The sequence below is a fragment of the Neptuniibacter sp. QD37_11 genome (genome assembly GCF_047778105.1).
Classification (GTDB): domain Bacteria; phylum Pseudomonadota; class Gammaproteobacteria; order Pseudomonadales; family Balneatricaceae; genus Neptuniibacter.
Window position 1 is genome coordinate 922,202 of record NZ_CP180552.1, and the last position, 57,132, is coordinate 979,333.

General features: G+C 44.9%; 56 protein-coding genes (2 of these 56 only partly in view). 21 read left to right on the forward strand and 35 right to left on the reverse strand.

Annotation, left to right across the window (positions count from 1 at the left end; translation table 11 throughout):
• The 3 genes in view from folX to ACMXYT_RS04085 are tightly spaced (at most 33 nt apart) and all read right to left on the reverse strand, a layout consistent with a single transcriptional unit that may run on beyond the window.
• Positions 1-342 carry the 5' portion of a dihydroneopterin triphosphate 2'-epimerase gene (gene folX / locus ACMXYT_RS04075; protein WP_415890536.1) on the reverse strand. Its footprint begins 24 nt before the window's first position, so the window shows 342 of its 366 coding nt (coding positions 1-342); the start codon lies at positions 340-342; its stop codon lies off the left edge, out of view.
• 33 nt (positions 343-375) lie between these two features.
• Positions 376-1,314 carry a sensor histidine kinase gene (locus ACMXYT_RS04080; RefSeq protein WP_415905321.1) on the reverse strand — a complete coding sequence of 313 codons (939 nt, stop codon included), beginning with the start codon at positions 1,312-1,314 and terminating at the stop codon, positions 376-378.
• Positions 1,311-1,850 (reverse strand): heme NO-binding domain-containing protein, encoded by a 540-nt coding sequence (locus tag ACMXYT_RS04085; RefSeq protein WP_415911879.1) that lies wholly within the window; start codon positions 1,848-1,850, stop codon positions 1,311-1,313. The genes ACMXYT_RS04080 and ACMXYT_RS04085 overlap by 4 nt, the downstream gene beginning before the upstream one ends.
• Positions 1,851-2,051: 201 nt before the next feature.
• On the opposite strand from ACMXYT_RS04085, the gene ACMXYT_RS04090 reads away from it, so the two are divergent.
• The 6 genes from ACMXYT_RS04090 to ACMXYT_RS04115 are packed head-to-tail and all read left to right on the forward strand — an operon-like array spanning position 2,052 to position 10,212.
• Complete coding sequence (locus tag ACMXYT_RS04090; RefSeq protein ID WP_415900348.1) at positions 2,052-2,648, forward strand: response regulator; 597 nt, start codon at positions 2,052-2,054, stop codon at positions 2,646-2,648.
• A 2-nt stretch (positions 2,649-2,650) separates the two neighbouring features.
• Complete coding sequence (locus ACMXYT_RS04095; RefSeq protein WP_415911880.1) at positions 2,651-3,697, forward strand: HDOD domain-containing protein; 1,047 nt, start codon at positions 2,651-2,653, stop codon at positions 3,695-3,697.
• A complete protein-coding gene (locus tag ACMXYT_RS04100) occupies positions 3,697-4,518 on the forward strand; it encodes a phosphate/phosphite/phosphonate ABC transporter substrate-binding protein (RefSeq protein WP_415911881.1) in 822 nt (273 codons plus the stop codon). The genes ACMXYT_RS04095 and ACMXYT_RS04100 overlap by 1 nt, the downstream gene beginning before the upstream one ends.
• 15 nt (positions 4,519-4,533) lie before the next feature.
• Positions 4,534-6,198 (forward strand): sensor histidine kinase, encoded by a 1,665-nt coding sequence (locus ACMXYT_RS04105; RefSeq protein ID WP_415911882.1) that lies wholly within the window; start codon positions 4,534-4,536, stop codon positions 6,196-6,198.
• A 9-nt stretch (positions 6,199-6,207) separates the two neighbouring features.
• Positions 6,208-7,488 carry an HD domain-containing phosphohydrolase gene (locus tag ACMXYT_RS04110; RefSeq protein WP_415911883.1) on the forward strand — a complete coding sequence of 427 codons (1,281 nt, stop codon included), beginning with the start codon at positions 6,208-6,210 and terminating at the stop codon, positions 7,486-7,488.
• A 21-nt stretch (positions 7,489-7,509) separates the two neighbouring features.
• Positions 7,510-10,212 (forward strand): response regulator, encoded by a 2,703-nt coding sequence (locus tag ACMXYT_RS04115; protein WP_415911884.1) that lies wholly within the window; start codon positions 7,510-7,512, stop codon positions 10,210-10,212.
• Here the strand turns inward: ACMXYT_RS04115 and ACMXYT_RS04120 are convergent.
• The gene (locus tag ACMXYT_RS04120; protein ID WP_415900354.1) at positions 10,209-11,663 is read right to left on the reverse strand and encodes a sigma-54-dependent transcriptional regulator; all 1,455 of its coding nucleotides are present in this window, start codon (positions 11,661-11,663) and stop codon (positions 10,209-10,211) included. The two genes, ACMXYT_RS04115 and ACMXYT_RS04120, sit on opposite strands and share 4 nt — an antisense overlap.
• Before the next feature lie 106 nt (positions 11,664-11,769).
• Between ACMXYT_RS04120 and ACMXYT_RS04125 the strand changes: the two genes are divergently transcribed.
• Positions 11,770-13,284 (forward strand): SpoIIE family protein phosphatase, encoded by a 1,515-nt coding sequence (locus ACMXYT_RS04125; protein WP_415911885.1) that lies wholly within the window; start codon positions 11,770-11,772, stop codon positions 13,282-13,284.
• Here the strand turns inward: ACMXYT_RS04125 and ACMXYT_RS04130 are convergent.
• The 10 genes from ACMXYT_RS04130 to ACMXYT_RS04175 form a co-directional block, all read right to left on the reverse strand.
• A complete protein-coding gene (locus ACMXYT_RS04130; RefSeq protein ID WP_415911886.1) occupies positions 13,272-13,994 on the reverse strand; it encodes a hypothetical protein in 723 nt (240 codons plus the stop codon). The genes ACMXYT_RS04125 and ACMXYT_RS04130 overlap by 13 nt on opposite strands.
• Before the next feature lie 12 nt (positions 13,995-14,006).
• On the reverse strand, positions 14,007-16,100 hold the full coding sequence (locus tag ACMXYT_RS04135; RefSeq protein ID WP_415911887.1) for an SLBB domain-containing protein: 2,094 nt from the start codon (positions 16,098-16,100) through the stop codon (positions 14,007-14,009).
• Positions 16,097-16,486 (reverse strand): hypothetical protein, encoded by a 390-nt coding sequence (locus ACMXYT_RS04140; RefSeq protein WP_415911888.1) that lies wholly within the window; start codon positions 16,484-16,486, stop codon positions 16,097-16,099. The genes ACMXYT_RS04135 and ACMXYT_RS04140 overlap by 4 nt, the downstream gene beginning before the upstream one ends.
• Positions 16,487-16,496: 10 nt before the next feature.
• Positions 16,497-16,796, reverse strand: a complete 300-nt coding sequence (locus ACMXYT_RS04145) for an STAS domain-containing protein (RefSeq protein ID WP_415890550.1) — start codon at positions 16,794-16,796, stop codon at positions 16,497-16,499.
• Positions 16,797-17,033: 237 nt separating this feature from the next.
• Positions 17,034-17,669: a sugar transferase gene (locus ACMXYT_RS04150; protein ID WP_415911889.1), complete on the reverse strand. Its 636-nt coding sequence runs from the start codon at positions 17,667-17,669 to the stop codon at positions 17,034-17,036.
• A 22-nt stretch (positions 17,670-17,691) separates the two neighbouring features.
• Positions 17,692-18,870, reverse strand: coding sequence for a glycosyltransferase family 2 protein (locus ACMXYT_RS04155; protein WP_415911890.1), 1,179 nt, complete (start codon positions 18,868-18,870; stop codon positions 17,692-17,694).
• A gap of 1 nt (position 18,871) precedes the next feature.
• Positions 18,872-19,963: a glycosyltransferase gene (locus ACMXYT_RS04160; RefSeq protein WP_415911891.1), complete on the reverse strand. Its 1,092-nt coding sequence runs from the start codon at positions 19,961-19,963 to the stop codon at positions 18,872-18,874.
• Positions 19,960-21,459 (reverse strand): GumC family protein, encoded by a 1,500-nt coding sequence (locus ACMXYT_RS04165; protein WP_415911892.1) that lies wholly within the window; start codon positions 21,457-21,459, stop codon positions 19,960-19,962. Before ACMXYT_RS04165 ends, ACMXYT_RS04160 begins: the two co-directional genes overlap by 4 nt.
• Positions 21,449-21,943: a hypothetical protein gene (locus tag ACMXYT_RS04170; RefSeq protein ID WP_415911893.1), complete on the reverse strand. Its 495-nt coding sequence runs from the start codon at positions 21,941-21,943 to the stop codon at positions 21,449-21,451. Before ACMXYT_RS04170 ends, ACMXYT_RS04165 begins: the two co-directional genes overlap by 11 nt.
• A 222-nt stretch (positions 21,944-22,165) precedes the next feature.
• On the reverse strand, positions 22,166-23,299 hold the full coding sequence (locus ACMXYT_RS04175; RefSeq protein ID WP_415905338.1) for a beta-ketoacyl-ACP synthase III: 1,134 nt from the start codon (positions 23,297-23,299) through the stop codon (positions 22,166-22,168).
• Positions 23,300-23,641: 342 nt separating this feature from the next.
• Between ACMXYT_RS04175 and ACMXYT_RS04180 the strand changes: the two genes are divergently transcribed.
• Entirely contained in the window at positions 23,642-23,953 is a 312-nt protein-coding gene (locus ACMXYT_RS04180) for a hypothetical protein (RefSeq protein WP_415893695.1), read from the forward strand.
• A gap of 66 nt (positions 23,954-24,019) precedes the next feature.
• Here ACMXYT_RS04180 and ACMXYT_RS04185 read toward each other — a convergent pair whose 3' ends face one another.
• From ACMXYT_RS04185 to ACMXYT_RS04225, 9 genes are all read right to left on the reverse strand, one after another.
• Positions 24,020-25,141, reverse strand: coding sequence for a glycosyltransferase (locus tag ACMXYT_RS04185; RefSeq protein WP_415911894.1), 1,122 nt, complete (start codon positions 25,139-25,141; stop codon positions 24,020-24,022).
• Between the two features lie 12 nt (positions 25,142-25,153).
• Positions 25,154-25,885: an acyltransferase gene (locus ACMXYT_RS04190; protein WP_415911895.1), complete on the reverse strand. Its 732-nt coding sequence runs from the start codon at positions 25,883-25,885 to the stop codon at positions 25,154-25,156.
• Positions 25,882-27,687, reverse strand: coding sequence for a glutamine--fructose-6-phosphate transaminase (isomerizing) (gene glmS, locus ACMXYT_RS04195; RefSeq protein ID WP_415911896.1), 1,806 nt, complete (start codon positions 27,685-27,687; stop codon positions 25,882-25,884). Before glmS ends, ACMXYT_RS04190 begins: the two co-directional genes overlap by 4 nt.
• A 132-nt stretch (positions 27,688-27,819) precedes the next feature.
• Entirely contained in the window at positions 27,820-29,184 is a 1,365-nt protein-coding gene (locus ACMXYT_RS04200; RefSeq protein WP_415911897.1) for an O-antigen ligase family protein, read from the reverse strand.
• A 2-nt stretch (positions 29,185-29,186) separates the two neighbouring features.
• A complete protein-coding gene (locus tag ACMXYT_RS04205) occupies positions 29,187-30,635 on the reverse strand; it encodes a lipopolysaccharide biosynthesis protein (protein WP_415911898.1) in 1,449 nt (482 codons plus the stop codon).
• Positions 30,636-30,839: 204 nt separating this feature from the next.
• Positions 30,840-31,808, reverse strand: a complete 969-nt coding sequence (locus tag ACMXYT_RS04210) for a DUF4114 domain-containing protein (protein ID WP_415911899.1) — start codon at positions 31,806-31,808, stop codon at positions 30,840-30,842.
• A gap of 191 nt (positions 31,809-31,999) precedes the next feature.
• A complete protein-coding gene (locus tag ACMXYT_RS04215; RefSeq protein WP_415911900.1) occupies positions 32,000-32,491 on the reverse strand; it encodes a hypothetical protein in 492 nt (163 codons plus the stop codon).
• Positions 32,409-33,308: a hypothetical protein gene (locus tag ACMXYT_RS04220; protein ID WP_415911901.1), complete on the reverse strand. Its 900-nt coding sequence runs from the start codon at positions 33,306-33,308 to the stop codon at positions 32,409-32,411. Before ACMXYT_RS04220 ends, ACMXYT_RS04215 begins: the two co-directional genes overlap by 83 nt.
• Positions 33,305-34,354 carry a glycosyltransferase family 4 protein gene (locus tag ACMXYT_RS04225; protein ID WP_415911902.1) on the reverse strand — a complete coding sequence of 350 codons (1,050 nt, stop codon included), beginning with the start codon at positions 34,352-34,354 and terminating at the stop codon, positions 33,305-33,307. Before ACMXYT_RS04225 ends, ACMXYT_RS04220 begins: the two co-directional genes overlap by 4 nt.
• Positions 34,355-34,659: 305 nt before the next feature.
• Here ACMXYT_RS04225 and ACMXYT_RS04230 point away from each other — a divergent pair, with 305 nt between their 5' ends.
• Positions 34,660-35,607, forward strand: coding sequence for an NAD-dependent epimerase/dehydratase family protein (locus ACMXYT_RS04230; RefSeq protein WP_415911903.1), 948 nt, complete (start codon positions 34,660-34,662; stop codon positions 35,605-35,607).
• A 185-nt stretch (positions 35,608-35,792) separates the two neighbouring features.
• On the opposite strand, the gene ACMXYT_RS04235 is transcribed toward ACMXYT_RS04230, so the two are convergent.
• Complete coding sequence (locus ACMXYT_RS04235; protein ID WP_415883793.1) at positions 35,793-35,993, reverse strand: tautomerase family protein; 201 nt, start codon at positions 35,991-35,993, stop codon at positions 35,793-35,795.
• Positions 35,994-36,322: 329 nt separating this feature from the next.
• On the opposite strand from ACMXYT_RS04235, the gene ACMXYT_RS04240 reads away from it, so the two are divergent.
• From ACMXYT_RS04240 to ACMXYT_RS04255, 4 genes are all read left to right on the forward strand, one after another.
• Positions 36,323-36,736: a group II truncated hemoglobin gene (locus ACMXYT_RS04240; RefSeq protein WP_415911904.1), complete on the forward strand. Its 414-nt coding sequence runs from the start codon at positions 36,323-36,325 to the stop codon at positions 36,734-36,736.
• Positions 36,737-36,794: 58 nt separating this feature from the next.
• On the forward strand, positions 36,795-37,097 hold the full coding sequence (locus ACMXYT_RS04245; protein WP_415911905.1) for a DUF3817 domain-containing protein: 303 nt from the start codon (positions 36,795-36,797) through the stop codon (positions 37,095-37,097).
• A 110-nt stretch (positions 37,098-37,207) separates the two neighbouring features.
• Positions 37,208-37,504 carry a type II toxin-antitoxin system HigB family toxin gene (locus ACMXYT_RS04250; RefSeq protein WP_415912194.1) on the forward strand — a complete coding sequence of 99 codons (297 nt, stop codon included), beginning with the start codon at positions 37,208-37,210 and terminating at the stop codon, positions 37,502-37,504.
• Complete coding sequence (locus ACMXYT_RS04255) at positions 37,504-37,875, forward strand: helix-turn-helix domain-containing protein (protein ID WP_415911906.1); 372 nt, start codon at positions 37,504-37,506, stop codon at positions 37,873-37,875. The genes ACMXYT_RS04250 and ACMXYT_RS04255 overlap by 1 nt, the downstream gene beginning before the upstream one ends.
• A 105-nt stretch (positions 37,876-37,980) precedes the next feature.
• Here ACMXYT_RS04255 and ACMXYT_RS04260 read toward each other — a convergent pair whose 3' ends face one another.
• Together ACMXYT_RS04260 and ACMXYT_RS04265 are read right to left on the reverse strand one after the other, a co-directional pair.
• The gene (locus ACMXYT_RS04260) at positions 37,981-39,294 is read right to left on the reverse strand and encodes a reverse transcriptase domain-containing protein (RefSeq protein ID WP_415911907.1); all 1,314 of its coding nucleotides are present in this window, start codon (positions 39,292-39,294) and stop codon (positions 37,981-37,983) included.
• 675 nt (positions 39,295-39,969) lie between these two features.
• On the reverse strand, positions 39,970-40,458 hold the full coding sequence (locus tag ACMXYT_RS04265) for an Lrp/AsnC family transcriptional regulator (protein WP_415911908.1): 489 nt from the start codon (positions 40,456-40,458) through the stop codon (positions 39,970-39,972).
• A 351-nt stretch (positions 40,459-40,809) separates the two neighbouring features.
• Here ACMXYT_RS04265 and leuA point away from each other — a divergent pair, with 351 nt between their 5' ends.
• Positions 40,810-42,471, forward strand: a complete 1,662-nt coding sequence (gene leuA, locus ACMXYT_RS04270; RefSeq protein ID WP_415900380.1) for a 2-isopropylmalate synthase — start codon at positions 40,810-40,812, stop codon at positions 42,469-42,471.
• A 50-nt stretch (positions 42,472-42,521) separates the two neighbouring features.
• Here leuA and ACMXYT_RS04275 read toward each other — a convergent pair whose 3' ends face one another.
• The 4 genes from ACMXYT_RS04275 to ACMXYT_RS04290 all read right to left on the reverse strand — a co-directional run bounded on the left by ACMXYT_RS04275 (position 42,522) and on the right by ACMXYT_RS04290 (position 46,160).
• On the reverse strand, positions 42,522-42,983 hold the full coding sequence (locus tag ACMXYT_RS04275) for a hypothetical protein (RefSeq protein WP_415900381.1): 462 nt from the start codon (positions 42,981-42,983) through the stop codon (positions 42,522-42,524).
• A 26-nt stretch (positions 42,984-43,009) separates the two neighbouring features.
• Positions 43,010-44,119: a sterol desaturase family protein gene (locus tag ACMXYT_RS04280; protein WP_415911909.1), complete on the reverse strand. Its 1,110-nt coding sequence runs from the start codon at positions 44,117-44,119 to the stop codon at positions 43,010-43,012.
• A gap of 87 nt (positions 44,120-44,206) precedes the next feature.
• Complete coding sequence (locus ACMXYT_RS04285) at positions 44,207-45,436, reverse strand: acetylornithine transaminase (protein WP_415900383.1); 1,230 nt, start codon at positions 45,434-45,436, stop codon at positions 44,207-44,209.
• A gap of 247 nt (positions 45,437-45,683) precedes the next feature.
• Positions 45,684-46,160, reverse strand: coding sequence for an NYN domain-containing protein (locus ACMXYT_RS04290; protein ID WP_415891422.1), 477 nt, complete (start codon positions 46,158-46,160; stop codon positions 45,684-45,686).
• A gap of 171 nt (positions 46,161-46,331) precedes the next feature.
• Here ACMXYT_RS04290 and ACMXYT_RS04295 point away from each other — a divergent pair, with 171 nt between their 5' ends.
• From ACMXYT_RS04295 to ACMXYT_RS04305, 3 genes are read left to right on the forward strand one after another with little or no spacing between them, the layout of a single operon-like run.
• Positions 46,332-47,726, forward strand: coding sequence for a GGDEF domain-containing protein (locus tag ACMXYT_RS04295; protein ID WP_415900384.1), 1,395 nt, complete (start codon positions 46,332-46,334; stop codon positions 47,724-47,726).
• Between the two features lie 13 nt (positions 47,727-47,739).
• Positions 47,740-47,976, forward strand: coding sequence for a TfoX/Sxy family DNA transformation protein (locus ACMXYT_RS04300; protein ID WP_415900385.1), 237 nt, complete (start codon positions 47,740-47,742; stop codon positions 47,974-47,976).
• Positions 47,977-48,019: 43 nt separating this feature from the next.
• A complete protein-coding gene (locus tag ACMXYT_RS04305) occupies positions 48,020-50,182 on the forward strand; it encodes a tRNA(Met) cytidine acetyltransferase TmcA (RefSeq protein ID WP_415900386.1) in 2,163 nt (720 codons plus the stop codon).
• Between the two features lie 41 nt (positions 50,183-50,223).
• On the opposite strand, the gene ACMXYT_RS04310 is transcribed toward ACMXYT_RS04305, so the two are convergent.
• The 3 genes from ACMXYT_RS04310 to ACMXYT_RS04320 form a co-directional block, all read right to left on the reverse strand.
• On the reverse strand, positions 50,224-50,727 hold the full coding sequence (locus ACMXYT_RS04310; RefSeq protein ID WP_415900387.1) for a TIGR02281 family clan AA aspartic protease: 504 nt from the start codon (positions 50,725-50,727) through the stop codon (positions 50,224-50,226).
• A 79-nt stretch (positions 50,728-50,806) separates the two neighbouring features.
• The gene (locus ACMXYT_RS04315; protein ID WP_415900388.1) at positions 50,807-51,568 is read right to left on the reverse strand and encodes a hypothetical protein; all 762 of its coding nucleotides are present in this window, start codon (positions 51,566-51,568) and stop codon (positions 50,807-50,809) included.
• Positions 51,565-52,722 (reverse strand): methyl-accepting chemotaxis protein, encoded by a 1,158-nt coding sequence (locus ACMXYT_RS04320; protein ID WP_415900389.1) that lies wholly within the window; start codon positions 52,720-52,722, stop codon positions 51,565-51,567. The genes ACMXYT_RS04315 and ACMXYT_RS04320 overlap by 4 nt, the downstream gene beginning before the upstream one ends.
• Positions 52,723-53,018: 296 nt before the next feature.
• Between ACMXYT_RS04320 and ACMXYT_RS04325 the strand changes: the two genes are divergently transcribed.
• A complete protein-coding gene (locus ACMXYT_RS04325) occupies positions 53,019-53,471 on the forward strand; it encodes a YaiI/YqxD family protein (RefSeq protein WP_415900390.1) in 453 nt (150 codons plus the stop codon).
• A 111-nt stretch (positions 53,472-53,582) separates the two neighbouring features.
• The gene (locus tag ACMXYT_RS04330; RefSeq protein WP_415883819.1) at positions 53,583-53,987 is read left to right on the forward strand and encodes a phasin family protein; all 405 of its coding nucleotides are present in this window, start codon (positions 53,583-53,585) and stop codon (positions 53,985-53,987) included.
• 81 nt (positions 53,988-54,068) lie between these two features.
• On the opposite strand, the gene ACMXYT_RS04335 is transcribed toward ACMXYT_RS04330, so the two are convergent.
• Positions 54,069-55,949 carry an MOSC N-terminal beta barrel domain-containing protein gene (locus ACMXYT_RS04335; protein WP_415900391.1) on the reverse strand — a complete coding sequence of 627 codons (1,881 nt, stop codon included), beginning with the start codon at positions 55,947-55,949 and terminating at the stop codon, positions 54,069-54,071.
• Positions 55,950-55,969: 20 nt separating this feature from the next.
• Complete coding sequence (locus ACMXYT_RS04340; protein ID WP_415911910.1) at positions 55,970-56,212, reverse strand: Rho-binding antiterminator; 243 nt, start codon at positions 56,210-56,212, stop codon at positions 55,970-55,972.
• A gap of 78 nt (positions 56,213-56,290) precedes the next feature.
• On the opposite strand from ACMXYT_RS04340, the gene ACMXYT_RS04345 reads away from it, so the two are divergent.
• Positions 56,291-56,518 (forward strand): DUF3820 family protein, encoded by a 228-nt coding sequence (locus ACMXYT_RS04345; RefSeq protein WP_415890583.1) that lies wholly within the window; start codon positions 56,291-56,293, stop codon positions 56,516-56,518.
• A gap of 96 nt (positions 56,519-56,614) precedes the next feature.
• A protein-coding gene (locus ACMXYT_RS04350) for a YSC84-related protein (RefSeq protein ID WP_415900392.1) crosses the window boundary here: on the forward strand, positions 56,615-57,132 show its 5' portion. The gene runs 22 nt beyond the window's last position; only the first 518 of its 540 coding nucleotides appear in the window; its start codon is at positions 56,615-56,617; the stop codon falls past the right edge of the window.

Genomic DNA, 57,132 nt, shown 5'->3' on the forward strand with positions numbered 1-57,132 from the left:
AGAGAGTGAAACTGAATCTGCAAACCTTAGGGCGTGGGGTTTGTCGATGGTTACTTTGGCATAAACTGTCCATGGGTGGGTTGTGCAGATATCTAGTACATCGGAAACGAGCTTTTCCAATAATAAGAAGCGACCGTCTTCCACATGTTTTATCACTTCTTTGGTGATGGTTTTGTAGTTAAGGGCCTGATCAACATCATCATCTGCAAATGCTTTGCTCGCTGGATATTGAATTTCGATATTGATAACAACATCCTGCTGCTTTTCCATCTCTTCAGGGTTAAAACCGATAAAGGTACGTAAACGAAGATTGGTTATGTTGATAATTGCGTTGCTGAGCATGGAAATCCTTTTGGTCACAGGAGTGGTTTGAGTTCAGTTTATAGGGAGTTTGATCGTGAAAGTAGTGCCTTCACCTGTTTTACTTTGTAATTGAATTTCGCCGTTATGTTTTTTGATGATGTTGTGTGAAATGGCTAGCCCCATACCTGTACCTTGCCCTATTGGCTTAGTGGTAAAGAAAGGGGTGAAAATATCTTTCTGTACCTCTTCGGATATGCCGCAACCATTGTCAGCTATTTCTATATATACGTATTGATCATCGTGTTTGGATCTCACTGAAATACGGGGGCTTTGAGAATCGACTGTAGCGTGCTTGGCATTCAATATCAGATTAAGAAAAACCTGATTCAGTTCATTTAAGTTACATTGGATCTTGGGAAGAGGCTCAACTGAGACATCTAAAGCTACAGAATTTTTTAGTTCGCTTTGCAGCAGCTTTAATGTGCTGTTAATACCTTCTAACAGATCGTAGCTGCCGTGATCACCTGCTTGGGTCCTAGAAAAACTGCGCAAGTTTTGAACGATATCTTTAACGCGTTGCAAACCTTCTTGAGTATCTTCCATTAATTGAGGGATATCTTCAGAGATAAAATCGATATCTTGATCAATTAGTTGCTGCTCCAAATATTCTCTCTGATCTGTGGGAAGTTTCGGCAGTAATTGCTTTATTTCAGTGAAGAGCAGGTTATAGGCGTCAAAATACTGCTTCAGTGATTCGACATTGCTTTTAATGAAGGCGACGGGGTTATTGATTTCGTGTGCAACGCCAGCCGAGAGCGTACCTAATGTCGCTAACTTCTCGTTTTGCAGCATCAAGGCTTGTTGTTTTTTAAGCTGTTCGTAACTTTGCTCGAGATGCTGATTTTTTTGATAGAGCTCTCGCGATTTTTCTTCTAAAAGGTGCTCAGCTTCAAGCCGTGCTTTGCGCTCGCGCTCATATGCTTGTTTATAGGGATTAGGCGCATTGGTCATGTGTGAAACTCAACGATAATGTCGCAATGGGGATCGCCTTTATGACAGCAAATATCGTGAGTAATCGATATGGGCGTCTGGTATTTCTTTGCAGCACCTCTAATTAGCCCCTCAGCTAGAATGCATAGCTTTCTGGGTGAGGTGTAACGCATCAGCAGTGATCCATTTTCTAACTTTTCGTATTCAAACCGAGGTAAGGCTGGGTTATCAAATAACTTTTTAACTTCTAAATGTATGACACCATCCACGCTTTCAAGGAAGCTACAAAGATCAGGTTGTTTCTCAAGAAAAGCAGGATATCTCCGGGCTAAGTTATCAAATAGAAACTCGCCAAATGCGCCGACTAATGTACCTGCTTCTATACCTGTTTGTTCTGAAATTTCAGTAACTAATGCAAAGAGCTCATCATCCGGGTAGGTTTGACCTGCTGTATAAACCCCATCGAGTGACAGCTTATCTAAAATGGCATTCCATCGTTCTAGGCCGCATTGGTCTAGTACCATCTCTTCTAGAATATTGAAAATAACTCCTTTCATGCGCGCTACCTTCATTCCGTCGATTTAAGTTGTGATCTTCAATATAGACTATTTTATGGCTGCTGGCATAAATGTCCTCTTGTTCATGAGGTAACAGACTGATTTTGTATTCATGACTCAGTTTTTTATATGACTTTTGTGACAAATTGGAAATTCGTGACTACTTTAAATTAGTAGATCAGTATTTAGGGCAGGCGGATTATGAAAACTTATACATCGGGAGATGTCGCACAAATTTGCGGTGTAAGTTTGCGTACGGTTATCCGTTGGATAGAAAAAGGTGAATTAAAAGGATTTAAGCTGCCAGGTCGCGGGAATAACCGAGTATCGGAAGAGAATTTAATAAATTTCCTCAAAGCTCATGATATTCCCTTACCCGAAGAGTTGTTTAGCCCAGGCGAGAATTTAATTTTAATCGTTGACGATGAACCCGCTGCAGCAAGAGCGATACAACGAGTGTTAAGAGGAGCCGGATACGAGACCAAAATAGCAGTGAATGGCTTTGAGGCAGGTTTGTTGCTCACGCAGTTAAAGCCTGCGGTTATGACACTAGATCTTAATATGCCAGGGTTGAATGGTGAGGATGTTATCAGTTACGTTAGACATGCAGATAATCTAATATCTTCACGTATATTAGTACTCTCTGGTGCTTCTGATGCTGCGTTAGAAAGAGCGGTAAAACTGGGTGCTGATAGTTGCCTATCGAAGCCTTATGTTAATTCTGAGCTGCTTAAACAGATCGAACAGTTAATGGAACACTCGCAAGAAAAGCTAACTGAAACCTCTAGAGCAATCTGATTATGAAACAGGGAAACGTTGTATTTATTGATGATGAGGTGAGCACCCTACGGGCGTTTAGGCGAAGCTTAAGGGAGTATGCCAGAGAATGGAACTTTGTCTTCGAATCATCTCCTCTTAAAGCACTTCGGGTCATCAAAGATCAGAGGCCTTCTATCGTAATTAGTGATAAACGCATGCCGGAAATGGACGGCGAGCAACTGCTAAGGGCAGTCAAGGAGAGTGTTCCTGAAGCGATGCGTATTTTAATCAGCGGTGATACCAGTGATAGCACTGTGTTGGCTTCTGCTGATGTTGCTCACCTACTTTTACCTAAACCTTTTGAAGCACAAGAGCTAGTTGAAGTGCTTGAAAGGGCAAAGGCGCTAAAACACATCCCTATTTCAGATGCCCAGCGGAAGCTAATCGGGTCTTTGCAGCACCTGCCTTCATTACCTTTAGTGTATAGCAGACTTAAAGAGTATTTAGTCAAAGCAGATGAACCTGAAATTAGCCAGTTGTCGTTAATCATTGAAGGCGATCCGGCGATCTCAGCCAAAGTTATTCAAGTGGCTAATTCTAGTTTCTTCGGCTTTCAATCGAAGACGGATAGTGTACATCAAGCAATTATGCGTCTGGGTGTTGGGCTTGTTGAGAATTTGGTTCTTTTTTTCGGGATCTCTCTACAAGAACCTAATCAATTTGATGCGGGCCAAGCTCAGAAAGTAGTAACTTTACTGGAAGAGATGCACTCAAATATAAATCTTGATAACTCTGGAGATCAGATTTATCTGGCAGGCCTTTTTCATGGCATTGGGTCATTAGTTGAGATGGACGATCTATCTGAAATAGATGCAATCGGTGCTTATTTACTGAAACTATGGGGGTTTTCACCTGACGTAGTAAATGCAGTTTTATATCAGTCTTGCCCATTGAATCAAGAGCCTTTATCGAAATTAACTTGCCAACTTTTCGTTGCCAAACGGATGGCGAGTGGACATCAATCTTTGGATGAAATTTCAGAAGAGATTCTGGATTGTGCGGAAATTATTGTTAAGGAGAGCACTTAATGAAAACATTACATTCATTGGCATTGGCGAGTTTAATCGGTTTTATGCCGGTTAAATCTTTCGCTGAAACATTAACTTTAGGGATCGTGCCGCAACAATCAGCTAAGAAGTTAGCGAAATTATGGACACCAATTAGTGCTTATCTAAGTGAAAAGTCAGGTGTGAAAATTATGTTTGCTACTGCTCAAGATATTCCTACCTTTGAAAAGAGGGTGTTGGCAGGTGAGTACGATATCGCTTATATGAATCCCTATCACTATACGGTGTTTAGTCAGAAGCCTGGTTATCAAGCGATCCTAAAACAGAAAGATAAACGTATTAAAGGGATTGTTGTCGTACAAAAAGATAGTCCTATCCAGAGCTTGTCAGAACTTGATTCCAGCGTGCTTTCTTTCCCTTCTCCAGCTGCATTCGCAGCCAGCGTACTGCCACGTGCAAAGATGAATAAGGATGGCATTAACTTCGAGCCTAAATATGTTTCCTCGCATGATTCTGTATACCTCACGGTATCACGGGGTTTATTTCCAGCAGGTGGCGGGGTCATGAGAACTTTCAACAATACCGATCCTAAAGTAAAAGAAAACTTACGTGTTCTTTGGACTACACCCGGTTACACCCCCCATGCCATTGCGGTTCATCCTCGTGTTGATGCTGAAAAAATGCAGAAAATACAGCAAGCCTTTTTAAGCATGAATGATGATCCTGAAGGTAAGGCACTATTAAAATCCATCAATTTCAAAGGGATGGAAGTTGCTGCCAATGATGACTGGGATGATGTAAGAGACTTGGATATTAAGTTGCTTGAACATCTATTGCAGTAACGGCTGGGGTCATTAGTGTCTCTTCGACTTAAAACGATACTAGGTATCGCCACGATTGAAGCCTTATTGCTGCTGCTATTGATTAGCATGACCTTAGATTACCTTCGAACCACTAACTATGAAGGTTTAACTAAGCGTGCTCAAACAACCGCGACTTTGTTTGCGACTACGTCTAAAGATGCGGTTCTCAGTTACGACTTGGCTTCTTTGGAAGCCTTCGTCTCTGAAGTAATGGTCAATCCAGACCTAGTTTACGCTCGCGTACTTGGGCCGGAAAACATAGTGTTTGCCGAAAAGGGCAGCGCGGATGTGTTGTCGAAACCCTTTTACGCAGATCAATCCGTTTCGACCGCTGAGGACGGTATTTTTGATACCTACGCAGAAATCTCAGAAGGGGGGCAAGTTTACGGTCGAGTAGAGTTAGGCTTAGATATCAACAGCCTAAATAAAACCATTGAAGAGGCTGAGCAGCGAAGCGCATTGATTGCGGCGATAGAGATGGGGCTGGTGGCCCTGTTTTCTCTGATATTGGGTACCTATTTGACTCGCCAACTCAAGGTGCTGACACAAGCTGCTGAGGTTATATCGGTTGGTGATTTCGAAGTTAAGGTGCCTGTTAAAGGCCGAGATGAAGTTGCGGATGTAGCACTCGCTTTTAACGCGATGGCAAGTAATCTACATGAAGCGAGTTCACGAAGGGATGAGTTTGAAGTACAACTGACAGAACTGAACCGTTCTCTTGAGGAAAGGGTTAAGGCGCGTACTAAGGAGTTAGTGGCTAAGAACAAACAATTGGAACAGGCCAATAAAGAGATAAAAGAAGCGCAGGCTAAATTGCTACAGTCAGAAAAAATGGCCTCTATCGGTGTGCTGGCGGCAGGCGTTGCCCACGAGATAAACAACCCAATGGGATTTGTGATTAGTAATATTGGCACATTAGAGCTCTACGCCAATAACTATCGTCAATTACTCGCGGCCCACAAAGAGATCATAGAGACCCCCGAGGGTGAAAAGCGCGATAGTCTTATTGCTCAACTTAAAGAGTTGCAGGAAGAGCTTGATTTTGAGTTTATGAATGAAGATATGGATGAACTGCTCAAAGATACTAAAGAAGGTTCGTCTCGAGTTAAAGATATAGTTCAAGGTTTAAAGGCGTTTTCTCATGTAGATCAGGTTGAAAAGTATGAATTTTGTAATCTGAATGACTGTATTGAAGCAACCCTGAAGGTTGTGAGCAATCAATTGAAGTACCACTGTGAAGTATCCACTGATTTAGCGGAAATTCCGTTAACTTATTGTTTACCCGGTAAAATTAACCAAGTACTTTTAAATTTACTGGTGAATGCTGGGCAAGCTATTACCGATACAGGTTCTATTTTTGTAAGCTCTACAATTAATGAAGATCGGATAGAAATAAGGATTAAAGACTCAGGCCAGGGGATTGCAAAGGATCAGTTGGATAAATTGTTTGATCCTTTCTACACCACTAAGAAAGTGGGCGAAGGCACAGGTCTGGGCTTATCTATCTCCTATGGCATTATTGTCGAGGAGCATAACGGTGATATTTTGGTGGACAGCGAAGAGGGTAAAGGGACATGTTTTACCCTGTCATTACCGATCTTAACCAAGGATCCTTCTTTACTGAAGAAGTCTGAATCACAGGACCTAGTACAGGAGTAAAAAAAGGTTATGAGCTATCCGGATAACACGATACTACTAGTTGATGATGAGCAGGCTGTTCTTAATTCGCTTAAACGCTTATTACGGCCGCTAAGATGTAAAGTGCTGACAACGGTATCTCCCGTGGAAGCACTAGATATGCTGAGAGAAAATTCCGTCGATATTTTGGTTAGTGATATGCGTATGCCAGAAATGGGCGGAGAAGAGTTTCTTGAAAAGGCTGCGAAAGAATTCCCTGATGTAGAACGAATAGTTATTTCTGGTTATGCCGAGGCGCAAGCGGCTATCGATGCCATTAACCGCGGTAAAGTCAGCCGCTTTTTACTAAAACCATGGGAAGACAGTGATGTCTTAAAGATGGTTGAAAAAGGTTTTCAGCTTGCAGGCCTACAAAAGGAAAATGAAAGACTACAACAGGAAACCAAAGAGAAGAATGAAGAGCTAGAAGCGCTCAATCGCTCCTTGGACCACAAGGTTCAAGAACGTACTCGCCAACTTAAAATGGCGAATGACCGTATTAAAGAGAGTTATCGCTCAGTCGTTCGCATGTTCTCCACCCAAATTGCGCGCCGTTTGGGGATAAAGGCTACAAAAGAAAACAGTAAACTGAACCAGTTGCTTGTTGCCGTTGCAAGTAAAACAGGCGTAGAAGGGCAGGAGTTAAAGCAACTTTATTATGCTTGGCAGTTGCGCCAGATAGGTAAACTAAGTTTCTCTGATGACTTAATTAAAAATCCCTATCTAGCAATGAATACTGAGCAACAACGTACCTTTCAGCAGCACCCCCTGTTAGCTCAAGCAGCATTGCTATTAGTCAAACCGTTATATCCAGCTGGTCAGATTATTCTGCAACACAAAGAATATTTGGACGGTAGTGGATTTCCTAAAGGCCTATGTGGCGATCAAATCTCTATTCGGGCGCAAGTGCTTTGCGTTGTGAATGATTACGTAGAGATGATTACCGGTTTGTATGATGAGCGGCAATACAGCACGATGGAAGCAATTACTTACATGCAATCTACGGCTCCAGAACGTTATAACCAACAAGTGGTAAACATTTTAGCTGAGGTTGTTGAAGGGTTGTCTAAAACGGGTGATGTTCTTAATGATAAAAAGGTCCTTAGCGACCAAGTCCGCAAAGGTATGAAACTAAGTCGTGATCTAATCAGTCGCGAGGGGATTTTACTACTCAGTGCCGGGCAGGTTTTGGATGATGTCTCTATTGAGCGCATCAGAGAAATGGAATTTAACTTAGAAGAAGCGTTAGAAATATACGTTTCTCAAAAGTAATGGCCAAGTAAAGGGTGATGTATGGATGTTCAGGTACTGTTGGTAGATGATGAACCCCATATCTTGGCTTCTTTACAGCGTTTGATGCGCCGAGCAGATATCACTTTCGCAACGGCTTCATCTGGGGAGGACGCTCTACAATGGCTTAGTGAAAACAGAGCAGAGGTTATTTTATCTGATTATCGAATGCCGGGATTATCAGGTACTGAGATGCTAACTAAGGTGGAAGCTAAATGGCCTGACACTAAGCGGATTATACTGAGTGGGCATTCTGATTTTGATACGGTTCTTAAAGCTGTTCATAGTGGTGTTGTTCATAAATTCTTAGCGAAGCCTTGGAGTAACCAAGAGCTTGTAGAGCACCTACATATATCGCTTTCGCAAACAAATTTGAAAGCTGAGTCACCTTCAGTCCAACATAATGTCTTGGCAACTGCGACTGACCTATCTCCCAAAGCTACTGCTACCCAGCTACAGGTTATTTTAGACACGGTTATCGATGGTATTGTTACCATTGATGATCTGGGAAAAATTGCATCAGCAAATAAAGCTATTGAAAGGATTTTTGGTTATTCCAAAAATGATCTGAGATGTAGGGATTTCTCTCTTTTATTGCCTGAGCCTTATCGAAGTCAATATGACTATTACTTAGTTAACAATACAGGGGATGGTTTAAAAGAGCTTTTAGGGAATCAGAGAAGACTTGTTGGTGTACGAAAAAATGGTGAGGTGTTCCCGATAGAATTGAGTGTCACGGAAATGGAGATTGAAGGGCATTCAAAATTTTTGGGAATGATCAGAGATATTAGCCGTCGAGTTAGTGCAGAAAGTGAGAATGAACTGCTCATCGGGGCGTTAGAAATGGCGCAAGATGGTTTTGCGCTGTTTGGAGCTGGAGACAAGTTACTTAGATTTAATCGTCAATTTAGAAATCTATACAGCGAATATGGTGTCGATCTTTCCGGCAGTGTCACCTATGAGTCATTTTTTCGAAACTGTGTAGAAAAAGGGCTGTTTTGCGAAGCCCAGAACAACCCTGAACAGTGGATAGAACATCAGCTAGCGTTACACGCATCACTTCCGATCATTAAGCAATACGAGCTTCAGCCAAATGTATGGATTGAGATCCATGAGACGCAAGCGGATAACGGTGCAATTATCGTTTCCCATCTAAATATCAGCGAGTTAAAGCAAACCCAATTTTCTCTTGAAAAAGCGGTATCCGAAGCGAACCGTGCAAATAGCGCTAGAGGACGTTTCTTGGCAATGATGAGTCATGAGATTCGTACTCCCTTAAATGGCGTGCTGGGTTTATTGCAACTGTTACAAGATACGCAACTCGATCCATCCCAAGCTAAGTTTGTCGAAAGTGCTTTAGCGTCGGGGCAGGGCTTACTCACGATCATCTCTGATATTCTAGATTTCTCGAAGATCGAAGCCGATAAGTTAGAGATCATTCCAGCGCCATGTAACCTACGTTTGCTGCTCAGTCAGCTCGAGCAGTTACTTATGCCGCGGGTGGAAGAAAAATCTATTGCGCTCGATTTTCAGATCGATCCGTCGATACCTGATTGGATTGAAATAGACGAACAACGATTACGCCAGATACTGCTAAATCTTCTCAGCAACGCGATCAAATTCACAGACTATGGTGAGGTTAGTCTCCAAGTAGATTTACAAGTTAACAATTGCTTGGGCTTTAAAGTGATTGATACCGGCATAGGTATCCCTTGGGATGAACAAGGGCAGATCTTTTCTGAATTCACTACCATCAGTAATACGCAAAATCGTCCCTACGAGGGTACAGGTTTAGGCCTTTCAATAAGCCAAAAGCTGGTGAATTTACTGGGCGGCGAACTGCAATTTAGCAGTGAACCGAGTAAAGGTAGTACATTTAGCTTTTCTTTGGCTGTTGTCCAATCAGTTGCCCCAGCTGACAGCGTAGCAGTTACAGGTGATGTCAGATTTAATGCCACTGCTTTAGTGGTCGATGATAGTGCGACTAACCGGATTGTAGTCGAACATATGCTGGTGTCCTTGGGACTTAAAACCGTTTGTGTATCCAGTGGTGCTGAGGCGATTGCAGCCTACCAGCCGGGGCGCTTCCAGTTGATCTTTATGGATATTTCCATGCCTGATATGGATGGCTATGAGACAACTGAACGACTGCGCTTGCGAGACGATTGGGACTGTACCCCGATCATCGCTTTTACTGCGTACGTTATGCCTGAAGATAGAGAAAAGATAAATCGATATGACATGTCGGGTTATCTGGAAAAGCCGTTAGATAAAAAAGTGCTGGTTCAGGTCATTTCCCCTTTATTAGCGACTTACAAGGTTGATTCAAGTAAACAGAGTATCGAATCCGTTGTTGCGGATGATGGCACAGAATTGCTAGAACCTGACTATGTCAATCAGTTAGCACGTGATACATCAGAAGAAGTTCTGCCCCAGTTAGTCAATGTTTTTAAAGAGGATGTTGATAAAAGGTTAGAGGAGCTTTCTAACCCAGATATTGATGATGCGGTTCTCGAACGTAACCTCCATACCATTGGCAGCAGTTCCGCTTTGTATGGCTTGATGACCCTATCTAAGAAAGCCAGAAGTCTTGAGAAGGTTTGCCGAGAGGGCGGGTGCGTAAGAGCATCGCTGCTCGATTTTTTGACGCTCGCCCAGCAAAGCTTAGATTGTCTGGATCAGTTTATGTTGGAAAGAAAAGCTTAAGCGTTTTCTTTCCAACTATTCCGTTTTCGATAGATGGTAGCAGCACTGATTTTTAGATAGTGTGCTGCCGTTGGAATATTACCCCCACACAGATCAATTGCTCGTTCAATTGCTTCTCGTTCTATATCTGCCATCGGCCTGATAAGCTCTGAAAGCTGATCTTGAACCGGGCTTGATATATCTGAAGGCGCAAATGCGGGGGCAGTAGCCATCGGTTCTGGTGCCGCAGTAGCTAAACTATGTACTGCCGCTGATTGCACCGGTTTGATACAGCTATCCAAAGGAGCAGGTAGCATAGCTTGTGTGACTTCATCACCATTGTGTAGTACCACGATATTTCGGACAACGTTTTGTAACTGACGAACATTACCCGGCCAATCGTAGTTGCTTAAAATAAGCTCGGTTTCAGGTTCAAAGCGCTTAAAGCCTTTGCCTTCCTCTTCGGCGTACTGAGTTAGGAAGCTCTGTGCTATTTCGATAACATCATTCTCTCGCTCTCGTAGCGGTGGAAGATGAATCGGAAGAACATGTAATCGGTAATATAAATCTTCGCGGAAATTACCTGCTTGAACCTCAGCAAGAGGGTCTTTGTTACTCGCACAGACAATTCGGACATCGACCTTTTCGGTTTTATCACTACCGACTTTTTGCAGGGTGCCGGTCTGTAAAAAACGTAAGAGTTTTGATTGCAGGGCAAGTTCCATCTCACAGATTTCATCAAGGAACAGAGTACCGCCATTTGCAGCGCTGGCAGCACCGTCTCGATCACTAACAGCACCGGTAAAGGCCCCTTTTTTATGACCGAAAATCTCGCTCTCGATTAGATCTTTTGGAATAGCGCCGCAGTTTAATGCGATAAAAGGTGATTTTTGGCGTTCACTTCGTTGATGGATCGCTTCAGCGCAGACCTCTTTACCGGTACCACTTTCACCAGTGATAAAAATGGTAGCTTTCGAGCTCGCCGCGCTATCGATCACTTGATAAACCCGCTGCATCGACAGAGAAGAACCAATAAAGCCACAGAAGTTGTGACGATCGATCTCTTCTCGATAAGTTTCGACAATACGTTTGAGTTTTTGGCTTTCGAAGGTGTTGTTGAGTGTGGTGACTAAGCGGTCTTTGCTGAACGGTTTAACCAGATAATCGCGGGCACCCAGTCTCATCGCCTCAATAGCGGTGTTCATCGAGCAATCGCCCGTAGTTACAATCACCTCAGTGGCTATCTCTTCTTGATTTACTTTCTCGAGAATCTCTATCCCGTTCATATCGGGTAAACTGAGATCGAGGAGAATGCCGTCGAAGCTCTCTTTCTGTAAAGCTGCTAAGGCTCCCTGGCCTGTTTCTTCATGGTGAATCTGGTACGGCAAACCGGTGAGGTAGCTACGGTAAACCGCCGCCATGGAAACATCATCTTCAACAAGCAGAATACGATTAACTTCAGGTACGGGCATAGGAAATCCTCTCCAACCAAAAACCTACCCTTAGCCTATGCTACAGGGTAGGCTGTTACAAGCACCAAGTGATTGAATTTTATCCGATATCGGTTTGGGCAAGGAAATGACTGAAATATTAGGCGAATGGCATTTAAAACCTCAGTTGGAAGAAGCGCGTAGGGTGCGAGAAGAGCTCGCTACCCTATTGGAACAATTTGAATGCAAAAACAAAGATGCATTCCTGTTAGCGACCGCAGAGTTAATCGTTAATCTATCGCGCTACCCTGATCCTAAGCCAACCGAAATTGTTCTGACTTTGAGTCGAGATCAATTTGATTACTGGTTAGAACTTCGTGATAACGGTCCGAGCTTTAGTCAGTTTAGTCAGATGTTGGACGATCCTGAGGACTTAACTGCCGCTGAGAGCGGAATGGGCTTAAAGCTGTTAGCCCATTATTTTGATGACATGCACTATGTCCCAGCCTGTTATCGGGACGATGCCTGTAATGTCATGGTGTTACGCCAGGCAAGGCCGCAGGCTAAATCAGCTCTCACCGTGCTGGTCGTGGATGATGATCCAGCCTATCGCTTAGTCATTGAGCAATATTTACTACCGCAATATAAAGTGCTGAGCGCAGCATCAGTAGCAGAAGCGTTTCAATCTGTTCTCAAATATAAGCCGGATCTTGTGATCTGTGATATCCACATGCCACAGGCAGACGGTCCAGCCCTATTCGATAAGATCTCCCATATCCCTGATGTCGCCGATACGGCATTTATCTATGTGACTGGTTGTATAGAGCCTGAACTGTTAAACAAAGCCCTAAGACGTCCAATTGATGATTTGCTTTCAAAGCCCGTTAGCAGGGAACAACTGCTGAGTACCATTCAACGGGTCGTCTGCAGGCGTGAGCACCTGAGTGCGCAGATTCACCAAGAGGTGGATCAGAAAGTCACGCTAGGTCTACGGCCAAGTCTGCCCAAGCAGATCCCAGGCTATGAGATCGAGCTAAGAACCGTCAATCCAGAAGCGGGAGGCGGGGATTTAGTTCAGTTTTATCCACAAAAGGATCGATCTCTGTTTCTATTTGCCGATCTGATGGGGCATGGTTTGTCTGCCAAAGGATTTTCTTATGCCCTTGCTGGCTATTTAAGAGGGCTTTGCTCTGCTTACTCTTCGCTGGGTATAGAGTTACCCGCGTTGTTTAATCAGTTAGCCCTTGGCTTTGATGAAGACCCAGTACTCAAGAAAACCCTGGCGACCATTGCAGCAATGACTTTATCTCCAGATGGGGATGTAGCCATCATCAATGCTGGCCATCCGAGTCCTATATTGATGAGTGATACCGAGGTTAAAGATATTGAGGCTAAGTCGCCAATGCTTGGTATGGGGATCGAGGGCTATCAACAAGCGTGCTTTTCTCTAGAGATAAACGATAGGATTTTGCTTTATTCAGATGGTTTTAACGACGCGGCGGTCGAGATGCCAATAGAGCTAAAAGCAGCTATTGAACGGAGCTGTCATCTACCTTTAGCGGCAGCGGCTGATCATCTTTTACAAGCGCGTTTGAACCTGTCTGCTCCTGATGATGATCTCACGCTGATCTTGCTGGAGCGGACAGAAAGTTATAACTCCTGATTCAATAAGGTCATCTGGCTAAAACGTTTGCGTAGGTACTGCATTAGTTTCGGTAGTCTTTTTTCGAAGCGATAGGTTTCTCGGATTAATTCCTGCTGCAGCGAGGGCGCGAAGCGATCATTCATGATGATACCTGCCAGAATGGCCCCGCTATTTTTCAGCGTTTCCCTTGCTTCATCCACTTGAGATTCAGTGGTTCGTCCAGTGACTATATTTAGCAACGTCGCTTTGCTGGCCGAGCAGATGATATCGACAGGTAGATGGTTATCGTGTTGTAGCTGTGATTTTTCGGTTAATACCGGCGCACAGTCACAAATCACCATATCGAACAGATTTAGGCAACTGTTTAAAAAAAGCTTAAGGGTTTCTAGATCCCTAAACTCTACACAGTGACTCGACTGCACTGGGCAGTTTAAAACCATCAAGCCCGGTACATCGGTTTCTTGCGCGGCATGCTCCCAGTGGCCAGTTAAAGGTAGCCACTCATTATTGGTGAGTGATAACCAGTTGGCTAACTGGGGGTTACCGGTATTCAATTCTATCAACAAAACCCTTTTACCTGCCTTAGCTGCTCGCGTCGCGACAGCTAAGGCCAGTGAGGTGTTGCCTGCGTCAGATTGGGTACTACAGATGGTAAATTGCTGTAGGTTCTGGCGCAGTACGCGTGCGTAAACGGTTTCTATCGCGCTATGTCTATGCAAAGCTAACATTGTTGTTCTCCTTTACAGACCAACCAGCGTGGCAAACGATATAACAGTTACAGATTCCTGTAGGGTGCTGACAAATCGATACCAGGTACTTTGCTCTTTACCCGGTATATACAGGGTGTCTCCGGAGCGAATCACCGGTAGGTCGCGGTAATCACCGGTTTTTGCAAAATCGACAAGGTCGAATAGACGGGAGTGAGCTTCGCCATCAATACGGTTAATCACCATAATTCGATCCTGCAGAGCGCTGTTTAGTGGGCCGCCGGCTTCGGCTAACAGATCCAAGACAGTCATGTTGTCATCAAAGCTATAGCGACCTGGACGCGCAACCGCACCCAGTACACGAACTACAGTTTCTTTTGGCTTTTCCAACCAAGCACGGTCACGTTTCGGGATAAAGATCACATCTTCGTTTTTCACTGTAGGCAGCAGAGTTTCATCACCTGTTTGGAAATAGTTGTGAAGATTCAGATGGCTAACTTCCGTTTTACCCTGTTTACGATGAGTGATACGTACGCTAGATAGATCCGCCAACCCTGTAGGGCCTTGCGCTGCGGACAAAATATCAAGGAAGTTTAGTTCGTTGTTAAAGGCGTAACGGCCTGGCGCACCCACTTCACCAAAGATATAAATAGAACGGTCGCTAGACTGTCTTACCCACTGTGAGCGGTTGTCATTTGGATCTTTAGGTAGTTCTGGGATCACCACGGTATCACCGGCGCGAATGCGTGGAATCTGGCGAATATCACCGCCTTTATCTAGGAAGTGTTTTAGGTCAAAGCTTACAGACTCAGTGACGCCGTTACCTCGGTTTTGCAGAATCTGCAGGTGAGCAGTGTCAGCGCTGGCAATTGGGCCACCGGCATGGGCAATCAGATCCATCATGGTCATCTCAGATGCCCATTCGTAACGGCCAGGTCTTCTTACCGCACCGATAATTTTAACCGCACGATTAGGATGAACTTTTAACCAGCTTTTCTCATTCATATCTGTTTTTTCAGGTACGAGGATTGCATCGCCCGGAAGAATTTCAGGCAAACTACCGCGACGTTGACCATCGACATAGCCTTGTAAGTCAAAAGGAACGACTTGGCCATCAGCACGGATAATGCGAATCTGACGGGTTTCAGCAAAACGCGTTGGACCACCTGCAGTCGCTAATAGATCGTAGAAACCACTTTCTTCACCCATCTCCATAGCACCGGGTTTGAAAACTTCACCCATGACATAAACAGTACGAGAGCCACTCTGAACTTGCTCGGTTGCTTGAGGGATAAAGATCACATCACCCTGATGAATTTCAGGCATAAGGGCAGGGTTACCCGTATCTAGATATTCACGCATGTTGAATGGGAAAGGCTGACCGTTGTGGATAACACGAATCTGCTCGATACCGGCATAACGTGTTACACCACCAGCACGCATTATTAGATCCATTACTGATGCTTTTTCTTTATAGGCAAAGGTACCTGGGCGATGAACCTCACCAAATACTTTTACCGATTCACCGTTTTTACCGGCATCACCAGATGCAGTCAGTGTGCGGGCATCGAAATCGACCTGGACATTACCGATCAGTGGAGATGCTGGCACAAAGATTACATCCATAGGATTAAGAGCGGGCAGAGAACTTGGATCACCACTGTCCAGATAGCGTTTGTAATCAAATTCGATCAGCTTGTTTTTTCTACGGATCTGTAACTTGTTTAGTTGTGCACCTTGAGCCAGACCACCGGCTTTGTTAATCGCCATTTGGACGTTGGAATTAATAGGAAGATCTACTGCGCCCGGCGTTTTTACGTAGCCTAATACAGTGACTGAAAGGCGGCGTTCTTGTAAGGAAATATCAAATTTTGACAGATCCTTATAAACACTTCCAAGGCGGTTTTTAAGCAGGGCTTTGGCTTCTCTTAAGTTGCGTCCTTCGAGGTTGATCGCACCAATCTCAGGCAAAACGATCTGTCCTTGTTGGTCCAACTGAAAGCTTTGTTCAAATGCGCTTTCGCCGGGAAGCTTTATCTGGATCATGTCACCTGGGCGCAGTGTTTCAGCCCACAGGTTGCCACTAAAAAGTACAAATAAGATGAGTGTTCTGATTAGAGGGATCATATGCATGCCTCCTGAGTTAGCTGTTGGTTGCAATGGCTTTTCACTCTTAAGGAAGCAGCACCGTTCTCTAATATATGCAGTAACTTTTCTGCTTGCTCTAAAGGTAGCTGAGCTTGCATAAGGTAGTTTGCCTCATACAGCCTTCTGCTACGGGTGACCAGCAACTGAATCTCTTGATAGATCGCTGGATATTGGTCTTGTTTGCCATTTAAATTGTGTTCACTAATGACCGCTTCGCACTTATTCAGCCTTGATTGCAGAGTGGGAACTTCACTTTTAATCGGGAAACGTTCTGCCACTCCGCCTTCACCTTCAGGTACTAAGTAGAAGCAGCCAGAAGAGGTCATTAGCGTTGTGTGTAACAGTAATAGTGAGATCAATTTCATTGTTCTGGCCTCAGTCCTGAACAGTGATCGATTGATCAATACGAAGGTGCTTAAGCAGCTCTAAAGGCTGACCATGTACACCGCAAAGGCTAAGCTTGCGTTCTTTGGAGCGTAAGCGTTTGAAGAGGAAAACGATGGCGCCAATACCGGAAGAATCGATAAATTCGATTTTTCCTAAGTTAAGGACTACGTCAGATTGATCCTGAATTAATTCATCGAATTTTGGTCGAAGAATCTCTACGGCAAGAGCATCTAATGATCCTTCAATCTCTAGATGTAGTTCATTTTGTACGGTTTCTAAAGTTGGCATAACGATTCTCCTTATGTCGGTTATGACTAAGAAGGAGCAATACCTATGCCAGAGAGGTAAGATTTTGATCTGTAAGGGTTTAATGAATTTATGGTTCGTGTGAAATGAGAATGTAGTTTGCTATTCTCATTTTGCGAATCAAATTGTAAAACGTATTTTGAGTGTTGTATTTCTGGGCTTGGATGAGCTCAGAGCTATCTATTTAGACTCGCTCTGAGCTACGACCCTTTTTCACTGTTACTGCCCTCGTCCGCTCACCATCACAATCAGGGTTTTAAACATGATGCCGAAATCCGAACGGAGCCAGCCCACTAAGCTTCCAAGGCTGAGGGCATAGGCATGATCGAAGGCAACCTTGGAGCGCACATCATCAATGTTTCGGTCATAACCTTGGTTAACTTGAGCGAGACCTGTAATTCCCGGTTTAATTCCCCATGTACGTTCAGCAAAAAATGGAATTGCGTGTTCTAATTTTTGATAAAAGCCTGGGCGCTCTGGACGTGGTCCAATCAATGACATATCGCCTTTAAGAACATTAAAAAACTGCGGTAGTTCATCCAGTCGAGTCTTGCGAAGGAAGCGGCCGACTGTTGTGACTCTAGGGTCATCTTCTGTTGCCCAGGTTGCGCCGGAAACGGCTTCTGCATCTAAACGCATAGTGCGGAACTTATACATCCAGAAGAGTTCTGTTTTCTCGCCGTTAGCATGACCAATACGGAGCTGTTTGAACAAGATCGGCCCTGGTGAGCTGATATAGGTTGCCAGAGCGATAAAAGGGTAGAGAAGCAGACAAATAATCAGTCCGGTTGTCGCAACCACTATATCCATTAAACGCTTTGCAAAAATCACAGGTGTTGGAATATAACTGTTCATGATGATCTCTCCTTATACGACATTAATTTCTAACTGATTTCCAATGGCCTTTTTCTAAACCAGCTATGTAGCGCAGACATCCAGTAAGACCGTTGTAGTAACCGTTAATGACATAAAATCCGAGTTTGAAAGGTTTATATAAGATATGAGTTGGAGTTTTGTTTTCCGGAATCAGTGTGGATAAGCGTGCCAGCGCAATGCCTAGCAGTTGTAGCACAGTGAAAATGGCAAAAGCATCTAGATAGAGCGCTAGCAAACCACAGAGTACAAACTGAGCGAGCAAGATCAGTGGCATCAGGCCTCTTAGCACTTTTCCGGAAAAGAAACTGAAGGCTGTGCCGCCGAAGCTTGGTGAAAGTAACTTACTCAATCTAAGAACTTGCTGTAGGTTGCCTGCGGCGATACGGATGCGACGTTTATGATCCATATCGAGGGAGGATGCTTCTAATTCCAGACCGATTAGGTCACAGTCATATTTACCCTCATAACCCTGCTCGATAATCTGCATAGGCAGAATAAAATCATCATTGATCGTATCGGCCTGAAGCGGAGTAAATAGGTCTTGGCGTATAAAATACAGAGCGCCATGTACACCAATTGCGCTACCAATACTCGCTTCACCTTGCTTGAGCTGAGTTTGATAGTTCCAGTACTGCTTTTCACCCTCACTACCCGGAGATAAGAGTTTGTAGGTAGCTGCAACAAAACCGGTTTTAGGATCATCAAAGTGGCGATTAACCAGCTTTAACGCATCAAATGAGATCAACGCCGAAGCATCACTTAACGCCACGATGTCAGCATCAATATTTGGAATGATCTGGTTGATCAGTGCTACTTTTCCGTGGTTTTTGCGGAAGTTCAGGATATTGACATTTAAGTGAGCCAACTCAGGGGCTTCTAGAGCCTCGCGAGCGATGTCTGCTGTTCTATCCTTGCAGCCATCACAGGCGATAATGACCTGCAATTTGTCGCTTGGGTAATCCAAACTGGCGATGTTTCTAAGCTTATCCGCAATGAAGTCAGCTTCATTGTAGGCTGGTACAAAGATACATAGGCTTCTGTAATTTGGATCAGCTATATCCTTTTCTTGTGACGAAGGAGCTCTCTTATTCAGCTGATTCATGATCAGAGGATAAGCGATATGGTGATAGATAATTAAGACCCAACTTAGCGCAAATAGGCTCAATAAAAAGATAATCATTTTAAGCCTCCTTTGGTTGTGACAGTAGCTGGAAGTAAGCGTCAGCGGTTTTATGTAGGTTGCCTTTTTTCAACACGAACTCGCGTGGACTGTGACGTTTAGGCATCAGATACTGACGTAAAATGGCATGCTGAAGTGCGACACGGCTGCCAGGAGGAATCAGATCTCCAGAGTCTGGGCAAACAATGGTTTTACAGCCTCCAACATCGGTCACAATGACAGGGACACCACACGCCTGAGCTTCCAATGGGGAAAGAGGTAAACCTTCGTTAAGCGATGAAAGGCAGAAAATATCGATCGCGTGGTAGAAGGGAAGGGTGTCATCTAAGTGTCCTAGAAAAAACACACGATCATTGATGCCCAGATCATAGGCAACAGTTTTCAGGTGATTGAGCAGAGAACCATCGCCAGCTAAGACCAAGGATAAATTAGCATGGGTGTTGCTTAAGGATTTGAGCAATAACTCATGGCCTTTTACGGCTTCTAATCTTGCGGCGCAACCTAGCAAAGTTCCTTGTATCGGGAGGTTTAAGCGCTTACGGCTTTTTAACTTTTCAATTTGTGTTGGTGGACAGAAATGCGTCGTATCCACGCCATTTTGAATAATATCAGGGCGACTATTTGGGAAGTGGTGTAACAGTTCGTTAGCGACTGCTTCGCAATCGGCAACCAGCTTAAATGTCAGCGATCGGATTAAATAATCCTGCAAGCGTTTATTCGCAGATGCATTAAGGTGCCATGCATCATGTTCTGTATGGACATGAGGAAGTTTTAATAATTTGGCCGCTATGCCGCCATAAAATAGAGGACCGATATGATGAGTATGAATAGCGGTAGCGTTGATCTTTTTTAATGCGTTTTTTAATCGCAAAAATAAGCGTGGACTAATGCCCTCTTTTTTGTGGAAAAACTGCAGTTGAGATCGATATTGTTCCAGTCTTGGCCACTCTCTTACCGCTTCTTCATAACTGCCTTCTAAGCTAAAAATATAGACATCGGCTTTATTGCTTAGTTGGTTTAACAGGTCTAAAGCCATGGTCTCGATTCCACCGGGGCGGAGGTGTTGGACGATTTGTACGATTACTGTATTCACGATGTACTCTCCTGCAATGCTATAGCGTTTAAATCTTTCTCAAGCGGCGGAATTCGAACGAGCACAGGGACACTTAACATCTCAGTTAAGGTGTCTTTGCGGCGAACGGTGGTATCGAGGACTTCTGCGATTACAGCGAGCCCAAAACCCAGTCCGATGCCCGCAACAACGCCGGCAATAACAAAGGCGATAAGGGGAAGGTTGATAGGTGCCAAAGGTTCAAAAGGTGGATCGATCAGTTTTACGCGTTCATTCTCTTCATTCTTACCAAGTGATCGAGTGACTCTGGCCATCTCATGACGTTCGGCTAAGTCTTCATAGATTTTTTGGCGAACCTGAATGTCGCGCTCCAGTTCTTTTAAACGACGCTCGTGCTGGCCATAGCCACTCACACGGTTTTGTAGGTTTTCTATCTCTGTAGTTAAGGAGCTAACCTCTTTGCTTAATCGTTCAATATGGTCGTCGGCTTGCTGTAGGCGCTCTAACTGGGAAATAAGAAGTGGGTGTTGATTACCACCTTGCTCTGATTCATTGGTCGTTGCGGTAGTGGCGATCGCCCAAAGGCGTTCAAGTTTTACTTTATTGAGGTCGCCTTGGTTGAGAGCTTTCATGCTCTCCAAAATGCGACTGCGTTCTCTTTCCAAAGACTGTAACTGCGCAAGCACATGCTGTACTTGGCTATGTTCGTCGGTGTACCGCGCACGAAGCTGTGTTAACTCGGCCATCACGTTGATGATGGCTTCCTCAATCTTGCCGACCACTGGGTTCGTTTGTGATAGGCGTAACGCTAGGCTTGCTTGAGCTGCTTTAGCGCCTTCAAGCTCGATGCGGCGTTCAGCTATATAGGCTTTTAGATTGGATAAGCGCGCCACATTAGCACCATGCAGTGCGGGTAGCTCGCTGGCGAACTCATTTTTATATTCGGCTAAGGCTTTTTCTGCTGTTTGCAGATCGGCTTTTCGGGTCTCTAATTCTTTTGCTAGGAACGTTTCTGATTGAACGATTGATGAACGCTGCGGAGCAAGCACGCGCTCGACAAAACGCATACTGACAACAGACAACGTCTCTTTCATATGTGTTTTGTCTTCGGCTTTGTAGGAGATCTTAATCAGGTTGTCGCCAACCAATTTTGCGCTAAGCGATTTAGATAGCTCACCGATGATGTAGGCTTTCTCTTTCTCATCCATCTCTTCGGTAATCATCTCTCGCTGCCAAGCGACGCCCGCAAGAATATGGCGGCTATGTAGAAGAGCGTTGAGTGCTTCCATTCGATGGCGAAGGTTAGTCGCGATCGATAGATCCTCGAGAAATGGGTTATGTTCAGAGGCTTCTTGAAACAAGATCGTGGTGGTTGTTTCATATTTTTTAGGCGACAGAATACCGATCGCCAAACCAATAAATGGCATAAGCAAAATAGGCAGCGCGATTAAATAGCGACGCCTCCATCCCGCCCATAGGATGGACGCGATGTTTTTGACTAATGCGCTACGAATCATGGTTAGCTACCGTTAGGTTATTGGTTTTTTTGATCAGCACCTGATTTGGCGCTAATGAAGGGGATAAGCGCATATCGGTTTTCTTGGCGCGCTTTTCCAGAAAGTTACTCACAGCGTTACAACGGTTGATACCTACACCGACCGCTACAAACCGATCCGCACTTTCACTCGGTGAGCATTCGATACTGAGTTTTGAAGGCTGGGCATTGGCATATTCGTTGAGGTTATCTTTTTGTTTCTCATCTAATGCCACGGTGTCATCTGCGAAGTGCAAAACAAGTTCACGAGGGACGTGGTTATCTGCGTAACCTTTCTCGCCGCGGGCACGGGAGAGAAGTTGGTCTACGCTGATGCTTTCTTCTGCTACAGGTGCGTCTTCGGAGCCTAAAAAACCTATATCCATGGTTTTTAGTGCTGCAGTACATCCTGTTAGTGAAAAAAGGCTGCAAGTAAACAGGGTGGTTGCAATGAACTTAGAGCGCATGGTCTATCTCCTGAGCAAAATTTTGTTATTGCTCAAGAAATTGCAGCTTTCAGGCCAACCTAAATGAAATGATCTGCAAGCCCCATGAATACTAGGGTTTCGTTGTTTGTGGAGAGGGCTATTTATACGGGGTGAACTAGGCTTTTTGAGGTTTTTCTCAAGCTGATTCTCAAAATGAGAATAAGCTTGAGAGATCTTTCAGAGGCGGTATCTTTTGCGAAATTAGCGCTTTCTAATCACTAAGCTACCGATGGAATAGCCTGCGCCAAAGGAACAGATAACGCCTAAATCACCTTTCTTTAGGTCGGATTGGTATAGGTTGAATGCGATAAGTGAGCCGGCAGAGGCTGTATTGGCATATTGATCTAAGATGATCGGCGCTTCCTCTTGCGATGCTTCTCGCCCTAATAGTTTTTTACCGATCAGTTGATTCATATTGATATTGGCCTGATGAAGCCACCAGCGGGTGACTTGCTGGTTTTCAATCCCCAAAGACGCGAGCTGGGTCGAGAGGTGTTCTACGGCCATAGGACAGACCTCTTTAAACACCTTTCTTCCATGTTGAATAAAGAACTTATCCTGCCCGAAGGGATCACTATCATTGGTGTAGGCAAGGTAACCAAAATTAGAGCGAATATTGTTGGAGAAAAGCGTCACGGATTTGGTACTTAGTACATCGTAACTTTCTTCTGAAGTGCAGCTGTCGGCATTCTCCATTACGGTAGCGACAGAGATATCACCAAAAATGAAATGGCTGTCTCTATCGCGCCAGTTATTCTGAGGTGATGTTAATTCTGGATTGATGATCAAAACAGCTTTTGCAGTCCCAGCGGTTAACATCTCATAGCCTCGTTGCAAGGCAAATGTGGCAGAAGAGCATGCAACCAACATATCAAAGGCAAAGCCCTGAATCCCCAATGCTTGCTGAACCTCGATCGAAATAGCTGGGTAAGCTCTTTCGGTATAGGAGCAAGCAACAATCACAGCATCAATATCAGCCGCGTTTTTATTCGCTTTTGCGAGTGCTTTTTTCGCGGCTGCTACGGCCATTTCTGCTTGATGGGAAAGCTGATCATTATCCCGTGGCTCAATGTAAGGGCGCATTCTTTCTGGATCAAGCGCGCCTTCTTTGCGGTAGACAAATCTGCTTTTAATACCTGACGCCTTTTCGATAAATTCGGCATTAGATAAAGGCTTAGCTTCGTACTTACCAGCAGCGATCTCTTCGGCATTTTGCTGGTTATAGTTATCGGCGTATTGGTTATAGGCCTCTACTAATTCTTCGTTGCTGATACTGTATTCAGGGGTCCAAAGACCGAAACCGCTGATGACGACTGAGGAAGGGATCGAATTCATAAAATTGTCTCGGCAGGGCAGGTTATAGGGCTGTAATGGTTATAAAAGCCAACGTTAGATTGTCCCGTTAAACATAGCTTATGCCATTAACATAAGCGTTATTTTTTACTGGCAAATTCCTTCAGTTATTAAAGTTGAACTTTAAAATGGCCACTGCCTATGGGTCGCTTCTCACTATGAAAATAATTCCGAAGAGATTGCTGTCCATTTCTCGCTGAAAATCCTATCAGGCACTATTGTTTGTGTGTATTAGGAAGGTTTGTGATCGTCCGTCGGATAGTTAAATATCAAAAAAATTTAACTCGCCGTTCTATGGAGCCTTTTCTAAAGGAGGGAAGGAGTATGATGCTTGCAAGATGGCATATAGATGCGAGGTTTGGACACAAACAAACAGTGATTGATTCATTGTCTCGGTGGTTTGAAGAGATTGGCAGTCAAATAGGATGGACCTCTGACAAAGTAAGAATTGTCACAGGGTCTGTAGGTGCCAAAGAGTCTGTTGTAATTTCTGAAGTGGTGATCTCGGGATTAACCGAACTCGATGAGTCTTGGCAAAAATTAGGGGATATAGAAGCTCACAAGACGTGGAGTAAGGAACTAGAGCCTTATATTGTCTCCGGTTCACAATATTGGGAAATTCTTAGAATCGTCTAATCTGACGATTCTCTTTTTCAGGGGAATTAGATGCGATGATCTATTCCCCTGAATAATGGTGATTTATTAAAGATCATTAAGCATCTCTTTTAAGTCCTCAGCACGTTGAGTCCAGCTTTCGCGGTTTACACGATTGCGGCGGATCTCTTTCATCAGTTCTCTGTGCTTTTCTGTGTTACCTATCTCTTCGATAGCCGCAGCAAAACCATCAGCCGCATTGCTTACTTTTACGAGATCTCGATAACCGTCTAGCGCAGGGAAATCAGTACTTACCACTGGAGAGCCTGCTGCAAGATATTCTCGTAATTTCAGCGGATTGCAGGCTTCGATTTGTTCATTACGAAGGAAGGGCAGCAAACCAACATCCCAATGCTGACTATAGTGAGGCAGCTCATGATGAGGTTTAGGGCCTAACCAAACAATATTGGGCTGTTTTAACAGTACACTGATATCGGTGTGTGCTGGGCCGATCAACACGAAGGTCCAGTGGGGTAGGCGCTTAGCGACTTCAATGTAAAGCTCTTGGTCAAACCAGCCTGCTAGCGCACCATAAAATCCAGCGACAGGACCATCAGGAAGGTCGGATGCACGTTCTGCGGGTTTGCCGAACATCTCGCAATCGACCCCATGGGGTAATACCAAAGTTTTTCCTGCTGGGAACTTCTCGGCCAGCTTAGGGCTTGCGGCAATAATTAGCTGACATTTTTCAACTAACTCCTGTTCCATTTTGGCGACTGGTGCATGGTCCACACCATCTAAGGCCGAAAAGTCATCACCACAATAATAGATGGCCGCGCGTTCGCCCATTTTGCCTACAACATCTACTGCTGAGGGGAGTGAAGTCCACAAAATTGGAGCTTCGCTTTGATCCTTCAGATAAGGGCGAAGTTTGTTGGTGAGTAACTCTTTATTCACTGTTCTCGCAAGAGAACTACCCGGAAACGGTAATGCCATAGGATTTACCAAGCTGGGGTGTGCGCCAGATAACTTAGGCTTAGGAGCCTGCAGTAAAGCCTTGAGCTTATTCCAGATGCGGCTCATATCACGCAGATTCAGCCTAGGTCTTCTTAAGCCTAAGGAGTTTACCCATAGCACTTCATTATCGGCTAAAAGGTGCTTCATCAAATGCTGGGTGCTACTAGGGTGTCCACCCCAGTCCTCACCAAAAACTAATAGATCGATATTCATGTGATCTCTCCTTTACGCTACTTTGCATGGTTTAGGTCGAGATAGCGGTTTGATCACTTTTGCTGGTACGCCGGCTGCAATCACAAAAGGTGGTAAGTCTTGAGTCACCACACTTCCAGCAGCGACGATAGTACCTTCACCAATCGTGACCCCTTTCATTACAGTGACTCCAGAACCGAGCCAAACATTTTTACGAAGGATGATGTCACCAATTTGATCTTCCGTATCCGGTAGCCCTTTGGCACGAGCTTCTGGATCCACAGGATGACCAGGGTAGCCCGCTAGAAAGCCTCGGCCTGCAATACGGACGTTATCTTCCAGAACAACTTTGGTACCGACAGCGATGGTGGTTTGCCATGCGATACCCACGTTGTTGCCGATAATTAATTGTGGTGTTTCTTTTCCACTCCAACGGCCGGAGAAAGTGGTCTGGCCGGAGATACGACAGCGATCACCCATGCTTATATTAAGGCTACCTTGGACAAGCGGCATGCCACCGTAGAGATACAATTGGCGACCAGCTTGGCTTAAGCGGGTCTTAAACATTGGTGTCCAATAAAAGACCCGTGCAAGCCCACTGATAAACCCAGTACATAATGTGTGCCCCATACGAATCGGTTTAAACACTAGATTTACCGCCGGGATTTCGAAATTGTGCAAGGTGTAATGACAGGCTTTTAAAGTACGGGCCAGTGGATGATTACCTGCTTTAACCCACTGTTTAAGCCCTTGTAGTTTGTTCATTCTACTGTCACCGATTTAGCTAGGTTTCGAGGTTGATCCACGTCGGTTCCTTTCGCCAACGCAGCGTGATAAGCGATGAGTTGCAACGCGATGGTGAACAAAATAGGCGTTACAATCGAGTGAGCATTAGGTAGGGTTACGGATTCCACTTCTAGGTCTTGTAGCGAAAGTATGCTTTCGGAATCACCTAAGAAAATACAGCGACCGCCACGGCTCATGACCTCTTCCATATTGGCTCTGGTTTTATCCAGAAGTTCGTCGTTAGGCGCGATAACAAACACCGGCGTGCCTTCTTCGATTAGGGCGATTGGCCCGTGTTTGAGCTCACCTGCGCTAAAGCCTTCGGCATGGATATAGCTGATCTCTTTGAGTTTAAGCGCGCCTTCCAAAGCGATAGGGAAGTTAGAACCACGGCCGATAAAATAAGCGTCTTGGCAATCTTGCATCGATGCGCCGATCGACTCGAATAGGGATTCTTGCTGCAAAACCAGATCGACTTGAGATGGCATAGTTGATAGCTCTATGCTCAAGTTTGATGCTTCGCTTAGATCAATCATTTTGCGGCAGTATGCGGCGCGAACGGCCAAAGTAGCTAACACCGTTAACTGTGCAGTAAACGCTTTGGTTGAAGCAACGCCGACTTCGGGGCCTGCTTGGGTCTGCATACTGAAGTCTGTTTCACGGGCGATGGTACTTTCAGCAACATTTACAATACTAATGGTCTTTTGTCCTTGCTCTTTGGCATAGCGCAGCGCGGCCAAGGTATCCGCAGTCTCGCCGGATTGAGAGATAAATAGAGAGGCGCCCTGCTTGCTCAAGAGGGGAGAGCGATAGCGAAACTCGGATGCAACTTCGACATCAACAGGCAACTTCGCAATTCGTTCAAACCAGTATTTCGCAACCATTGCGGCATAAAAAGAGGTACCGCAGGCGATGATATTCAGTCTGTCGACTTGGCTAAAATCTATCGGTGCTTCGGGTAGTACTCTTTGTGTGTGATAGAAAGTATTGCGTACACTATCTGCTTGCTGGTGGATCTCTTTATGCATGTAATGACGGTGGTTTTGTTTGTCCTGAGTGTGATCCTCTGCCTCGAACAACTGCATTTCACGTTTAATAGTGCGACCAGAAGCATCGACTAGGTTGAAACCATCACGCTCCAAGCAAGCTTGATCACCTTCTTCCAGATAGAGGATATGCGTAGGTGATCCACTTAATGCCAAGGAGTCAGAACCAAGGCTCATCCCTTGTTCGCTTTGACCTATTACTAAAGGGCTACCGCGGCGAGCCGCGTAAACATGTTCTTCGTCACCTTTAAAAAGCACACCTAGAGCAAAAGCACCTTGAAGATGGGATAGAGCACGGTTGAGTGCTTTTTCAGGTTCATAACCTTGATGTAAGAAAAGACTGATGAGATGAGGGATTACCTCAGTATCGGTCTGGCTTTGAAAGACAAAGCCTTCACTCTGCAGCCACTGTTTTAAATCGATGTAATTTTCAATAATGCCATTATGAACCACGGCAACATCATTATTAGAGTGGGGATGCGCGTTTAGTTCGTTGGGTTTACCGTGAGTTGCCCAACGGGTGTGCCCAATCCCTGCACAACTGGATAGATCCATCTGATCGAGTTGGTTTTTGAGGTGCTGTAATTTCCCTTCACGCTTCACAGTAGTGATGCCATTAGGTGCAAGGATCGATATTCCCGCAGAATCATATCCGCGATATTCGATGTTACTTAATCCTTGCAATAACTCAGGGACAATGTCGTTGTGATTAATCGAGCCAACTATTCCGCACATACCTAATCTCCTGCAGATTTTTTAAGTTATATCTAGATTTTGCAGAACTTGTGCCAGATTTATAATGCAATTAATTCAATGGCTTAGGTTGTTTTGAGTGGGCTGTTTAATCCGCTTTTCGCAATATGCGAATCACTTTGCTAATTGACGTTTTTGATATTGAGACAGGGCGATAGCGACAGATAAAAGAATATAGATAGGCCAAGTAAAACCCATCGTCAGGAAGGTGCCGGAAACGCAGAAACCCGCTAATCCAGCCTGAACCGATTGAGCACAGGCATACAGAACTGGCGAGTAGGGTTGATTGGGTCTCGGGCGAAAATGTTGAACGGTAGTCAGGCTTATTTTGGCAATGCTGGTGATGATGGCGATAAACAGGATAAAACCAAGAATGCCGGTCTCGGCCATAACGCCAAACCAGGTACTGTGTACCGCATGGTTTTTACCATCCCAGTGAGGACTGTATTCAAAGTAGTTAGAGATAAAGTTATTTAGACCGACGCCAGTAAGAGGATGGTGAATTGCCATGCCCATCGCTGCTTGCCAAGCGTAGATTCGTCCCATGGCTGATTCATCAATTCCCTCTTCGTGGGAACCGCCTGACGCACGATCACTCACACCTGCCAGCACAAACAAAATACTCAACGCACAAATGCCAGCTCCGATAAGCAGCATCTTGTTTTTGACTCTGTACCAGGCAAACACAGCGCCCACGGCACAAATGCCTAACATGCCGCCGCGGCTTTGAGTGGCGATAATGGCGCAAAAAACGGTGAGAAATGCGCATAAACTGAGTAGCTTTATGGTTTTGCCAAATCCGGGTGTCATAAAGCTGGCTAGGGCAAAACTGGCTGGAAATAAAAGTACGAGGGATAGGTCATTAGGGTCACCCAGCATGGAACCTATACTGCGACCAATAGTGACACGAGTACCTTCAACTATCTCTAGTCCCATCTGCTTGTTATAAAGTGCCACCACGCCTACCGCAATACCGCAAAACATCATGCTGATGATTAGCACTTTAAATTGAGATTCCTCTCTTAGCAGCCAGCTAATCGCGATCAACATTAGCGCAATTTTTACATAAGTCCCCGTTAGAGAATTAAGCGCTGCATCTCGATTCGTCGCTAAGACGGCACCGATAACGACTAAGAAGAAAAAACAGATAAATAGTGATTGCTCGCGACACCAGAACACTTGTATTCGCTTTGTAATAAGGTTGATAGAAAGAGAGCCCAAGGTTGCGATAGCAAGTAACTGCGGGATTTTTAGTGGGTATAACTGAGGGAAAACCTCATGCAACCTAAAGAAAGAGAATGCGATAAATGCCAAGCAGAGTAAGAAGGGCAGGCGTAAACCGATCAAAACCATCAGTGGTAGCAGAGCAATAGCACTGACTGCGGGGTGAGGTATGAGATACCAAGCCGCAGTGAGCAAACCGATACAGGTGAGTGCTACCAGGATTTGTGAGCCATTGCCCTCTACTCGAAGATTCATCGCTATGACCTATTTAGTAGTTGAGTCGTCATACTCAGAACTTTATTCGGGATAGGGATCAGTCCCACTGCAGTAGCTGTGGCGATAAAACCAACTATGATTCCGCAGTTTTGCAGTAACACTAACCAGCTTAAAGGCGCTGATGAAATAAGGCTGATGCAAAGAACACCTGCGGCACCTGTGAATAACAGACGGCGCAATTGGTATGGCAGCTTTAATGATCGCTGACTTACCCAGTAAGTAGCTGCCAAGCGACTACCTAGCGCTAGACATGTGGCAGCAATTGCCCCCCAAGCATGGAAGATAGGAATCAGGGTTAAGTAAGCAATCAAAGCGATTATGGCAGCAGCGCCATCAATCATTGCCGGACGAACAGTGGTGTTTTCACTCATTGCGCCAAAGGCCAGTGTTGAGGTCATGTTATGCACAGCCGCTAAGGCCGCTAGCCAAGGGATAAAAGCGATTGAGTCGTGATAGGTGGAAGGGGTTAGCAGGCGAACCATGGTTGGGCCTGCCGCAGCGATGAACAGTGCTGCGCTAATGGCGATAACTACACCCAAACTACCGATTTTGGCGCAGCGAGTTTTGCCATCGTCTTCTTTAAGGCAACTAAAACGACGGGCATGCCACCATAGATCAAATGGCTGAATAAGCACGGCTGTAATCAGGCCGAATTTAGCAGCTAGGGCATACTGTGCCATCTCGGCGGTACCTACTGCATCAGCCAAAATCCAGCGGTCGAAGCTACCTAATACAAAACCGGATATCCCAACAAAGATTAGCGGGCCACCGTAAATGGAATAGGTTTTAAAGCGTGAGAATTCAAAGTTAATACCTGTATCTTTTAACTGCTTCCAGATCAGCCAGCTACATAGCAAAATAGCAGAGGCGAGTGTCGCGCAAAGTACGCCTGTTACGCCGAAACCCATAAACAGTAGAGGTACAGCAATCGCTACCTGCAGTGCCACCCGACCTGCGGTTCCTATTAGATACGACCAAGCCATACCAGACATACGCAGCCATGCTAGTGGAATCAAAATGGTACCGACCATAGATAAACTGGCGAGAATCAGGCGCGTATCCAGTTCGGCAATATCCCCTGGTAGTAAGCGACTGATAGGGCCTGCGAACAGCTGGCCTAATATGAGTGCCAAGGTGCCAAGGCAGATCGCCATACCAAAAATATTGGCACTGGCTTTACGTTTTTCTATCTCATTGTCGGCACTGCCAGCAAAGCGAAACAGCGTTTCAGCCAAGCCCATACCGATCACGATACTTAATAGATCAGCCAAGGTTTGTAGTACGTCGAGACGACCATAATCCTCTGGGGTTAAAAAGTGGGTGGAGACGGGGACCATGATTAAAGCCAGCCCTTTGGAGAGAGCGATGGCTGAAGCGTAGATCAGACTGTGCTGAACTGCGGTGGGTAAATTAGCTATACGTTTTAACATGGTAAGCCTCCTTTCATTCAGATACTCAAGAAAGGAGCGAATTACAGGCCATATTTGATAAAACCTTTCAATTCAGTTGCTTAGTATTAACTTGGGGTGTCAGACTGTGATGAGTAAGGCCAAGAAAAGCTGATCTTTAAATTTTGATTCGCAAAATGCGAAAACGGCCCGTAGGCCGTTGTCGCTAGGGGTGAAGTATTCAGCCTAGGCTGATTTAGTTGGTTTACGTCTTAGAGTGAAAAAGCAGAGTAATGCTGTTAACAAACCGGCACTGCCGCCGCCCAGCGAAGGCGCAGGCGCTGCCTGCAAACTGATCACGGTTTCTGTGGTAGGCACGTCCGCATATAAAGCGGTTACCGGGTCTGTTCTGATGCTGAAAACCGCATCATTAAAGTCATTATCGCCATAAGGCCTTACCAGATCCTCAAAACCTAAAATGATATCGTCTTCAGCAGATAGGCTACTCATCATCGCGACATGACGCGAGTACTCATCCGCGTTATCGATGGTTGCAAAGCTATCATTTTCAGGGTTCAAGAAATCGATAGTGTACATAGTCAAAGGATCAGAACTGGTATAATCCCACCCTTTGACTTGACTACCATCCCAAGCATTTTGCAGTAGGAAGAAACCGACATTCGTACCAGCTTCAAATACTGTGCCCCCTTCCATGTCAAAAGAGGTGCCATCAATATTGGTTATTTCTGCACCACCTAATGTCACAGTGTCACCCGCGTTTAAGGTACCTCCTCCCCCTGTTTCGGATACATTGTTAAATATCATCCCAGTTTCTATACCGGATAGGTTCTGCAACTCGGAGATACCTATGTGGCCTGATCCGTCTAAATCTATGTCACCAAAGGTTAAGCCATCAAAGGCATCATCGGTAAAAGTAAAATAACCTAAAGAGTTTCGATATCCGGCTCCTTCGTCTAAGAAGGTGATAGAGATATGAGCATCTTCTTGCAGGGTTAAATTAGGATCATAGGATGTATTCAAAAATTCCTGATTAGCCACTGTACTCTCAGGCAGTGCTGTTTGGACTTCGGTGAGTAATCCCTCTTCAAGTTGTATGTTTACTAAGGAATCTGTTTCATCCTCAGCGGCGAAGGCATTCTGGGCGATAGAAATCATCACTCCTGTGAACACCATACGTCTTATTTGATGTTTCATATCTCCTCCTCGCCATACCTGCATGCATTTAAGGTTTAACTGATATAGCTTTTAATATTGCAGCAAGAGCCGTTCCACATATCTTTTTATCTATAACTTATTGATTTTTTTGGTTTCGATTCTTTCTGTGAACGTTGCTCATTTTTAAAATGACTCTCAAATTGATAATTTTTCGCATTATGAAAACGGCATCAAACAATGATACGCGCTACTTTTTCTGCAATCTGACAACCACCAATTTCGACAAAAGCTAAAACCGCAGGTTTAGCAGTTGCTTTAGATTCAGTGGAATAAATGAACTTGGACACGCCAGTTTTTATACGGTCGATGGTGTAATCCAGTTGTGGAAACTCAGGGTAGATCTTTCCTCGGAAAATAACGCCAAAGCGATTCTCTTCAGCTTTAATCAGGCGTTTCAGAATATGGCTGCCTTCGGCATTCCTGAATAACGGAAGCAGGGCTATAGAGCCATCACATTGCTGATCTTGAAAACCACTGACTTTATAGGGGCCTTGGTTAGCTGCCTCGATCGTTCCTAAATATCTAAGCGAAGGGATATCTAGCGAAACGGCCCCGGGTTGCTCCTCAAGAGTGCCGACATTAATGGTTTTTAATGTTTTTAAACCGAGTGAGAAGCTGGTGGATAAAATCAGAACCAGTGGAAGTAGAATGGCCATTTTCATAGTTATCTCTCCTACGAACGCAAATTAATGTGACGATAAAGGTAAATAATTCGATGGCAGTAGCGCCAAACCCATCATGTAAAAAACTGTACCAGTCGTGATCGATCGTCATGGCGGATAGACGAAGCCCGTTAATGGTGAGCACTACTAGAGCTAAAATAACGGCGTGTTTAATATCTCTTCGCTCAAGTTCGCCATGTTTTAATAAACTCAGGGTCAACCACAGCAGCAACGCCAGAGACATATTGGTAAATGCTGAACAACCTGTAAGGACAAGTAAGCTAAAGCCGTTGGCTTGCACGATCGTATTTCCTGCAACCGCAGCTTCAATCTGAAATAGGGGTAAGAACAGACTGCTAAACCAGGCATCGAAGGTTAGGATTTGGTTAGCAAATAAGGTCAGACTGAGCTGGCAGCAAGGCTCCCTAATTGCCATTGCAAACAGGATCGTGGCTGCAATTCTGTGTTTCTCCTGCAATGGGTGGCGTAACCATAACCATGCAGATGTAGCGGCGACCAGCCAACTTAATAGGGCGTTAGGAATCAATAGTAATCCGCATAAAAGAATGCCCGCATAGATATAAATGGGCGTCGTTTTTACCTTGTTAAAACGTACCTCTAAGGTCAGTCTTAAACTGATAAAAAGTACAACCCAAACAACAAAACTATGTCCTAAGCCATTAAATACTGCAGCATTGAACGGCTCACTTAATAGCGTTCGAATCACTTCTGGTAGCAGTGCATTCAGCACCGCTAAGTAAGTTATTAATGGGAAGAACAGTGTTTCAGCTGACGCTTTGCTAGCTAAACTTCTCATAATGACCTCCTGTCGAACTTAAGGTTTAAGAAGCCTTTGTGGTGTGCAGCTTGTGCGTAGATCTCTAAAATTGAAGGGATAACAGTGCTATCGCTGTAGTACTTACAGATTCTGTGGTGAGCTGCGATCGACATGGCGGCTTTCTCTGTACCCGATTGGGTCCACCAGTTTGCAATCACTTTGCCGAGCGCGTTTTCATCACCTGCCTGCACTAACCAACCGGATTTATGATCTTCGATCAGATCAGGAATAGCGCCTAACCGATAACTAGCTACAGGGATACCACGACTCATTGCCTCCAGTGCTACTAAAGGCAGGCCCTCACTTTTACTCGAAATGCAGAGCAGACCTATATCATCCCAATGCTGATCCATCTCGACCTGACCAAAGAAGTTGAGATGGGGGTACTCGCGTTCTAAATCGGTTTTGAGTGGACCATCGCCATAAACATGGCAGGGGAGTTCCTTAGGTAATTTTTCTGTAATTCGAGCAAAAGCTTCGGGCCCTTTTTCGTCGGAGAGTCGGCCGACAAAAGCGACAGCCTTACCGCGTTCTGTTTGCAGTTTGGCGGGGGCTACAAAGTTAGCGATCTGTTGCGATGTGATAGGCAATCGAGAAGAGATTTCATCACTCACGCTAAGCACGCGGTCAGCTAAGATAGATGTGCTGTAGTCTAACCAGCTATAAAACCTTAATTTACCTTTACCCAGGTCCCCAGAATGAAAAGTGGAGATCACCGGTGTTGAGGTTAGCTTTCCGAAGATACGTCCAATAATCCCAGCTTTATAACCATGGGTGTTCAAAATACTGGGGGAGTGAGTGAGTAGCTTATACAGCTCTTGGTAGCTACTTAAACATCTGTAAGGGAGCCCCTCTTCAGTTAACTTATCTTTTAGAGGGTGCGCGCCAAAATCTCGCATAAAGATAACTTCGCTACGGTAACCGTTTTGGTTTAACCAGCGAGTGAGGTTAAGAATATGGCTCTCGATCCCGCCTTGATGGCGACTATCAACCAGTTGATAAATAAGCCAGTCATGAATAGACATAATCCCTTCCTCCTATATCGCTGAGATTGTTCATCCAGATATCAGCAAGGCCTAGGCCATTCAAAAGCTTCTCTAGTAAAAACAGCTGCTTAGCTCATTGAGCCAATCTGAGTGGGTAAGGGGGAGCTTAAAATCAGGTTAATTAACGCAATTTGCAGAAATGTTTCGCATTTTGAGAAACAAAATGAGGCTGTGTTTTTTGGTTGTTTTTTAACTTATTGAAATTTAAGGATAAATATTTTGGCTGGCTTCTTGCTGTAACCAATACATCAAGCAAATTGGTTTCAATAGTAAGGAGAAATACTATGAAATATCTGGTCACTGGAGGCTGTGGGTTTATTGGTTCACATTTGGTAGATGCCTTACTAGCACAAGGTCATCAAGTCAGAGTATTGGATAACTTATCAACAGGTGCAGTGGACTATTTACCCGATCAGGTAGAGCTTGTATTGGGTGATGTAGCCGACCTAGCCATTGTTAAAGGTGCGATGTCAGAGATGGATGGCTGCTTTCATTTAGCGGCAATAGCATCGGTAGAACAATCCAATTCTGACTGGGTGGGCACACATAAGGTTAATCAGCAGGGCAGTGTAAATGTCTTCGAAGCAGCACGACATAGCGGTAGTAAAGACTCTATCCCTGTAGTTTATGCATCTTCAGCGGCAATCTATGGTGATAACGCCACTATCCCTCTAGATGAAACATCAGCCCCTCGACCTATCAGTGCTTACGGTGCTGACAAGCTAGGCAGTGAACACCATGCCCGAGTTGCCTGGTTAAACCACAAGGTATCCACCGTGGGAATGCGTTTTTTCAATGTGTACGGCCCCCGTCAAAACCCCTCTTCACCTTATTCTGGGGTCATTTCCATCTTTATCGACCGCATTCTTAACAACCTACCGATTTCGATCTTCGGTGACGGTAAGCAAACTCGCGATTTTATCTACGTAGCCGACGTGGTCAAACACCTGATTGCTGCCATGGAAAATACCAAAGGTGAAGCATCAGTGTTTAATGTTTGCACCGGACAATCGACCTCAATTTTGCAGCTAGCACGAACTCTATCGATGGTAGCTGGAGTAGAGGTGAACATCGAACATAAACCTGCCAGAACCGGTGATATCGCAACTTCATTAGGCGATCCAAGCCGTGCATCGGCAAGGCTCGGCATCCGTGCTGATGTTGGATTAGGCACAGGTATGGCCTTTACCGTTGAAGCGATGAAAGGTGATTCTTTAAAAGAGACCGGTTAATACTACAGAACACAATTCTTCCAGCGAACTTGGTAAGTCTAACTTTAAATACTGTGCAGAGATCAGATTTAAAGTGGGGCTTACCTTTTTTATTTAGGGTGTTTGAGATTTGATAAAGTGATGAGTCCCTGATCCGCCTAGAAAGCCTGTAGTAAGGCGGTTTAAGACGATTGATAAATGAGTAACTATGATTGGCTCTTTTTCCATTCATCTGTAAGCATACCGGCAAAACCCCAATCCTCTTCTTCAATTTCCTGTATGACAATATGGGTATGTTCAGGTTTTTTTCCGAGTACTCTTTGTAGAGAGCCAGTAATGTCTTTAACAATTTCTGCTTTTTGTTCTCGAGTGACACCTTTGGTGACTTGAACATTTACATAGGGCATTTAAATCTCACATTTATCAGTGTTGGGTTGAATTCACAGATATATTTTATCGGTAAAACATCATCTTCAAGCTAGTAAACCGAGCAAGGTAGCATAGACAGGGAGGGAGCTCTATTGATGAAGGTTTGAACCTTAAGGGATTAGAGCGTTACACCTCTCTCTTTGATAAATTGCATGCCAAATTTAGTAACCCTTTAAATAAAAGGGGAATACATCGAAATTTATTACTAACTCTCCAAAATAAGCGACAGGTTTTGGACTGGATAAATTGCTAAAATATTGCGCAATTTGAGAAAGCACAAATATAGACAGAGCCCGAGTGATTATTGATGGATACTCCCAGCTGTGAATACGGTGTAAACGACAACTCCTACAAAATGGCAGGCGAGATAGCTGGCCTAACTCAGTTAGTCGATGACTTTTACCAATTTATGGATGAACTGCCAGAGGCGCAGACCATCCGTAAAATGCACCCAGACGATCTTACCGAATCACGAAAGAAACTTGCCTACTTCCTATCTGGCTGGTTAGGTGGTCCTAAGCTCTTTTCTCAAAACTACGGCTCTATTCGTATTCCTCATGCCCACAGTCATTTTCCTATTGGCCCAGAGGAGAGCGAAGCGTGGATTCTTTGCATGCAAAAAGCGGTTGAACAACAGCCCTACGAAGAACCGTTTAAGGTTTATCTTATTGAGCAGCTGCGTGTTCCGGCAGAAAGAATCACCCAAGCCTGCCGTAGATAGAATTCCCGCAGAAACGCTTTCCTTAGAAGAATTTTTTACCAATTTTTGAGCTTATAGAATGATCAAACTACTTCGCATCGTCAGCCTTCTCGAAGGCCTCTCTTACATCGCCATCTTAAGCGTTACACTTGGATTTATCAGCCGAGATTATGTATCCACACTCGGTATGACCCACGGCATCCTGTTTATGATCTACGTGATTCAGGTGCTGAATATCTCCCACAAAGAAAGTTGGACTTCAAAGCAACAGCTAGGGCTGATGCTAGCATCGGTAATCCCATTCGCCTTTATCCCAGCTGAGATCTACCTGCGAAAATTGGGGCAGAGCAAACAGGAAGAGAAGGAAACAACGGCGGCATAAAACGAGATCAAGGACTGATATTAGTTTGGATAAAAAAGGCTAGAAATTGACAGGATAGCCAGAACCTCCCATAATGGGAGGTGTGTGAGAGGGAGTTTCACTCAATGTGAATAATTTCTAAGAAAACGCTTAGGGAATTTTGGGAATCGGACCCTAAGTATCAGGATGCTAAAGGCCAGTTGGAAGCGTGGCACGAAGAAGTGCTTAAAGCCGACTGGAGCACGCCACAGGAAGTCAAAGCACAGTTCAGAAATGCGAGCATTCTGAAAAATAGCCGAGTTTTTTTTAATATCAAAGGCAATGATTATCGGCTGGTTGTATCGATAAATTACCCATATCGAATTGTGTTTATTAAGTTCGTTGGAACCCATAGACAGTACGATGAGATCGATGCGGAGGCAGTGTAATGAACATAAAGCCAATCAAAACTGAAGCTGATTATGAAGCAACTCTAATTCGCATCGCCGAGCTTATGGATGCAAAACTCAATACGCCTGAAGGTGATGAACTTGATGTCTTAACAACGCTAGTTGAGCATTACGAAACTAAGCACCATTCAATCTCCGCGCCAAACCCCATCGAAGCCATCCGTTTCCGTATGGAGCAGTACGGTCTACAAGACAAAGACCTCATTCCTTACTTAGGCAGATCAGGACGAGTGTCAGAAGTACTGAATTACAAACGCAAACTAACCTTGCCAATGATTCGAAAGCTACATAAAGGCTTAAATATCCCAACCGAGAGCTTAGTTCAGGATTACGAACTCAAGCAGGCTTAGGTTGTAATAAGATGAATGCATAAGAAAGGGGCGCAATCACGCTCCTTTCTTGTATTTGCTTGAAATAGAGAATTAAAAGGCTCTGATCCCTTTAATCCGAAAAATTTAAAAGATTTTACTATCTATCTCTAAAAAGCGTTGTTGCTTAGTAGTAAGTTCCGAGTAGTTTATCCCTAAATCAGCTAGGACCTTTTTTAACGCTTTATTTTTGCTAGATTCTAAAGAGTGCTCAAGCTGCTGTATGTTCTGGCAAAGGTCATAGGCTCCTTTGAAACCAGTAATTTTACCTTCAATTTTTTGAACTAGTTTCGATAAAGTAATCCCATGCTTGAGACAGGTATTAATGTCACCTAGTTGTATTATCTTAGACTGGATAGCTGTTAGTTGCTGGTCTGTAATTTTAAGCTGGTATTCACCTTTGGTAGGGGTAAGGGCTAACCCCAAAAATTCTATAGGTTCTTCCGGTGCTGCAATGACAGTTTTAGTACCTTTTTCAAGAGGGTGTATAGATAATCCCTCCTTAGCTAGAAGATCATAACAAAGGATATGGGTTTCTTTGGCTAATGAGTGGGAATTGCTGAATGTTATCAAATCATCTGCATATCTCACCGCTTTCACATTTTTGTTAATCAAAGCGGTATCGAAATCTCGGAGCATGAGATTGGCTAGGTATGGAGATATAGGCATGCCTTGCCTCAGGCCTGTACCTTTTTTTATCCCCATTGTTTTGATTCGTCTGGCTTCACTATTACTGTTCGTATGTATCTCTGTTTTAACTATTTTAAGTAATATAGGGTGTAATGATCTCAGCCGAATTTTGCACTTGATCTTCTCTGCTAACAGATCACGGTCGATGCTGTCAAAAAATGCAGAAATATCTGCTTTGTATGCCCATGGATAATTTTTGCGATACTCAATTGCCTTGTTAAGAGCTTTTTTGACAGACCGATTTTTGACGAAGCCATAGCTTATACGATTGGTTTGATCATAGCCGCGTTGATGGATAATTTTTCCTAGGGCTTTCTGTAAAAGCCTGTCTCTAACAGTAGGAACGCAAATTACCCGGTCTTTTCCATTTGTTTTGGGAATAAAGTGAGGGGAAAGAAGTTGTGCTTCGTATGTTCCGCTCTTTAATTCGAAAGCTAGCTTCTTGATGTAATGCTTTTTGCATAATTCGAAGTCGTCCAGCGAAATATTGTCTATGCCAGAGCTTTGGCGCTTAGCAAGCGGGGTGGAGCTATACATTTCATGCCAGGTATCACTAAGAAAATCTATAGAGGAAAGTTGTGATAAGGCACTTTTAGTCATATTTACGATCGAAGTTTCTTGCCCTGCTGGTGCTAATAAGCCCTCATCCAGCGGGATTTGAAGTTCCTGGCCGCTTGAGCCTGGCATTCGATCGTTGATCGTTGCGTCCACTCAATGGCCATATGGCTATAGCGATCAGTATCGCCATCGTTAGGGTGCCAATGTATCGCCTTGCATGCAACCCGCGAAACTGCAAATTGGGTGTGCGACAATACTTTTTGCCACGCTTTACTTTTGGTGATATTGATACGCATTTGCACCTCTATTCTTGTTTCTAGTATTCCATTTAGATTCAAGACGCTTGTGTGGCTTGTTTCTAGAAAGAATAAAGCCGCTAAGAGCGCAAGAATCCGCACGAAGTGTTTAAGTAAATGCGGTGCAAGTTGTCTTGCCGAACCCGCAGTCCGCCTCCAGGCTTTGTGTAAGGCTTTACCAGCCCCTCTAGCATTGAGGGCAAGAGGCTGGACATTGGAGGACCTGGCCGCTTGAGCCTGGCATTCGATCGTTGATCGTTGCGTCCACTCAATGGCCATATGGCTATAGCGATCACTATCGCCATCGGTAGTCAGCCAATGTATCGCCTTGCATGCAACCCGCGAAACTGCAAATTGGGTGTGCGACAAGTACAGCAATACTATAATGGGGGTGTTCAGTTTTTATTCAAGGCAATATCGAAAAATAGGCCAGAAATACATTTGTAGAGATTCCGAATTATTGGACTTTTTCCTCTAGCCACGCAGTGGCGTCCTCTAGCGCAGCGTCCTAAACACTCTAGGCGAAGCCGTCCTATCTCTCCACATACCCCAAAGGCATTGCCGTACTATCCACCACCTTACGCATAATAAAGGCTGACTTAACCCCCGTTACGCCTTTAATCCGAGTGATCTTGCCGAGCAATATATCGTGGTAACAGTCCATATCTGCCACAGCCACTTTTAACTGGTAGTCAGCGTCATGGCCGGTGATCAGGTAGCACTCCATTACTTCCGGTAGGGATTGAATAGTGCGTTCAAACTCTTCAAACCGTTCGGGGATATGTTTGTCCATGCTGATATGCAGGATGGCGATAAGGTTTAGATCGATTGCGCGTTCATTTAGACGGACCACACGATCACGAATAACGCCGGATTCTTCCAGCTGTTTTACCCGGCGAGAGCAAGGGGCGGCGGTAAGGCCAACGCGCTCGGCTAGCTCCTGATTAGAAAGGTCGCCGTTTTCCTGTAATTCTCGCAATATTTTTAAGTCGAAGCGGTCTAAATTGACAGTAGATTTCATGGTTTTTCGTTTGTTCGCAATTAATTGTGTGTATTAAGTTTATTTTCTTTTGTTTTGTTGCGCAAATAGCGAAATAAAGTTGTTTTTAGATCGGTAATTGCGCATGTACCTCTATAAACTTCTCTTCATCGGTTGAGGGGTAACAAATCACATATCAATCAGTATGTGAGGGGGTAATCATCATGAGTGAGCGCTGCCAGCCTAAGAGGGTTTATCGAATCTTTAACTCAAAAACTGATGCCACAAGTGTCTACTGAAAAACTTCCCGCTGTCATTGCTTCCCCAAAGGCGCCTGACAGCGGGTTTTGCCGTTTAGGCTTTCTGCTCGAATAAAAATAATGGATTCGCACTATGTTTGATCATCGTAAATATCGTCGTTTTGAAACTGTCCGTTTGGCTGATCGCACTTGGCCAGATCAAGAGATCAATAAGGCACCGGATTGGTGTAGCGTAGATCTGCGCGATGGTAACCAAGCGCTGATCAACCCAATGAATGTAGAGCAGAAGACCCGCATGTTTACCCTGTTGGTAAAAATGGGGTTTAAAGAGATTGAAGTCGGCTTTCCCTCTGCATCTCAGCCTGATTTTGATTTTGTGCGTAAGCTAATTGAAGAAAACCGAATCCCAGAAGACGTCACGATTCAGGTGCTAACCCAAGCACGAGAAGGTTTGATTGAGCGTACCTTTGAATCCCTTGAAGGCGTGCGCCGCGCCAATGTTCATGTGTATAACTCCACTTCGGTTGTACAGCGCCAGCAAGTGTTCAACATGAGCAAAGACGAGATCAAAGGCATCGCGGTACAAGGTGCGCAGTGGGTGCGAGATTATGCGGCTAAATACCCTGCGACCGAGTGGGAGTTCCAGTACTCACCGGAAAGTTTTACCGGTACAGAGATGGATTACGCGGTTGAAGTTTGTGATGCCGTCATCGCTGAGTGGAAACCAGAAACAGGGCAGGCGGTTGTAATCAATCTACCGGCGACTGTTGAAATGTCCACACCCAATGTTTTTGCCGATCAGGTTGAGTATTTCTGCCGTCACCTAAAACAGCGAGATCAAGTACGTATCAGCTTACATACCCATAACGACCGTGGCTGTGGTGTTGCGGCAGCAGAGTTGGGCGTTATGGCCGGTGCCGATCGTGTCGAAGGGACTTTGATGGGTAACGGTGAGCGTACCGGTAATATGGATATCATCACCATGGGTATGAACCTTTACTCACAGGGCGTTGATCCAGAGTTGGACTTCTCGGATATCAAAGAGATTATCGAAGTAGTTGAGTACTGTAACGAATTGCCTGTTTCCGCTCGTCATCCATGGGCGGGTGAGTTGGTTTATACCGCTTTTTCGGGTAGTCATCAGGATGCGATTCGTAAATCGGTTAACTACCACCAAGAGCATAATCAAATGCATTGGGATGTGGCTTACTTGCCAATCGATCCACGCGATATTAACCGTGAATATGAAGCGGTTGTGCGTATCAACAGCCAAAGCGGTAAGGGCGGTGTAGCCTTGGTATTGGAACGCGATTACGGTATCCAGCTACCAAAATGGATGCATATCCCGCTAAGTAAAGTGGTTCAGTCTGCTGCTGAGCAAAAGGGTATTGAGATCTCTCCTGAAGTGATTCACCAACTTTATCAACAGCACTTTGTTGCCGTACCAGAGCAATGGCAGCTTGATCGTTACGATCTGCACACTGACAACCAACAAGTTGAAGCTAAATTTAGCGTTGGTAACACCGTATTTAACGGTCAAGGTACCGGTGCACTAGAAGCGCTAAGTGATGCGCTTGAGAAGCAATATGCATGCTCCATCGAGATCACTCAGTTTGATGAACATGCCATCGCGACCGGCACAGCAGCGCAAGCGCAAGCAGCAATTGCTATGACAGTGAACGGTGTCAGTGCGCAAGGTGTCGCAACTAAGGAAGATACATCTGCAGCAGCACTGCAAGCAGCGCTAATTGCCTTTAGCCGAATTGCTGAACAGAACGCGGTGAGTGCGGCTTAAAACTGAAAAGAATTTGCAGCTGCAGGCCTAATCTGTAGCTGTAATCTTCCTTAATCCTGGCCTCGTACCGGATACTTCTCAAGCGTATTTTTTATGCCTTCGATAGTATTTTGAAAAGCCGTCGAATCTAGCTCGAAAACCATCACCCATACATTCTCACTACTCAGGAACTCATCCGAGTCGAAATTGGGATATAACTCGTAAGCTAGTTTAACGGCTATTTTCACTTCTCCATTTTTAACAGCTAAAAACTCAAAGCTAATGCATGGCTCAATGAAGTTTAAGTGGGAATAGCTAGGTAATCTCCCCTCAGACAAACAAGTAAACCAGTCCAGCAGTTCGATAAGCTCGGTTGTTTCAATGGCAGGGTCTACTAGTTCAGCTTGCTGATCTTCATGCTCAACAATAGCCTTTAGGTTGCACCAATCATCCTGCGGATCGTCAGGAAACTGATACCCGATTATTGCTAAAGTTAAGCATGCTTTTGTGCTTTTATTTTCGAGCTTAAACATAGTGCTTATCGTATAAAAATTTCTTTTTACTTCTTATTAGTTAGTGGGAATACCTGCTGCTTTAGCCAGCCCTCAGGCACATAGTCGCCAACCACTCCGTAATCCTGCGGCCACTCTTTTTGGCCTTTTATAGCTGTTCCGAAGAGATAATCGATAAAGGCAAAGTGTGCTGCATAGTTTCGATCAATCGCCGCTTTATCCGATGAGTGGTGCCAGTGGTGAAACTGTGGTGTCACGATAATGTACTTCAACCAGCCAAAGTTGATTTGGGCATTGGTGTGATTGAGTACCGCTTGGAAGCCAACAATAATGATGTAGGCATCCAATACGCTTTTATCGAAACCCAGCACAAAGATCGGTGCTAAGACAAAGCAGCGGGTCGCAATCAGTTCACCAATATGTTGGCGAGAACCTGCCAACCAATCCATAGTCTTTGCACTATGGTGGATTGCGTGGAAGCGCCAGAAGAAAGGCACTTCGTGGTAAACACGGTGCAGTGCATATTGAACCAGATCAGCGACTAGCAGCACTAAAAACAGTTGCACATACCAGTTAATATCTTGAATCAGTTCTTGTGATCCGCGCTCTACTGCCCAACCAAATGCACCCGATACAAACTGGTTTGCTACCAGTAACACAAAACCAACGATGAGATGGTTTACAAAAAAGTGGTGTAGATCGGTTTGCCATTCTGGGCGCAGAATCGCTTGTTTACGATGGGGGATGATCTTTTCGATAAAAATAAAGATCAGGGTGGAGCCTAATAGATCGAGAATAAACCAGTCCAAACCTATATAAGGTGTATCGGTTGGGATATCACCCACTTCTACTCGATGACCGCCCAACGCGATCGCAATCACAATTAACGCCCAAGCCAGAAGCCCTGCGCGTTTATTGGTATTTCGTACAAAGTTAAGCAGACCCAAACTACCTGAGATAATCAGCGATACAAACATCACTGTGCGCAGAACGTTGGCGTCATAAGCGGCGCGTAGCTCAGGCGTTGTAAGATACTCAGGGAAGTGAAAGGCGCAGACGCCGAGTAGTGAGAGTAGGGCAAGCGTAACGGCGATATAGCCACTGATACGGCCTTCGCCAAAACGAAGTTCGCCGCCTTCTAAGCGTTTAAGTAACATCCGTTGTCCTTACGGTAATCCAATTTAAAGTGCAGGGATTATATACAAGGCAAGCGTTATTCACATCTTGCCCTGCAACATAAGCATTTAGAGAGACTCTATTGTTTTAGCCAAAATAGCACAGCACTCATTAATCTCCTTTTTAGATAGATTCAGTGCGGGCATAAACCTCAGGGTGCGTTCATTCGGGGCATTCAGTAGTAGACCAAGCTCTCTTGCCTTATCCACAAGCTGAGGTGCCGATAGCTCAGCGGTATCTAAGGCGATCAAAAGACCTTTACCTCTTACCGAGCCTAGTGAGTATTGCTGAGAAAGCTCAGCGAGTTTTTGGCTGAGTAGCTGACCCATCTGTTCAACATTAGCGAGAAAGCCTTGTTCCAGTACTTTATTCACAACCGCTTGCGAGACAGAACACATTAACGGGTTGCCGTTATAAGTGCCGCCCTGATCGCCGTATTCAAAGCAACTGTGTTCGGCTTTGGTGAGCAACGCTGAAATCGGTACGCCACCGCCTAAGCCTTTACCTAAGGTCATGATGTCCGGTTGGATATCTAAACCTTGGTAGGCGAAGAGGTTACCGGTTCTACCGATGCCGGTTTGTACTTCATCGATGATCAGTAACAGATTGTGCTTTTTACACAGGGCTTCTAAGCCTTTGATAAAATTGCTATCAGCAGGGATTACGCCTGCTTCACCTTGAACCAGCTCTAGCATGATCGCGACTGTATGTTGATCGATTATCGCTTCGGTTGCGGCTAAATCGTTGTAAGGGGCTTTGCTAAAACCGCTGACTTTCGGTTCGAACAATGGCGCAAAGGTCGCTTTACCGGTGGCGGACATAGTCGCTAAGGTTCTACCATGAAAGCTTTGTTCAAAGGTGATGATCTTAAAAGCATCTTGTTTGTGAACCTGCCCCCATTTTCTTGCTAGCTTGATTGCACCTTCATTGGCTTCTGCACCGCTATTGGCAAAGAAGACCTGATCGAAATTTGAGTTAGCACAAAGGGTCTTGGCCAGCTCAATCATCGGTTGATTAAAAAAGCCAGGGCCTGGGTTAATCAGTTGTTGTGATTGTTCTATTAGTGCTTGCTGGATTAGATTGGGGCTGTGACCGAGGGTATTCACCGCCCAGCCTTGCACCATATCCAGATATTGTTTGCCGTTCTGATCAAACAGGTAATGTCCTTTACCTTGGGTAAAGCAGAGTTCTGGTCTTGGCGCGATCGGCATTACAAAGTCTTTATCGGTCAGCGGGTTGTTAACGGGCGTGTCTTGATCGCTTAATTGTGAGGGAGCTACCCCAGTGAAATAGGTCATTTTTATATCCTTGAGAGAATTTAGAGCAAAAAAAAGCCGCAGGGGTTACCTGCGGCTTTTCGGGAATTTGGAACGCTTAAGAGTTATTTGCGTCGTCGAGATCCAACACCCAAAGAGGCACAGGCAATCGATACGCGGCGTCGCAACGTAGTTGTCGTAAGAGTCTGTGTGTTAGGTGTGGTTTTCATAGTGGCTGAGTATGTCAGCCACTTTAGGTTGTGGTCAAGAGGGCTAGCTTGAATGGATTCTAGCAGACCAATAGATTCGGCAGGATCGAGTGATATTGATCCGCTGAATTGATCAAGGATTTAGCGGTAAGTGCTTCTACACCATAAACCTCGGTAGTGACGCCATAACGTTTTTTGATGTGTGCGAGTAGGAGATCAAAGTCGCCATCGCCTGAAAGTAAAATCACTTTATCCACATCAGGTGCGGTATCCATCACATCGATTGTAATGCCTACATCCCAATCGCCTTTGGCCGAGCCGTCTTTACGTTGGATATAAGGTTTTAGTTTTACATCAAAGCCAATATGACGCAGGGCATCCTGAAACTTCTTCTGGCCGTCATCTTTGCGTTCAATCGCATAAGCGTAGGCGTGAACAATCTCTCCCTGTTTGCTGATCTCTTGCCAGAATTTACGGTAGTTAAACGGGCAGCCGAACGCCTGGCGGGTGGTGTAATAGATGTTCTGTACGTCTACAAAAATAGCAATGCGAGACACAATAGAGCCTTTGTTCTGATTCAAGAAAGAGCACTATATCAGACTCGTGTTTAGATATGCTGCTGCAAGCCGCGGAAAAGCTGGAAAAAAGCCCGAGTCTGCACTATCGTTGCAAGAGTTAGTAAAAAAGGTTTTACTGATTGTTACTGGTTGATTATTCGGAGTTTTTTAATGTCTGCTTCAGACGCTGCTAGCCCTCAACAAACGAATAGAAAAAAGATCGATCTATCGATTGTTTTTGCGATCTGCGGTGCGCTATTTTCACTGCTGATTTTTCTATTTATGTTCAAGCAGGAGCGTGATGCGGCTATTCAACAGTTTCAGGTTGAAATGACACAAGGAACAGCATCGTTCCAGCAATCATTAACTCAGAATACTTACTCTCTAGAAACCTTACAGGCCGTTTACCAGTTAGATCAGACGGCCGATCAAGCACGACTGCAACAAATCATAAATAGCTTGTTTAGTCGCCATACCTCTTTGAAAGGGATGGCTATCGAAAATGGTGATATCTCGCTTCGTATAGCTGACTCTTCTACCGATTCTATTTTTAACCGTTCTGAAGTTTCTGAGACATTAAGTAGCCTGTCCTCAGAGCAGGTTAAGACACTGACTTTAGATCAAGAAACCTTCGCATTGGTTTCAGCTCAAGCTGGCAACGCCCAACTGGCTGGTATTATCTCGCTTAACTCCGTACTGGAACAAAGCCAACTTCAAGAGGTATTAGGTGATGTTCAATTTACGCTGACAGATGCGAACAAGCAGGTGATCCTAGCGCACGATCACACTTCACTTGCTCTAGATGCGATGCTTTCTAGCTCTGTTCAGTTACTAGATCAAAAATGGAATTTAGATATTACTGCCACAGAAGAGCGCATTGCTGCAGGTATGAGTTTTACCCCAGCCCTGTTTTTGATGACTGGTTTACTGCTTTCTTTCTTGGTGGCTTCCTATCTGAAACGCGTGAGTCGTCATGTTAAAACGTTGCGTACTGAACAAGCGAATTTGACTGAACAGATGGCAGAAACTAGTTGGTCTGATCCATTAACAGGTTTGGTCAACAAACTGCATTTCAATGAAGCTTTGGATGTTGAGTGTCGACGTGCTGTACGTGAGTTCTCGCCACTCACCATGATGCTGTTGAAGATTGATAGCTTTAAAGAGTTCAGTGACGAATATGGTATTGAGGCTGCACAAGAGATGCTACAAGAGGTTTCTAGTGTACTCAAAAATTCTGTTGGTCGTCCGGGTGATATGATTGCGCGTATTGATGATCATTTATTCGCCTTTATTCTGCCTTCCACTAATGAGATGGTGATTCAATTAGCAGAACGTTGCTGTAACACAATTTATGATCACGGCATCCCTCATCAAGCATCGCCGATTGATCGAGTCGTTACCTTAAGTATCGGTGTGGCGACTATGCAGCCTTCACGTTTGCTTACCCCTGAATACCTTTTAGAGTTGTCTACTCAACAACTTCAAGAAGCTGAAGCTAAAGGTGGTAACCAGTTCCATGCGTTTGTGGATGGCGTTAAAGAGCCGCCTTTAACCTATAACGTATAGGTCGATTGGCCTGATGCGGAATATTGGGCCGGTCAGTCGTCGATGGCTGGCTGAGATCGAAATCTACTCCTTAGCTGATCTAGAACAAGTCGGCCCAATAGCTACGTATAAGATGATTAAGTCTATGCGTGGCGGTAAGGTCAGTATCAATCTGTTGTGGGCGCTGGTGGGTGCCTTAGAAGGTATTGATTGCCGTGATCTCTCGCCTGAACGAAAAGCTGAACTTCGTGAACTTCTAAAAGACTCGTAAAGCTCATTGTTAATAGATCCACCTAGCTGAAAAGGATTGATTGATGACTGCTCTAACAACCTTGTACTCTCGATTGCTTAACGATGCACAGGCACAACAGCATCGTCGATTACTGGTGGTGAGCGGTACTCAAGAGTGGTGTTACGAGCAAGCAAGAGAGCTAAATGGCGAAACCGAATGGCTATGGGTCAGTGAGCATGCGCCGGTTAAAGCTCAGTCTGTGCGCGCCACTCAATGTCATCAGTTATTAGGCCAGTCGCTCTCGGCAGTGATCTTTGATGGTTGGTCCGGTTTTAATCCTAACGCCTTTGGACAGATCTCCGGTACGTTAAGCGGCGGTGGAGTGCTGGTTTTACTCTGTCCCGATCTAGATCATTGGGCCGAGTTTGACGATCCAGAACATCAAAGCTTAGTCGCTCACCCTTATTGCTCTTCCGATGCTGGTCGTCGATTTATCTCGCGTCTAGCGATGATTTTAGAAGATGATGCCTACACGCTGGTGTATCGAGAAGGGCAAGCGCTCGCAGGTGTAGAAGCCGAGTTGCCAAGCTCCGCAGCATTGGCTGATCAGCCAGATGATAATGTGGTGTTGCCGAGTAAAACCAAGGATCAGCAACAAGCGGTTGAGTTGATCCTATCTCAGTTTCGTCGGGGTAGACGTCCTGCAGTGATTACTGCAGACAGAGGGCGTGGCAAATCGGTTGCTTTAGGTATCGCTGCTGCACAGCTATCAGGCCTAGATTTCCAAGATATCTTAGTAACCGCACCTGAACAGTCATCCGTAGATGAAGTTTTCAGTATGGCTCATCAATTACTGCCTGATTATGACTATCAACTGGGTAAGCTTTGCCATTCAGATCATTGCATCCGTTACGTGACGCCAGAGCAAGCGTTGCAAGAACAAGGCGAAGGGCAAATACTGTTGGTGGATGAAGCGGCAGCGATTCCGGTACCTGTATTAAGTAAGTTACTGCAACGTTTCCCTCGTATTGCCTTTGCATCAACTATTCATGGTTACGAAGGCACAGGGCAGGGCTTTGCGGTTCGCTTTAAACAAGTACTGGAAAAGCATGCACCCAATGCAAAATCGCTTCATCTTAATCAGCCGATCCGTTGGGCCAGCAATGATCCTCTGGAACAGCTGACCTTTAATCTGCTGTTACTCAATGCCGAGCCTGCTTCGGCTGACGATCTAAAACACAGTTGTCAGTCTATTGCCGACTGTCAGATAGAGAAGTTAGATCGTGATCAACTTGCAGAAGATTATCAGACCTTAACTCAGTTGTTTGGTTTGTTAGTGTTGGCTCACTATCGTACATCACCTGGTGATTTGCGGGTGCTTTTAGATAGTCCAAACCTGCATATCTGGCTAATGAAGGTCGGTGGTCAGGTTGCTGGCGCTGCGCTGGTCGCGGAGGAAGGCCCTCTGCCGGAAGAGTTGGTCGATGATATCTGGTCGGGTAAACGTCGTCCTCGAGGTCATCTTTTACCCCAAACACTGGTTGGGCAAGAAGGTGCAAAGGACGCCGCTTTGCTCAAGGCGGGTCGGATTATGCGTATAGCGATTCATCCTGCCCTACAGCATAAAGGCTTAGGCAGAGCGCTGTTATTTACTGTTACTGACAGTGCGAAGTCTGTAGGTTGGGATTACCTAGGTGCCAGCTTTGCAGCCAGTGCAGAGCTTATTAGCTTTTGGCAGCACTGTGGTTTTGAGACCGTACGTATGGGCTCTACTCGTGACAGTGTTAGCGGCTGCCATGCAGCATTAGTTTTATCGCCGCTAACTGAGCAGGGGCAGACCTTAGAAAAACAACTTAGACAGCGCTTTATTGAACAGCTCAATTATCGCTTGAGTGATGACTTGGTTGATCTCGACCTGCCTGTGGTATGCCGTTTGTTGCAGCATGGGGGGTATCTTCCAGAACTAACCGCCCACGATCAATCTGATCTAATCGCATTTGCTGTGCATAACCGCAATTACGAAGGCTGTGCTTTTGCTATCCACAAGCTGCTTTTACAGTTTTTGGATCAGGTGGAAGATAAGCAGCTGGAAATGTTGCTCGAAAATGAAGAATTCATGCTGCTGATTGAGCGCAATCTTCAGCAAAAAAGCTGGGATCAGCTGGAAGTCAAAGGGCAGGGGCGTAAACAGATGATGCGCCAGCTTAAGTCGATTACGGCGTTGTTGTTAGAGAAAGTTTCTTAGCTAATCTCTTTTGAAACCCTCATAACGAACTTAGGCACGGTTTAGCGCCTAAGTGTGAGCGTGTTTCCTTTCTGAATGATCTCAAGGTATTTCATAAAGCTCATACCTAGAAGTACCGTTTCGCCATCCATGTGTGGATTAATATGCCCACGAACGTTCTGCATGCTAATCCCACCAAGGGAAACGGTATTCAGTTCAGTGTTATACACATCAATCACGCCATTAGCGGTATCTACCTGACGCTTTAACCCAGGCCTAAGACCAATGCGGTCGGCCACTTCTTGCGGCACGCTGATATTGGTCGCGCCGGTATCTAAGAGAAAGATAACCGGTTGGCCGTTGATCTCTCCCGGTGCAACGTAGTGCCCCGCTCTGTTTTGCTGCAGCACCACTTCGTTACTGCCGCTGGTGACGAGATTACGGTTGGGATTGTATTTGTCGTTAACCTGCTCTTCAAAGAACAGCCAAAGCATTCCTAAAAACAGGACCCATGCGACGGCCCACATCCCTTGGCCAATACGTTTTGGTGTGTGTTGAGATTCCATCCAGCCCCACAATAATTAATCGATATTAATTTATTGTAAGGAACTCGCTTACAGAATAGAACCTCGATTCATTCAATCCTTAAGCTGTACATTTACTCAATTGCTGTAGATGGTCGCGAGTTAACTGGATCTGTTGATCAATCGCTTGGGTTAGGCGACTAAAGTAAACCCGAGGCTCGATCTTAATTACTTCGGGTTCAAGGATCTCTTGGGTGACCATTCGGTCTATGTCACGAACCGCAGGATCACAAAGCTCATTTTCACGCATATTTACCAAGAGATACTGTAATTGAACTCTCACAGCAGCAGGGCAGTGACCAAGATTGGCAGCTTTATTTCCTAAACCACGCAAGCGCGCAAGGGATTCAGCAAAGTGAGGGCGAAGAAGTAGGTTTTGCCATAGCTCCTCGCCGTTATGGTCATTATTACTCGCAGTGAGAGAACAGATATCTGCGATTACGGTTAGCTCGTGGAGCAGCTTTTCGATCAGTTCACAGTGTTCCATAAAACTACCTGTTGGCTCTGCTTCGATCTGCTTCCACTTGGTAAATTGCAGATTAACGCGCTTAACATTACCGCCATAATCTTTATCCAGCAGCGGCCGCCATAGTGAGTTGATCTCATTACTTAGCTGTCGCTGTTGTGCTTGGTTTGTGCTATCTAAATTTGCACAGATGCCGCGGTGGCGCTGTAGGCTCTGGATGAGATTCAAAAGCGCGCTCAGCTGTTCAATTCCGCGCAGCGTCTTCTCGCGACGTTTCTTGCGCAATTTGTTTCGTTTAAACCAACTGGCTAAACCAATCAGAACAAAAAGAAACAGTACAAGGCTAATCTCGATCATGATGTCACCTCCTTAGTGGACGCTTTAAGCGCAAGGGCTTCTAGATAGCCGGTAAGTTCTGTCAGGGAATGCGCTTGTTCACTGTGATGCTGAAGAATGTTGCCTATATCGGTAAGCTTTTCACTTAACTCGTTACTGGCAGAGGCGTGCTCGTCGATGGAAAAGTTAACTTCCTGAATGAGTTCGAGGCTGCGCTCGCTGCCAGACTCTATCTGCTGAAGTAGATTGTGCATCTCTTCACAGGTTTGTGAGCCGGTTTGTAACTCCTGTTCACTGCGGTTCATACTTTCTGTGACTTCATTCACACGTGTAAGCATTGAGTTCACCAACAAGGTGATATCGCCTGTAGCCTTTTCGGTATTACCGGCTAACTGGCGTACTTCATCTGCGACAACGGCGAAGCCTCGTCCGGCTTCTCCTGCTCGTGCAGCCTCAATTGCAGCATTTAGTGCCAACAAGTTGGTTTGAGCTGCAACTTCTTCGATTGTACTCACGAAAGATTGGATCGCTTCCGCTTCTTCAGATAGCTGAGAGATCTTGGTGCAGGTATCAGTAAACTGATTACGAACACCGCTAATCGCATGGCTCAAATCAGAGGCTTGCTGAGTCCCTTTATTGCATAAGGTCTGCGAGTCTTCGGCACTGTTTTGAGTGTTATGTACATGATCTCTAATCAGTTGGACGGTTTGACTCATCTCTTCTGATGCACTGGCAACCGTTAGAAGCTGATTTTGCTGTTCTGATGCGGCATGAGCCGTGTGCTTAGCTAAGTTCTCTAACTCATGGGTAGAAAACTTCATCTCGTTACATAGCTGATCAGTTAGGGTGTTCAGCTCTTCATAGTCACGGGCGAAGCCATAGAGGTTTTGTGCAGCGTCTCTAAGCGGTTTGTCAGAACTGGTATGTCGTGTCCGGAATTGCATCTGCTTTTGCGAGAATGCTTCGATTACTAGAGAGAGGTTATGCCAACGACGTTGGCTCAACAGAATATAGCTTAGCTGGAAGTAGCTAAGTGGGATTAATAACCAAAGTGCTTCTATATAGCCGGTTACTAATGTGGCGATTGTCAGCAACCAACCCAACAACAGTAAAATACCTGAAGTGAGTAACGAACTGCGGCTCAAAACGCTGTAGCCAAATGTTAGTAGCAGCATCTTAGTGCTCCCCATAAAAATCTATTATCTGGAGATTTAGCAAAACTTAAGCCAGATGTTTAACAGGGGTACCCGAATGCGCGATATTGTTGCGCTTGAGGGAGATAGTTAGTTTAAGAACGCACGGATTTAATACCGCTTTGTGCACCGCGATAGTGCGAAGGCCTTATTCTGGAGCGTAGCTGGCTCAATTGAAATTATTTGAAAGAGCATTAATTACTATCGGCTTAAGCTGCCATTGCGATGTAGAATAACTGTCATAATTGGGCTTTATGCTAAAAGAAAAGAGAGGGTTTATGCACATTTGGGTTGATGCCGATGCCTGTCCAAAGGTTATTAAAGAGATTTTGTTTCGGGCTTCCGAACGTAAACAGGTGCCTGTAACGCTGGTGGCTAATCAATTCCTAAGTACACCGCCTTCACCACTCATCAATGCTGTGCAAGTACCGCAGGGCTTTGATGTAGCGGACAATCATATAGTGGCCAAAATGGAAGAGGGTGATCTAGTGGTAACGCAAGATATCCCATTGGCTTCGGAAGTGATTGATAACAAGGGTGTGGCAATAAATCCTCGTGGCGAACTCTATACTCCAGAAAATATTCGTCAGCGGTTATCTATGCGTGATTTTATGGAAACCCTAAGAAGCTCGGGTGTAGAGACTGGCGGCCCGTCTGCTTTTAGTCAGGCAGATCGCCAAGCGTTTGCGAATTCTCTGGACCGTTTTTTAGCAAAAAATCTGAAGAAGTAATTTTTTTGTGCGCCGCACAAAAAAAGTTCTTGACTAAAAAACGTACAAGATTTATCTTTGCTGTAAATGGATTGCTGCACCGCAGCAACGGAAACTTTTGGAGACAAAATTATGTACGCTGCTAACAACCCTTTCGCTGATTTCATGAAGCCTGAACTACTATCTAACGAAATCGCTGAGCTATTCAAACCAGTTCAGTCTCTAGTAGACGTTAACACTAAGACTGTTGAAACTTTGGTTGCTCTTCAGAAAGCATACGTTGAAGAACTAGCTAACGCTTCTGTTGAACAGTTCAAAACTCTATGCGAGTGCAAAGACCCTAAAGCTGCTCTAGACCTACAGGTTCAGTTCTACAAGTCTGTTGAAGCTAAAACTGCTGAAACTGCAGAGAAAAGCGTTGCAGCTATGACTGTTGCTAAAGATGCTTACGTTGCTACAGTTGAAGAGTCTGCTAAAAAAGCGACTGAAATGGCTGAAGAAACTGCTAAAAAAGTTGCTGATCTTAAAGTAGCTTAATTTCAGTTTCATACTGAATAATAAAAAGCCGATGTAGAGAAGGGCATCGGCTTTTTTGTGTCTGCGATTTAGTGTTTTAAATTAAACCTCAATTACGACATCCGTTTCGGGTGTACAGCTACACGCTAGAACCACGCCTCGTGCTTTCTCATCTTCAGATAGCGGAATTTCCGATTGGCGATGTGCATGACCAGACAATAAGGTCACTTTACACGCACCACATACACCCGCACGACAGCCGGAAGGAATCATGATTCCTTGATCTTCAGCTTGCTCTAGCAATGTCGTTTGGCTATCACCGGCAAATGAAACCTCACCAAAAGTTAATTGAACACTGTGTTTTTCTGCTTCTGGGTCAACACCTGGAGGTGCTCCAAAGCTCTCTTCAAACCACTGTTGCTCCGCTAGACCTAGTTGGCGGCAGTAAGTTTTAGCATGATCCATAAAGCCCTCAGGGCCACAACACATCACAGTACGTTCTGGCAGATCTGGAATTAGCTCAATGAGCTGTTGGCGGCTAATACGGCCTTTAATGCCTTGCCAATCATCATCTGGTTGGCTCAAGCTGAAGATGATCTTTAGGTTAGGATTTTGACGCTCTAGCCAAAGGAGCTCGTCTTCACAGATTAGATCTGCTTCGGTTCTGGCTTGGTGGTAAAACACCATATCCCGTTGGCTATTTCGATCGGTCAGCTCGCGCGCAATCGAAAGCATAGGGGTGATACCGCTACCGGCAGATAACAACAATAGAGGTTTGTTACCTGTATTGCCTTCGTGGAACTCACCTTGCGGAGCGAGGGCAGGTAATTTATCCCCAACCTGTAAATTATCATGCAGCCAATTGGAGGCGATGCCATCGGTAACGCGCTTAACCGTGATTGCGATATCAGTGCTGCGAGAAGGTGAAGAAGATACTGTATAACAGCGGGTGACGGTCTCACCGTTGATTGGCAACATTAAGGTTAGAAACTGACCCGCGATATAGTCTGTTGATAGGTCTTGCGGTACTGCAAAACGGAAGGTCACAACATCACGTGTTTCATCAATGCGGCGGATGCATTCTAAATCGACTTGTTGAGTCGAGGCCCACATTTTTTGAGTCTTGCTGTCGTTCGTATCTCTGATAACCGGCGCATTATCGGGGTATTGAGCAGGCTGTTTAACCTCTAATACCTCAACCGGATCACCTTGCTTAATCTGGCCTTCGTTAAGAGGCACAAGGTTTTGGCCAAAATATACTTCGTTATCCTCACCTTTACGGTAGTTCGCCAAGGTTTTAATTGGCTCACCCGCAGGTACGGGTTGTCCGGTTTTTGGATCGATAGTGGTCAGAACACAACGAGAGCAATCTTTAACGATCTCAAACTCTACTTCACCAATACGGATGCGCTTCCAGCTATCCTCGGCGAAAGCTTCGCACCCTTTAACTACTAGGTTGGTTCGGAAGTGATCCATATTCACTTGTGTTGAGGCGCGGCTATTAAGATCAGCTAGGGACGCTTCGGATATCACAAGTAGAGGATATCCATCGGCAAACGCGACGGGCTTATCGGGTCTGCGAGAGGTTACGCGCTCTGATTGCTCGCCAAAATAGAGTAGCTGGCATTCACGGCCTAGTTTTTCGCTGAACCATTCATCTAGCCATTCGCCACAATGTTGAGCGTTGATCTCGGTTCCCCAAACACGTACCTGGCGGTAGTTTTGGAAAAAGTCAGGATAGCGCAAGCTTAAGTGTTCGCCATCAGGTGCAATCACTTCTACACCATCTTCACGTAAAACCGTTTCGAAAAGCAGCATTGAAGGTGCTTGGCGAGCAGATAATAATTCGCCTTCCGGATCGCTCAACATAAAGCGTCGGTCAAAAGACAGTCCGCTCTCCGTTACAAAAGCATCCGATAAACTAATGCCGCCTAATGATTTAATGGGGAAAGTATTAATACCACTGAGTTGAATATCTGACACGTCGTCGGCCCTTAAGAGGATTAGTAGGGTAGGCGGCTAGAGATAGAATCTAAACGAACTCTATAGTTATTACCTTCTTGATCTTCGGCAATCAGAAACTCCCCCTCCGCAGTATATTCGAGATCAAGAAAGCGTAAGCGCTGGCTAAATGCGGTATCATCTTCTTTCCATTCAACAAGATGGATAGCGTTGCGCATACAGGCTAATTCGTAGCCGTCATGAATTTCGCAATTGATAGGTTGATACGCTTGCTTGTCAGCCATGGCCTAAACCCACTATTTATTATTTTCTACAGAATACTGTTTGCTCGCTGGAAATAACAGGCTGTTAAGGGGAAAGCATTGGATCTGGATAAACGTCATCTACTTAAACTGGCTAATATGAAGATGCCATTTGGTAAGTATCAAGGGCGAGTACTACTCGATCTACCCGAAGAGTACCTGCTTTGGTTCGCAAAAAAAGGTTTTCCAAATGGGGAGCTTGGCTCGTTGCTAGAACTGATGCTAGAAATCCGCATTAACGGCTTAGAATCGGTATTGCAGCCTTTACGAAACACGCGATACTCCTAACGCGCTTTTTTACTTTCAATCCACCCATTGATCCATCCCAATATAGCCTCGAGCGACTATTATTTAGTTAACCTCAACGGGCTTAAGGATGGATTCATGCCAAAACAACTATCATCTTTTCTATTCGCATGTTGGATAGCACTATTCAGCTTTAATGCTTACTCAGCCTCCAAAGCTGAAATTAACGCTAAAAGCACAGAAGCCTTACAAAAGTTTTATCAACACAGCTCGGCTGGCCAAACATTAGTCCAGCAAGCCAAAGGGGTTTTAGTTTTCCCCGAGGTTTATAAAGCGGGTATAGGCATCGGTGGTGAGTATGGTGAAGGAAAGCTTTTAGAAAAAGGTAAAACAACCGGCTATTACACAATTGCTGCGGCATCGATTGGGTTTCAGTTAGGTGCGCAAATTAAGTCAGAGATAATTCTTTTTATGACTGATGCTGCTTTGAATCAGTTTAAGCGTAGCGATGGTTGGGAAGCGGGTGTTGATGGCAGTGTTGCCGTTGTAACTATAGGTGCGGGTGGCGAAATTGATACCAGCACGATTAAAGACCCGATCATTGGTTTTATCTTTTCTAATAAAGGATTGATGTATAACCTGTCTTTAGAAGGCTC

Bases quoted from the DNA above. Each gene is read 5' to 3' on its own strand.
- ACMXYT_RS04080 (WP_415905321.1), bottom strand. From the start codon at position 1,314: ATGACCAATGCGCCTAATCCCTATAAACAAGCATATGAGCGCGAGCGC.
- ACMXYT_RS04085 (WP_415911879.1), bottom strand. From the start codon at position 1,850: ATGAAAGGAGTTATTTTCAATATTCTAGAAGAGATGGTACTAGACCAA.
- ACMXYT_RS04090 (WP_415900348.1), top strand. From the start codon at position 2,052: ATGAAAACTTATACATCGGGAGATGTCGCACAAATTTGCGGTGTAAGT.
- ACMXYT_RS04095 (WP_415911880.1), top strand. From the start codon at position 2,651: ATGAAACAGGGAAACGTTGTATTTATTGATGATGAGGTGAGCACCCTA.
- ACMXYT_RS04100 (WP_415911881.1), top strand. From the start codon at position 3,697: ATGAAAACATTACATTCATTGGCATTGGCGAGTTTAATCGGTTTTATG.
- ACMXYT_RS04110 (WP_415911883.1), top strand. From the start codon at position 6,208: ATGAGCTATCCGGATAACACGATACTACTAGTTGATGATGAGCAGGCT.
- ACMXYT_RS04115 (WP_415911884.1), top strand. From the start codon at position 7,510: ATGGATGTTCAGGTACTGTTGGTAGATGATGAACCCCATATCTTGGCT.
- ACMXYT_RS04120 (WP_415900354.1), bottom strand. From the start codon at position 11,663: ATGCCCGTACCTGAAGTTAATCGTATTCTGCTTGTTGAAGATGATGTT.
- ACMXYT_RS04125 (WP_415911885.1), top strand. From the start codon at position 11,770: ATGACTGAAATATTAGGCGAATGGCATTTAAAACCTCAGTTGGAAGAA.
- ACMXYT_RS04130 (WP_415911886.1), bottom strand. From the start codon at position 13,994: ATGTTAGCTTTGCATAGACATAGCGCGATAGAAACCGTTTACGCACGC.
- ACMXYT_RS04135 (WP_415911887.1), bottom strand. From the start codon at position 16,100: ATGATCCCTCTAATCAGAACACTCATCTTATTTGTACTTTTTAGTGGC.
- ACMXYT_RS04140 (WP_415911888.1), bottom strand. From the start codon at position 16,486: ATGAAATTGATCTCACTATTACTGTTACACACAACGCTAATGACCTCT.
- ACMXYT_RS04145 (WP_415890550.1), bottom strand. From the start codon at position 16,796: ATGCCAACTTTAGAAACCGTACAAAATGAACTACATCTAGAGATTGAA.
- ACMXYT_RS04150 (WP_415911889.1), bottom strand. From the start codon at position 17,669: ATGAACAGTTATATTCCAACACCTGTGATTTTTGCAAAGCGTTTAATG.
- ACMXYT_RS04155 (WP_415911890.1), bottom strand. From the start codon at position 18,870: ATGATTATCTTTTTATTGAGCCTATTTGCGCTAAGTTGGGTCTTAATT.
- ACMXYT_RS04165 (WP_415911892.1), bottom strand. From the start codon at position 21,459: ATGATTCGTAGCGCATTAGTCAAAAACATCGCGTCCATCCTATGGGCG.
- ACMXYT_RS04170 (WP_415911893.1), bottom strand. From the start codon at position 21,943: ATGCGCTCTAAGTTCATTGCAACCACCCTGTTTACTTGCAGCCTTTTT.
- ACMXYT_RS04175 (WP_415905338.1), bottom strand. From the start codon at position 23,299: ATGAATTCGATCCCTTCCTCAGTCGTCATCAGCGGTTTCGGTCTTTGG.
- ACMXYT_RS04180 (WP_415893695.1), top strand. From the start codon at position 23,642: ATGATGCTTGCAAGATGGCATATAGATGCGAGGTTTGGACACAAACAA.
- ACMXYT_RS04185 (WP_415911894.1), bottom strand. From the start codon at position 25,141: ATGAATATCGATCTATTAGTTTTTGGTGAGGACTGGGGTGGACACCCT.
- ACMXYT_RS04190 (WP_415911895.1), bottom strand. From the start codon at position 25,885: ATGAACAAACTACAAGGGCTTAAACAGTGGGTTAAAGCAGGTAATCAT.
- glmS (WP_415911896.1), bottom strand. From the start codon at position 27,687: ATGTGCGGAATAGTTGGCTCGATTAATCACAACGACATTGTCCCTGAG.
- ACMXYT_RS04200 (WP_415911897.1), bottom strand. From the start codon at position 29,184: ATGAATCTTCGAGTAGAGGGCAATGGCTCACAAATCCTGGTAGCACTC.
- ACMXYT_RS04205 (WP_415911898.1), bottom strand. From the start codon at position 30,635: ATGTTAAAACGTATAGCTAATTTACCCACCGCAGTTCAGCACAGTCTG.
- ACMXYT_RS04210 (WP_415911899.1), bottom strand. From the start codon at position 31,808: ATGAAACATCAAATAAGACGTATGGTGTTCACAGGAGTGATGATTTCT.
- ACMXYT_RS04215 (WP_415911900.1), bottom strand. From the start codon at position 32,491: ATGAAAATGGCCATTCTACTTCCACTGGTTCTGATTTTATCCACCAGC.
- ACMXYT_RS04220 (WP_415911901.1), bottom strand. From the start codon at position 33,308: ATGAGAAGTTTAGCTAGCAAAGCGTCAGCTGAAACACTGTTCTTCCCA.
- ACMXYT_RS04225 (WP_415911902.1), bottom strand. From the start codon at position 34,354: ATGTCTATTCATGACTGGCTTATTTATCAACTGGTTGATAGTCGCCAT.
- ACMXYT_RS04230 (WP_415911903.1), top strand. From the start codon at position 34,660: ATGAAATATCTGGTCACTGGAGGCTGTGGGTTTATTGGTTCACATTTG.
- ACMXYT_RS04235 (WP_415883793.1), bottom strand. From the start codon at position 35,993: ATGCCCTATGTAAATGTTCAAGTCACCAAAGGTGTCACTCGAGAACAA.
- ACMXYT_RS04240 (WP_415911904.1), top strand. From the start codon at position 36,323: ATGGATACTCCCAGCTGTGAATACGGTGTAAACGACAACTCCTACAAA.
- ACMXYT_RS04245 (WP_415911905.1), top strand. From the start codon at position 36,795: ATGATCAAACTACTTCGCATCGTCAGCCTTCTCGAAGGCCTCTCTTAC.
- ACMXYT_RS04255 (WP_415911906.1), top strand. From the start codon at position 37,504: ATGAACATAAAGCCAATCAAAACTGAAGCTGATTATGAAGCAACTCTA.
- ACMXYT_RS04265 (WP_415911908.1), bottom strand. From the start codon at position 40,458: ATGAAATCTACTGTCAATTTAGACCGCTTCGACTTAAAAATATTGCGA.
- leuA (WP_415900380.1), top strand. From the start codon at position 40,810: ATGTTTGATCATCGTAAATATCGTCGTTTTGAAACTGTCCGTTTGGCT.
- ACMXYT_RS04275 (WP_415900381.1), bottom strand. From the start codon at position 42,983: ATGTTTAAGCTCGAAAATAAAAGCACAAAAGCATGCTTAACTTTAGCA.
- ACMXYT_RS04280 (WP_415911909.1), bottom strand. From the start codon at position 44,119: ATGTTACTTAAACGCTTAGAAGGCGGCGAACTTCGTTTTGGCGAAGGC.
- ACMXYT_RS04285 (WP_415900383.1), bottom strand. From the start codon at position 45,436: ATGACCTATTTCACTGGGGTAGCTCCCTCACAATTAAGCGATCAAGAC.
- ACMXYT_RS04295 (WP_415900384.1), top strand. From the start codon at position 46,332: ATGTCTGCTTCAGACGCTGCTAGCCCTCAACAAACGAATAGAAAAAAG.
- ACMXYT_RS04300 (WP_415900385.1), top strand. From the start codon at position 47,740: ATGCGGAATATTGGGCCGGTCAGTCGTCGATGGCTGGCTGAGATCGAA.
- ACMXYT_RS04305 (WP_415900386.1), top strand. From the start codon at position 48,020: ATGACTGCTCTAACAACCTTGTACTCTCGATTGCTTAACGATGCACAG.
- ACMXYT_RS04310 (WP_415900387.1), bottom strand. From the start codon at position 50,727: ATGGAATCTCAACACACACCAAAACGTATTGGCCAAGGGATGTGGGCC.
- ACMXYT_RS04315 (WP_415900388.1), bottom strand. From the start codon at position 51,568: ATGATCGAGATTAGCCTTGTACTGTTTCTTTTTGTTCTGATTGGTTTA.
- ACMXYT_RS04320 (WP_415900389.1), bottom strand. From the start codon at position 52,722: ATGCTGCTACTAACATTTGGCTACAGCGTTTTGAGCCGCAGTTCGTTA.
- ACMXYT_RS04325 (WP_415900390.1), top strand. From the start codon at position 53,019: ATGCACATTTGGGTTGATGCCGATGCCTGTCCAAAGGTTATTAAAGAG.
- ACMXYT_RS04330 (WP_415883819.1), top strand. From the start codon at position 53,583: ATGTACGCTGCTAACAACCCTTTCGCTGATTTCATGAAGCCTGAACTA.
- ACMXYT_RS04340 (WP_415911910.1), bottom strand. From the start codon at position 56,212: ATGGCTGACAAGCAAGCGTATCAACCTATCAATTGCGAAATTCATGAC.